We start from the raw sequence: 57671 nt of genomic DNA on the forward strand, positions 1-57671 counted from the left end.
TCGTAAGCCAATTATCAAAAATCCGTACTGGCCGAGCTCACCCAAGTTTACTTGATGGTTTAAAAGTTTCTTATTACGGTGCTGACACACCACTGAATCAAGTTGCCAACGTAAGTGTTGAAGATTCACGCACCCTTGCTATTTCTGTATTTGATAAGTCATTGGCTCAAGCGGTTGAGAAAGCGATTCATGCTTCTGATTTGGGGTTAAACCCGATGTCGGCTGGCACTATTATTCGCGTTCCACTTCCTCCGTTAACGGAAGAACGCCGTAAGGACTTAATCAAAGTGGTTCGTGCTGAAGCTGAAACGGGTCGTGTCGCGGTGCGTAATATTCGTCGTGATGCGAATGCTGATGTTAAAGCATTGCTCAAAGATAAAGAAATTTCAGAAGATGAACAACGTAAAAGTGAAGACGATATTCAAAAGCTGACCGATCAGTTCATTAAAGAAATTGATACTAAATTAACAGCCAAAGAAGCTGAGTTGATGGAAATCTAAGCGACTAAACTGTTAGTCAAAAAACGCCGCCTAGGATATACTAGACGGCGTTTTTTTATGAGGAAGTACAAAGCTCGATGATTTTAAGTTCAGAGACCGTGAATCAACAATCTTTACCAAAACACATTGCAATTATCATGGATGGTAATGGCCGGTGGGCGCAAAATCGAGGAAAACCTCGGGTGTTTGGTCATAAAAAAGGTGTTGAATCGGTCAGGCGTTCTGTTCAGTTTTGTACCAATTTAGGCATTAAATCACTGACCTTGTTTGCGTTCAGTAGTGAAAATTGGCGTCGTCCAGCTGATGAAGTAAGTACCTTAATGGAGCTTTTTTTATTGGTTTTAACAAAGGAAGTTAAAAAACTACATAAAAATAATGTCAAATTACAAATTATTGGTGATCTTTCGCGTTTTTCCGATAAGTTACAACAGCGTGTTTTAGAAGCGCAAACATTGACGAAAGATAACCAAGGATTATGTTTAAACATCGCAGCTAACTATGGCGGTCGATGGGATATTATTCAAGCAGCTCAAAAACTCGCTGCAGAAGTTGAACAAGGTAACTTGCAAAGTAGTGATATTACCGAACAAATGCTTTCGGAACATATTACTATGGCAGAGCAACCGCCACTGGATTTGTTAATTCGAACTGGTGGAGACTTACGTATTAGTAACTTTTTATTATGGCAAGCCGCCTACGCAGAACTCTATTTTTGTGACACGTTATGGCCGGATTTTGATGATGAAGCGTTTGCCAACGCAATTGCGTGTTACGTAAGCCGAGAACGAAGGTTTGGCTGCACTGGCGAACAAATAAAACAATTATTAACGCAAGTTAAGTGATCCAGTTGAAGGTATAAAGTTTGTTAAAACAACGTATTCTCACCTCTTTGGTGTTAGCTCCAGCTGCTTTGGCATTGGTTTTTTACACCCCCTTAATGTTATTCAGTTATTTTGCTGCGGGGATAGTCTTACTTGGGGCATGGGAGTGGTCAGCATTCATGGGTCTAAACAACGTCAAATCACGTTTGGGGTATGTCGGTGTCATGGCTTTAATGTTAGCGGTGCTCAATGTTTTTTGGCCTATTAACCAACTTTGGCAGCAAGGACAACTCGCCAGTGATGTCAATTATGTATTTACATTATCCGTCGCTTGGTGGTTGGTTGCGACATGTTTGGTATGGTCTTACCCGAAGGCGGCCAAAGCATGGAATAAAGGCATTGCTATGCGTGCAATAGCGGGGTTTTTAACATTGGTCCCTTTATGGCTCGCTTTAAATACATTGCGCAGTGCGCAGTATGATGACTCGACGTTATTTGGCTCCATGTTGATCATGGCTGTGCTAGGTATCGTTTGGAGTGCTGATATAGGTGCGTTTTTCGCCGGAAAGAACTTAGGTAAACACAAGTTGATGCCTAATGTGAGTCCAAATAAAACCATTGAAGGTTTACTTGGTGGTTTGATAGCGAGTACCGTGTTTACTATTGCATTTTGCTATTATGCAAACGTCCCACATGACAAATGGTTTGTGTATGCTTTTCTCACTATTTTTATCGCCTTATTTTCGGCCATTGGCGATTTGTTAGAAAGTATGTTTAAACGAGAAGCGGGGCTAAAAGACAGCGGCTCTTGTTTGCCTGGGCACGGCGGTATCTTAGATCGAATCGATAGTTTAACTGCAGCGGCGCCAATTTTTGTAGCTTGTTATGCGTGGGCTCTGACCATATGATCAACTCTGGTCAACAACAGCGAATTTGTATATTAGGCTCAACGGGGTCGATTGGTGTGAGCACGCTAGATGTGATCAGTCGCAACCCAGATGTGACTGTTTATGCTTTAACTGCGCATTACAATCACCAACTGATGTTATCGCAGTGCTTAGCGTTCTCACCACGCTATGCAGTGATGGCTGATGAAGCAACGGCTAAGGAATTAGCGAGTAATTTACAGCGGCATGGTTGCAAAACTGAAGTTTTGTTTGGACCTCAGGCGCTGTGTGATGTAGCCCGTTGCGATGAAGTCACCGTTGTAATGGCGGCCATTGTCGGGGCTGCCGGTTTGGCTCCAACACTTGCAGCGGTAGAGGCCAGCAAAAAAATATTATTAGCCAATAAAGAAGCGTTGGTGATGTCTGGCCAACTCTTTATTGAGAAAGTCAAAAAACATCAAGCGACTTTATTGCCTATAGACTCTGAGCATAATGCGATTTTTCAAGCTTTGCCGTTTAATGCTCAGACACCCTGTTATGAACAAACGTTATCAGAACTTGGGGTAAGTAAAATATTATTAACAGGTTCTGGCGGGCCATTTTTAGAGCGCGATGTTACAACACTGTCTCAGGTGACAGTTGAAGAAGCGGTGGCTCATCCAAATTGGTCTATGGGGCAGAAAATTTCAGTTGACTCTGCCACTATGATGAACAAAGGATTAGAATTTATCGAAGCGAAATGGATGTTTAATTGCCAAGCTTCAGATATTGATGTGATCATCCATCCTCAGAGTATTATTCATTCAATGGTGCAGTACCGTGACGGTTCTGTCATCGCGCAAATGGGTAACCCAGATATGCGTACACCTATTGCGCATGCGTTGGCGTTTCCAAAACGGATAGAGGCGGGAGTTGAGCCGTTAGATTTTAGTAATTTGGCGCAGTTTAGTTTCTGTAAACCCGATTTTGCACGATATCCAAATTTAAAATTAGCAATCGATGCGTGTGATATTGGCCAAGCTGCCACCACTGTTGTTAACGCAGCAAACGAAATTGCCGTGGCCGCATTTTTAGCCGGTAAGATTAGGTTCACCGATATCTATCGTACTAACTACGAAACATTAAACCAGATAGCGCTTGAAGAGCCAGTATCACTTGAGCAAATTATGGCAATTGACACTCAAGCAAGATATGTTGCAAATCAATTGATTCAGCAAGGGGGGAAGTGATGTTTGAATTTATTTGGAACCTCGCCTCGTTTATCTTGGCTTTAGGGATTTTAGTGACTGTGCACGAATACGGGCACTTTTGGGTCGCAAGAAAAAACGGCGTATTTGTTGAGCGTTTCTCAATTGGCTTTGGCAAAGTCTTATTTCGTCGTTATGACAAATTAGGTACTGAGTATGTGATTGCGGCGATCCCTCTTGGTGGATACGTCAAAATGCTTGATGAGCGTGTCGAGACTGTCCCCGAAGATAAAAAGCATTTATCGTTCAATGGCAAATCTATTTATGCCAAAATTGCGATAGTTGCAGCGGGCCCAATGGCTAACTTTCTGTTTGCTATTGCAGCTCTTGCGATTATGTATATGGTTGGTGTTAAAAGTATTGTGCCTGTGATCGGAGAGGTTCAAACTAACAGTCGCGCAGCGGCGGCGGGTTTGTTGCCAGAGCAAACAATTACAAAAATTGGTGATGAAGCTATCCATGATTGGCGCGAAGCGACATTTGCTTTAATGCAAAATATGGGTGAGGCGCAAGTATCGGTTGAAGTCAGTTCGGTTGATGGTACACAAACAAAATCGTTAAATTTAACGGGGTGGACCCTTGATGCTGATGCAATTTCCCCACTGCACTCAGTGGGAATTGTGCCATATCGTCCTCAAATTAAGTTAACTTTAGCGCAAGTTACAGAACACTCTGCCGCAGAACAAGCAGGCTTAGTGGTGGGGGATTCCATCCATCTGGTTGATGGTGTGAAAGTAGAAACTTGGCAACAATTAGTAGCGATTATTCAGAACTCTGCAGATAAAAGTTTGTTATTTACGATTATGCGTAATGAGCAAGCTATGAATGTCACAGTGATTCCTCACAATAAACCAACAAAAGATGGTTTCTCACAAGGATATTTAGGTGTTTTACCTGTGGTAGAAGCGTGGCCAGAAGGGTATATTAGCAGCAGACAATTTGGGCCTATCGATGCAATTGGTCAAGGTTTTGCCAAAACATGGCAAATGATTGCTTTAAGCTTCGAAATGATAGGTAACTTGCTGACAGGTCAAGTATCTGTTCAAAATTTAAGTGGGCCAATTGGTATTGCAGTTGGAGCTGGCAGCAGTGTTAGTTATGGTTTAGTTGCTTTTTTGAGCTTTCTAGCCTTGATAAGTGTCAATTTGGGTGTTTTTAACCTTTTACCCTTGCCTATTTTAGATGGCGGGCATTTAATGTATTACCTAATTGAACTTATCACAAAAAAACCAGTCTCTGAAAAGACACAAGAATTAGGTTTTAGGATCGGTGCATTGATCCTATTATTGTTGACCGGCCTTGCGCTGTTCAATGATTTTATGCGGTTGTAAAGGACATAAGATAATAACATGGCTATAAAAAAACATTTGGCTGTAACGGGTTTATTAGGGGCGAGCTTTTTTGCCTGTGGCCAAGAATCCTTTATCGTAGAAGATTTAAAAGTTGAAGGCCTTCAGCGTGTAGCACTCGGTGCTGCGTTAACTCATATCCCAATTAATATTGGCGATAATATCGATAACTATACCATTTCAAAAACCATTAAAGCGCTTTATAAGTCAGGTCACTTTGACAATATTGCTGCGTATCGAGATGGTGAGAAAATCATCTTTAAAGTAAAAGAAAGACCAACAATCAGCTCAATTGAGTTTGAAGGCAATAAAGATATTAAAGATGAGCAGCTCAATGAATCGCTGCAACGCCAAAATATCATGGTTGGAGAGCCACTTGATAGAACTGTTGTTGATGGTGTTGAAAAAGGTTTAATTGAATTTTTCCATGGTATCGGTAAATACAATGCGGACATTGATGTCACTATTACTAAGTTGCCACGTAATCGTGTGAAGTTAAAACTAAACTTCAAAGAAGGTGATGCTGCCTCAATTCGTCAAATTAACTTAGTCGGAAATGAATTATTCTCTGATGAAGAACTCATGTTACAAGTGGAGTCACAACAAGATTTACCTTGGTGGGATTTCATGGCCAACGATCGATATCAAAAACAAACGATTCAAGGTGACTTAGAAAAAATTAGAAGTTATTACCTTGACCGTGGTTATTTGAAATTTAGCATCGATTCGACGCAAGTATCTGTTAGCCCTGAAAAAGAATCAGTATACGTTACTGTCAATATGACAGAGGGTGAACAATATACGGTTAAAGAGTTTGACTTCATTGGTGATTTACTCGACCGAGAAGAGCTAATCCGTGCAGTTATACCGTTGCGTGCAGGCGAGCTGTATAACGGTTCAGTGGTGACTTCATCAGAAGAGTTTATTAAAAGTTACTTAGCTCGCTTTGGTTATGCTAATGCTGAAGTGCGCACTATTCCTGAAGTTGATGAAGAAAACAAAGAGGTCAAACTGACCTTATCAGTTAATCCAGGTAAGCGAATTTATGTGCGCCGGATTAATTTATCAGGAAATGAGAACACAGCCGATCATGTTGTACGTCGTGAAATGACACAGCTTGAAGGTGCATGGTTATCAAACCAGTCATTAGAGCGTTCTAAAATTCAAATTCAGCGTCTGATGTACATGGAAACGGTCGATTTTAATGTCACGCCAGTTCCTGGCATTGAAGATCAGGTTGATGTTGATTTTACTGTTAAAGAACAATCAGCGGGTAGTTTCAATGCAGGTTTAGCCTATGGTTCTTACTACGGTATTCAGTTTAACTTTGGTATCAGTGAGTCAAACTTCTTAGGCAGTGGTAATCAGGTTGCGTTTAACGTCAATACATCTGCAGGATCTGAGCAAATAAACTTATCGTATACCGATCCGTATTTCACCCCAGATGGTATCAGTCATGGTAGCAGTATTTTTTACCGCAATTATGATGCAAGTAAACTCTCATTGATTGACTATAAAAGCAAAACATATGGCGTTGGCACAAACATTGGATTTCCAATCAACGCTAATAACCGTCTGAATTTTGGTATCACTTGGAGTGAAGAGTCGCTGTCTGAGCTATCAGAATACGAACAAACCCGTATCATGCGTGAGACGTTTCTCGACCCAGAAGATCCTGATGCAGGCTTCGAGTTTACTAAGTTTGAACTCAGTGCAGCATGGCAGCGAGATACCCGTAACCGAGGGTTGTTTCCGACCGACGGTTCGCGTCAAGTCTTAAGCTTGAAAACGACTACGCCTAACTCAGATTTAACTTATTTTAAAGTGAACTTTGATACTAAATTCTATTGGCCAATTAGTAATGACCATAAATGGGCATTCTTATCGCGTGCTGCAATAGGATATGGTAATGGTTATGGCGAGACCAATGGTTATGACCAAGTATTGCCTGTTCAAGAGTTCTTCCGTATTCAAGAGCAAGAATTGCGTGGCTTTGATCGCAATACCATCTTACCACGTGCGGTTGTACGTAGCCCGCAGCTACTTCCAGGTACGCCGGGTGGTGATGGCTCTTCAGGTGGTATCGGCGGCGATCCACAGTTTGACCAGATTCAATTAGCTGGACGAATTGGTGGTAACGCTAAAGCGATGGCGGGTATGGAAATGATTGTTCCGACACCGTTTTTAGATGATGATAACAGTGGCTCAGTGAGAACGAGTTTATTTGTTGATGCCGCCAACGTATGGGATACAGAATTTGATGTAGATAAATTCTCGAATTTGTCTCCTGATCAACGTGCTAAATTAGCTGATTACTCGGACGCGGGCCGTTTTAGGGTTTCAACCGGTTTATCAATTCAATGGATTTCACCTATGGGGCCAATGTTAATTAGTTTTGCATATCCGTTGCAAAAAGAAGAAGACGATAAAACTAAGACCATTAGCTTCAACATAGCAAACACTTTCTAAAGGAGTATTTTTGTGACTAAAACAATTAAAACTACAGCGATGTCAATTTTAGCGACCCTATTAATGGGGGCATCATCTGCTGCTTTCGCACATAAAGTAGCCACAGTTGATATGCAGCAAATTTTTACCCAGTTACCGCAAATGGCCGCTGTTGAGCAGTCTTTAAAAACTGAATTCGCTGATCGTCGTCAAGCGATTGAAAAGCTTCAAGGTGATATCCGTTTTGAGGCCGAAAAATTTCAACGTGAAAGTGCAACGATGAGCAAAGCGCAGCAAGACGCTTTAAAAGAAAAGATTCAAAAAATGCAGCAAGATTTCGCAGATCAAGCACGTCCACTTGAACAAGAAATCAAAATGCGTCAAAACCAAGAGCTAGCCAAAGTACAAGCGCTTGTTATGCAAGCGATTGAACAAGAAGCTAAAGCTTCTAAAATTGATGAAGTAAAGCGTAAAGATACCATTATCTATATCGATTCGGCGAAAGTGCCAGACTTATCAGACAAAGTTATCGAAAGAGTTAGTAAATTAAAATAATGCAAAGTTATACATTAGCACAAATAGCTGAGCACTTAGGTGGCCAATTAATAGGTGATGGCAATATCGTGATAACGCGTATTGCTAGCTTAGATAAAGCCACACGAAGTGAGATCAGCTTTTTAGCTCAGAAAAAGTACCGCAAGCAACTCGAGGTGACTCAGGCTGATGCGGTCATTTTAACAGAAGCTGATTGTGAATATTTCGCAGGCAATAAAGTGGTCGTAGCAAACCCATACGTCGCTTATGCGCGTTTGGCGCAATTTATGGATACTACGCCAGCTTGTGCCCAAGGAGTGCATTCTTCAGCGGTTATTTCTGAATCAGCTATCGTCAGTCCCTCAGCGTCCATTGCAGCCAATGTTGTTATTGAAGATGGAGCTGAGATTGCAGACAATGTTGAAATTGGTCCTGGCTGTTTTATTGGTCGCGGGGCTAAGGTTGGAGCTGGAACAAAGCTTTGGGCTAATGTATCGATTTACCATGATGTGGTGATAGGTTACTCCTGTATTTTCCATTCAGGAGCGGTCATCGGGTCTGATGGGTTTGGTTTCGCTAACGAGCAAGGCCAATGGGTCAAAATTCCTCAGGTTGGCTCGGTGATCATTGGTGACAAAGTTGAAATAGGCGCAAATACGGCAATCGACCGTGGAGCGATTGAAAATACTGAAATTCACTCAAATGTCATTATCGATAATATGGTTCACCTCGCTCATAATGTAATTATCGGTGAAGGCACTGCCATTGCAGCATGCAGTGTCATTGCGGGTAGTACGACGATTGGTAAATATTGCCAAATCGCAGGGTTGTGTGGCATTAACGGTCACATTGAAGTGTGTGATGGGGTTATTTTTACTGGCATGACGATGGTTACAAAGTCAATCTCTGAACCAGGGGTTTATTCCTCTGGCTTACCGCATGCGAATAATAAAGAGTGGCGCAAACAAATAGCTCAATTTCGTCATATTGGCGATATGAATCAAAAAATTAAACAGTTAGAGTCGCAGTTAGCGTCTCTCATTGACAATAAATAATAGAAAGGATCAGCGTTTTGGCTAATGAATTAAACAGCTTTGATATTCAAGAGATCACCAAGTTATTACCCCATCGCTATCCAATGCTGTTAGTCGATCGAGTATTAGACTATGAAGTCGGTAAGTCATTGCATGCAATAAAAAATGTATCAATCAATGAGCCGATTTTTACTGGCCACTTTCCAAATCAACCAATTTTTCCTGGTGTGTTAATTTTAGAAGCGCTGGCCCAAGCCACTGGCTTACTTGGTTTTAAGACTGCAGAAAATACCAGTGAGAATGAACTATACTTGTTCGCAGCCATTGATAATGCACGTTTTAAACAACCTGTTTATCCTGGTGATACAATGCACCTTCATGTTGAATTTGTGAAAGAGCGTCGTAATATCTGGAAGTTTTATGGCGAAGCAAAGGTTGACGGAAAAGTGGTGTGTTCTGCTGAATTAATGTGTGCAAGAAGAGAGTTTTAATAGTGATCCATCCGTCTGCGATAATCGAGCCTGGTGCTCAAATTGGTGAAAATGTTTCAATAGGTCCTTGGACTTATATTGGCAATGATGTGGTGATCGGTGATAACAATATCATTGAATCGCATGTAGTAATTAAAGGCCCATCCGTGATTGGTTCGGGCAATCATATCTTCCAATTTGCCTCTGTAGGTGAAGGATGCCAAGACAAAAAATACAATAATGAGCCAACCCGCTTAGTTATTGGTGACAATAATGTCATCCGTGAATGTGCCACAATCCACCGTGGTACGATTCAAGATCAAGGGTTAACGCAAATAGGCAGTAATAATTTATTTATGGCGTATACCCATGTGGCGCATGATGCCATGATTGGTAGCAACGTCATTTTTGCAAATAATGCCAGTGTTGCTGGACATGTTCATATCGGTGATTGGGTCATTTTAGCGGGTAACTCTGGTGTACATCAGTTTTGTAAAGTCGGCGATCACGCTTTTGTAGGCATGTACTCAGGTGTTAATAAAGATGTTCCGCCTTTTGTGACCACAATCGGCACTCCGGCAGGTCCCGTCGCTATAAATACAGAAGGGATGAAACGCCGAGGTTTTTCTCCTGACGAAGTCATGGCTACACGCAGAGCTTATAAAACGTTGTATCGCAAATCGTTATCTTTAGAACAAGCATTAGCAGAAATGGCTGATGATGCACAAAAATTTGCTTCTGTACAAACCATGATCGATTTCGTTAGTAAGTCTGAGCGTGGGATCTTACGATAAGTATGGGTAAACCACTTAGAGTAGGAATTATCGCCGGGGAACACTCCGGCGATATTTTAGGTGCAGGCTTCATAGCGGCTATCCAAGAAAAACACCCAAATGTTACTTTTGAAGGGATTGCTGGCCCCAAAATGAAAGCATTAGGTTGCCAGAGTATCTTCGATATGGAAGAGCTCGCTGTAATGGGCTTGTTTGAGGTGTTAGGCCGTTTACCTCGATTGTTGAGTATCAAAAAGCAAATTATCCAGCATTTTATCGATAATCCGCCTGATGTTTTCATTGGTATCGATGCTCCAGATTTTAATTTACGTGTCGAGCTGGCACTTAAAAATGCAGGGATCACCACCGTTCAATACGTCAGCCCTTCAGTGTGGGCATGGCGACCAAAGCGTATTTTTAAAATAGCTGCCGCTACTAATTTGGTGCTCTCTTTATTGCCTTTTGAAAAAGCTTTTTATGATGAACATGATGTGCCTTGTCGATTTGTCGGTCATACACTGGCCGACGACATAGCCATTGAACACGATCAGCAGGCAGCTCGTGCTCAATTATCACTTAGTGATCAAGATACTGTTTTAGCATTGTTACCAGGTAGCCGCAGTTCAGAAGTTGGATTGCTTAGCGAATGTTATTTACAAGCGGCTAATTTGTTGGCTGAGAAAATCCCAAACTTGAAGGTGGTGGTTCCGTTAGTCAATCAAGCTCGAAAACAGCAATTCCAACAAATTGCCACTAAAACAGCCCCAAATTTAGCGCTTTTTCTACTTGATGGTCAGGCTGATGTCGCAATTAAAAGTGCCAATGCGGTGTTATTAGCCTCTGGGACTGCGACACTTGAAACCATGTTGTATAAAAAACCTATGGTTGTTGGTTATAAGTTAAAACCGATGTCTTACTGGGTTTATAATACCTTTTTTAAATTTACGATTAAGTATTTTTCATTACCAAATTTGCTTGCTGATGCGCCTTTAGTAACTGAGTTATTGCAAAATGATTGCCACCCGCAAGCACTGGAACAGGCTTTATATCCTTTGCTGACGAGTGATAATAAGTTATTGATCCAGCAATTTACCGACATTCACCAAGCAATACGTCGAAATGCCAGCGAAAAGGCCGCGCTAGCTGTATTGGAGTTAATTCATGCAAATTGATTACCCAGATTTTAAATTGATAGCAGGCGTTGATGAAGTTGGCCGAGGTCCGCTAGTGGGTGATGTAGTGACAGCTGCGGTGATTTTAGACCCAGCTAAGCCGATAATCGGTTTAGCTGACTCTAAAAAATTAACAGAAAAAAAACGCCAAGCACTAGCAATTGAAATAAAAGAAAAAGCACTGTGCTTTTGTATTGCCCGTGCCAGTGTTGCCGAAATTGATGAACTTAACATTCTTCATGCAACAATGTTAGCCATGAAACGGGCTGTTGAAGGTTTAAGTATTCCTGCAGAGTTTGTCTTTGTCGATGGCAACCGCTTACCTAATTTATCAGTACCAGCCCAAGCTGTGGTAAAGGGAGATAGTTTAGTTGAGCAAATCAGTGCGGCGTCTATTTTGGCGAAAGTCGCCAGAGATGCAGAGATGATAGCCTTAGATACTCAATACCCCCAATATGGTTTTGCTGGGCATAAAGGCTATCCAACTAAAGCTCATTTAACGGCACTTGCTGAACATGGCGTGACCCCTTACCATCGTAAAAGCTTTAAACCTGTCAGTGCAATATTAGCAAAATAAGAAATCGAATCGAGAGACGATTTTTGCCGAGTTATTAGGAATGAGGACACCATGCCACAGCCGAGTTTTGTTCATTTAAGGGTTCACAGTGACTTTTCCATGGTCGATGGATTAGCAAAAACAAAAAAAATAGTGGCTAAAGCTGCAGAGCTTGCAATGCCAGCCCTTGCTATTTCAGATCAAATGAACTTATGTGGGTTAGTGCGTTTTTATGGTGCAACCCATGGTGAAGGGATAAAGCCCATCGTCGCTGCTGATATCTGGCTACGTAGTCCTGAGTTTGATGATGAAGTCTGTCGTATGACAGTGTTGGCAAAAAATAATCAAGGTTATAAAAATCTCACCTTATTAATTTCTAAAGCGTACCAACGTGGTCACCTAATGCATCGTCCAATGGTCGATAGGCAGTGGTTAGCTGAATTAAAAGAAGGCCTCATTTTGCTTTCTGGCGCAAAAGATGGTGATCTGGGCAAAGCACTGCTTAAAGGCAACCAAGGACTGATTGATAGTGTCAGTGCTTTTTACCAGCAACATTTTGCAGATCATTATTTTTTAGAGCTCGTAAGGACAGAACGAGCGCTCGAAGAAGAATATCTTCACAAAGCAGTAGCGCATTCTTATGCTACTGGCATTCCTGTGGTCGCAACTAATGAAGTCGTTTTTCTTTCACCTGATGACTTTGAACCTCATGAAATTAGGGTGGCCATCCATGACGGTTATACCTTAGACGACAGTCGTCGACCTAAGCGTTTCTCTCGGCAACAATATTTCAAGACCGAAGCGCAAATGCAGGAAATTTTCAGTGATATTCCTGAAGCGTTAGCTAACAGTGTTGAAATAGCAAAGCGGTGTAATGTCACGATTCAGTTGGGGACGTATTTCTTACCTGATTACCCAACTGGCAATTTAAGCATCGAAGACTTTTTGGTCAAAGTATCTGAAGATGGCTTAGAAGAGCGGCTGCAAATTTTATTCCCCGATCCGCTTAAGCGGGTTGACCAGCGTATAGAGTATGACGAGCGTCTTAAAATAGAACTCGACGTAATTAACCAAATGGGGTTTCCTGGGTACTTCTTGATCGTAATGGAGTTTATCCAATGGAGTAAAGATAACAATATTCCTGTTGGACCTGGGCGTGGGTCGGGTGCGGGTTCATTGGTTGCTTATGCACTTAAAATTACCGATCTTGATCCGTTGCAGTTTGATTTACTTTTCGAACGTTTCTTGAACCCTGAGCGGGTTTCAATGCCCGATTTCGATATCGACTTTTGCATGGATCGCCGGGACGAAGTGATTGATCATGTATCGGCACTTTATGGTCGAGATGCGGTCTCTCAGATTATTACCTTTGGCACCATGGCCGCTAAAGCCGTAATTCGTGATGTTGGACGAGTGCTCGGTCACCCTTATGGTTTTGTTGACCGGATTTCGAAATTAGTGCCGGGCGATCCTGGTATGACGCTCGAAAAAGCATTCGAAGTCGAACCTCGTCTGCCTGAAGTGTATGAAAGCGATGATGAAGTAAAAGAACTGATTGATAAATGTCGGATCTTAGAAGGCTGTACACGAAATGCGGGTAAGCATGCGGGAGGGGTGGTTATCTCTCCAACCACGATCACGGATTTTGCTGCGCTATATTGTGATGATGAAGGTAAATTTCCAGTTACCCAATTTGATAAAAATGATGTTGAGACAGCGGGTTTAGTTAAGTTTGACTTTTTGGGGTTACGTACCCTGACGATTTTGCAGTGGGCAGTCGATATGGCGAACGCTCGCCTTGATCGAGAACAGAAAGAACACATCGATATTGCCTTAATTCCCCTTGATGATCCAAAAAGCTTTGAATTATTACTTCGGGCCGAGACCACGGCAGTATTCCAGCTCGAATCTCGCGGTATGAAGGACTTAGTTCGACGTTTAAAACCCGACTGCTTTGAAGATATGATTGCACTGGTTGCCCTGTTTCGGCCAGGTCCATTGCAATCAGGCATGGTAGATAACTTTATCGATCGTAAGCACGGTCGCGAGGAAGTCTCATACCCAGATGCACAATATCAGCATGAAAGCTTAGCGCCTATTTTAGAGCCGACCTATGGGATCATCCTTTACCAAGAACAAGTTATGCAAATAGCTCAGGTTTTGGCTGGCTATAGCTTAGGTGGGGCAGACTTACTTCGTCGTGCGATGGGTAAGAAAAAGCCAGAAGAAATGGCAAAACAGCGTTCAACCTTTGAAACCGGATCGATTGAAAATGGTGTAGACGGGCCATTATCAATGAAAATTTTTGACTTGGTAGAAAAATTTGCTGGTTATGGATTTAATAAATCTCACTCAGCAGCCTATGCATTAGTGTCGTATCAAACACTTTGGATGAAGACTCATTATCCAGCAGAGTTTATGGCTGCGGTTATGTCCGCTGATATGGATAATACTGATAAAATCGTTACCCTGGTTGATGAATGTGAAAACATGAAGTTGACCCTCTTACCACCGGATGTAAATTTTGGTGAATACAAATTTGCCGTGAATCTTGACGGTGCGATTGTCTATGGTATTGGGGCGATTAAAGGGGTCGGTGAGGCGCCTGTTGAAGCTATTTTAGAAGCAAAACAGCGAGGTGGTCAATTTAAAGACTTATTCGATTTTTGTGCTCGGGTTGATCTAAAGCGGGTTAACCGTCGTGTGGCTGAAAAGTTGATAATGGCTGGCGCACTTGATAGTTTAGGGCCTGATAATAAGCAGGGTGCACGCTCGATATTAATTGCTAGTCTAAAAGATGCAATGAAATCTGCTGAGCAACACCATAAAGCAGAAGCTATTGGCCAGTCTGACTTATTTGGTTTGTTGGCCGCAGAGTCCGATGATGTGCAGCAAGAATTTATTCGCGCGCCTTATTATACTGACAAGGAATGGTTAGAAGGAGAGCGAGAAACATTAGGCTTATATCTCACGGGTCATCCGATCAATCAGTATCGTAAAGAGTTAAAACATTATACTGCTGGTCGTTTGATTGATGTGCAGCCAACAGAGCGAGATGTTATGGCGACTGTTGCAGGACTGGTGATCAGCACCCGAGTATTAATTAATAAAAAAGGAAAACGATGGGGATTGATTACTTTAGATGATAAAAGTGCGCGAATGGATGTGCGTTTTTTCCCCGAACAGTTTGAAACCTACCAAGAATTGCTGCAAAACAACAATATATTGGTAATATCAGGACAGGTCAGCTTTGATAACTTCTCTGGTGGTATTACAATGACCGCTCGGGATGTGTCGACCATCGAATCTGTGCGAGAAAAGCGCATTCGTAGCATAATAATGAAAGTAAAGATGCAAGATGTTGATGCTAACTTCTTTGAAAAGTTGCAAAACGTTCTTGAACCGTATAAATATGGTACATGCCCAGTAAAAGTATTATACGAACGACCTGATATAGCTGCAGAGTTATCGTTAGGAACAGAGTGGTGTGTGACACCAAGTGATGATTTGCTTGCGAATCTTTCTCGCTTGGTAGCGCAGCGTATCGATTTAGAATTTAACTAATTAATTAGGTAGTTTAGAGCATGAGTCTCAATTATCTGGACTTTGAGCTTCCAGTTGCAGAACTAGAAGCGAAAATTGAAGAACTGAAAAATGTGGGTCGTACGGGATCATTAGATCTAGGCCTTGAAGAAGAAGTTAATCGCTTGAAAGAAAAAAGCGTTGAACTGACTGAAAAAATCTTCTCAGGTTTAGGCGCTTGGCAAGTATCACAACTTGCACGTCATCCGTTACGCCCTTATACCCGCGATTATATCAACCGTATTTTTACTGAGTTTGATGAACTGGCGGGTGATCGCACTTATGCCAATGATCCCGCTATTTTAGGTGGTATTGCGCGCTTAGATGGGCAACCAGTCATGGTGATTGGTCAGCAAAAAGGCCGAGATACAGCTGAAAAAATAAAGCGTAATTTTGGTATGCCAAAGCCTGAAGGCTATCGCAAGGCCTTGCGTTTGATGGAAATGGCTGAACGTTTTAACATGCCAATTATCACGTTTATCGATACCCCAGGTGCTTATCCTGGAGTCGGTGCGGAAGAACGTGGTCAAAGTGAAGCGATTGCACGTAATTTAAAAGTGATGGCATCGTTAAAAGTGCCCACAATTTGCACTGTGATTGGTGAAGGTGGTTCGGGTGGTGCGCTAGCGATTGGTGTGGGTGATCGTGTGAATATGTTGCAATACAGCACGTACTCGGTTATTTCACCTGAAGGCTGTGCATCGATTTTGTGGAAAAGTGCTGATAAAGCCCCACTAGCTGCTGAAGCAATGGGTGTGACAGCGCAACGTGTTAAAGAACTTGATTTAATTAACTCGATTGTTGAAGAACCATTAGGTGGCGCTCATCGCAACTATGATGCGATTGCGAAATCTCTCAAAGCACAAATTAAGCGTGATTTAGCTGAGCTGCAAGAGCTCAGTACAGAAGAAATGCTTGATCAGCGTTATCAAAGACTGATGTCCTTTGGTTACTGTTAAGTTAAAAGGGCCGCGTTAAGCGGCTTTTTTGTATGCACTCTCATTTATTGTATCAAACTGTATTCAACCAGCTGCGTCATGTATCGGGCCAAGTCACGGTTGGGTTATCAGGCGGGGTTGATTCTGTTGTTCTGCTTCATATTGCCGCAGCATGTCGTGAGCAACTTCCTCAACTGTCACTCAAAGCCTTACATGTAAACCATGGTTTAAGTGAACATGCTATGGACTGGCAACAGTTTTGTGAGACGCTTTGTTCACGGTTGAATGTCCCTTTTTCGTGTCGACAGGTTCATATAAACCCTAAAAACCGTCAGTCTCTTGAAGCTGTAGCTCGTGAGCATCGTTATCGTGCATTTGAAGCACAAACGAAAGCTGGTAGCATCATTTTACTGGGGCAACATCAAGATGATCAGGTCGAAACGTTTCTTTTGAATTTGAAAAGAGGCTCTGGCTTAGCTGGGTTATCGGCGATGGCGATGGATACACCTTTTGTCGATGGGCGGCGGTTAATTCGACCATTATTGCATACCAGCCGTAAAGATATTGAAGCGTTTTGCGCGCAGTTTGCGTTGCAACATATCGAAGATGAATCAAATGCCGATGTGACCTTTGATCGTAATTTTTTACGTCATCAGGTTTTGCCTTTGTTAAATCAACGTTTTATTGGCTTTGATAACTGCGTTGCCCGCAGTGCACAATTATTATCAGAGCAGCAGCAATTGATCGATGAAATTGCGGCTTTGGATTTTGCAAGTGTGGTTGAGGGCCAAGAAGTAAATATAAACGAGTTATTCAATCTAAGTGAGACTCGTCAACGTAATGTGTTTCGTTTTTGGCTCAATCAGCATGGCTTTCTGATGCCCTCTAAAGCGATCACCGAGCAAGTTTTTTCTCAGTTGTCGAGTACTAAAGCAGATGCGAGTTTGACCATTCAGTTAAGCCACGGTTCGCTCCGTCGCTATAATCAGAAATTGTATTTAGTTCGACCAGACGTTGAGCTTGAAAATCAGTGCCTTTTGGGAGAACAACTCGACTTAGCCGATGGGCGGTTGTTAAAATGGGTGAATGGCATAGGTGTTAGAGCTGCACTACAACATGAAGTGGTCAGCGTTCAGTTTGCCAACATGAAAGCCTTGATTAAACCAACAAATAAACCTGGGCGCAATACAGTCAAACATTGGTTAAAAGATGTCAAAGTACCTAGTTGGCAGCGCACAAGAGTGCCGCTTATTTTTTACAATCAAGAGTTAGTTCAAATCGTCGGTTATTTTATCAGTGAAGCTCATCAATCATTCGAGGGTGGCAAGTGGATTATTGATGATATTAAGAGTAATTAGAAAATGAAAAGTTCTGCTCAAGTGGGTCAGTCAATTATTGCACAGGCTCATATCGGTTGTTTATTGACCTTAGTCATGCTGGGCGTCATTCAATTTACGCAAGGCTTAACGGCAACTCTGTTGTTGTTAAGTGGTGCTGCAGGCGCATTGTGTGCAGCGATGTTAATTTTATATTGGCGAGGTAAAGGCGGGATTTTTTTTATCTTCGCTTTACTTTGCCCTTTGGTGTTGATTATTTTAGCTCAATTACCTAGCTTTTTGGCTTTAGCTGAGCTGGTTACTGGCTATTTTTGTGCACTTTCAATGATTCTGGTGCTTGTCGGGCAATATCAAAAAAGAGCCGCTTAGGCTCTTTTTATTGGAAATAATGGTGATGTTGACCTAAATTGCGAAGCTGCAATCTCGGCCATTATTTTTGGCTTTGTATAAAGCGGTATCAGCACGATCAAAAATCTGCGTGTTATCATCTTTAGTTTGTGCAAGGGTAAACCCGATGCTGGTTGTCACTTTGTGCTGACTGAGTAATAAATCTTTGTGTACAGCACCTTGAATGCGTTTTGCTAAAATGGTTGAGACTGACTTATTATCATCATCAACTAAAATTGCAAACTCATCTCCTCCAAATCGGAAAATTGTATCTGTGCCTCGCACACTAAAGCCTAAAAGATCTGAGAAACGTCGTAATACTTGGTCGCCCACTTGATGGCCATGTTTATCGTTTACGGCTTTAAAGTTGTCTAAATCAAGCAGCATTAATCCAAAGCTGCGGTGATGGCGACGTGTCCGTTCTAGTTTACGATTTAAGCTATCATCGAAGTGACTTCGATTGCCTAGTCCTGTCAGTGCGTCTTTAGTCGCTAGTTTTTTTACACGATGGAATAATAAAGCATTACGCAATGGGTAAACGAGTACAGTGTGCAGCTTCTGGAGTTGCTCTTTAATTAATGCGGTTATTGGCTGCTTGGTAAAATAAATTAATTGACCTAAGCGCTCTTCATCGACCTCAAGTTCAAATGCCACGGTTTGTCCTTTACGTTTTGAACCTGACATCTCGACGACACCTTCGGTGCAGTGGAATTGTAGGCTTAAAACAGGCAGCACTTTTGCAGCTTCTATCGAAAAAATATTAATAATTTTGTTTAGCTCTAATGTTTTTTGCAATTGCGACACTAAATTGTGTGCTTGCTCTATTGTATTAGGGCGGTAAAGATCGGCCGAAAGAGGCAAAAAATCACCTCGGCTTGAAGCTCGTTGTGTTAATACATGTACATTTTCCACAATTAAGTCCTTACAACATTATTTCTGACCTAAATTAAGCAAAATTGATACCAAATTTTGAAACTAGAATTAAAACAATTGCTTGCTATATTTAATGCGTACCGTTGTGTTGAGTGTCAAATTCTTAGCGCAACCACGAACAGGTGGACACATGTTTTGGGGTTTGGCATCTAAAGCCAGTAATCACACCTTACATAAGCAGCAGTGAATGAAAACTGAATCACGAGGTGGAACAATTGCAAGGGATTTTCAGCGAGATATTTAGCCTATTAGCTATTGCAGTCGTGTTAGTGTGGCTGTTCAAACGGCTCAATCTTCCACCTATTTTAGCCTATTTAAGTGCGGGAGTATTAGCTGGTCCTCACGCGCTAGGTTGGATCACCGATTATCAAGAGATTCATTTAGTCGCTGAATTTGGGATTGTATTTTTATTATTTAGCTTAGGGCTAGAGTTTTCAATTCCTAAATTAATGGCGATGCGCCATATCGTATTTGGCATTGGTACCGCACAAATGCTGATCACTTCAGGTGTGATCATAGTAATTGTATTGCTTTATAGCGCGCACTTTCCGACAGCGTTTAGTATCGGGACGTTATTAGCACTTTCATCGACTGCGATTGTGGTGAAACAATTGAGTGAATCAGGGGAGCTCCATACTCGGCGAGGACAGCTCGCTATTGGAATTCTATTGTTTCAAGATATCGCAGTGGTTCCTTTATTAATTGCGATTCCGTTACTCGGAGGCGGTGCTGAGAATAACTTGCTGCTGGCTCTAGCGCTTGCATTAACAAAAGGCGCATTTGTATGTGCTCTATTATGGGCTGTAGGTAAGTGGTTACTACCAAGACTGTTTAATGAGGTTGCACAGCTGCGTACAGATGAGTTATTTGTACTCACGACTTTACTTGTCACGTTATTTGCAGCGGGCTTGACACATGTATTTGGTTTATCAATGGCATTAGGCGCTTTTTTAGCGGGTATTATGCTCGGAGAAAGCCAGTATCGGCATCAGTTAGAGGCTGATATACGGCCTTTTCGCGATATTTTGATGGGGCTATTTTTTGTCACTGTGGGTATGCAACTTGATATGACATACGTTGTTTATAATGCCTATTGGATAGTCTTGGCTGTAGTTGGTTTAATTTTAGTTAAAGCCTTGTTGATTAAACAAGTGGCTCACGCAATGGGAGAGACTGCTAAGGATGCATGGTCAGCTGGTATCATGCTTTGTCAAATGGGTGAGTTTGGTTTTGTGTTAATTGCATTGGCGTTGCAGCATCAATTAATTGAATCTTCATATGCGTCGCTGTTAATTTCAATCGGGGTACTCTCGATGGCATTGACACCCTATTTAATCGACCATAATCAAACGCTAGCTAAAAAGTTATCTCGAGGAACGACCTCAACTGATAAGCGTAACGCAGCCCCAACTTTTTCATCGAGTTTAACCAATCATGTTGTGATTTGTGGCTTTGGCCGAGTTGGTCAAACAGTAGCACGTTTTTTAAAAACAGAAGCCATCCCTTATATTGCTTTAGATATTGATCCGATCAGAGTGCGAGAGGCACAAGCTGCGGGTGAAAACGTGCAATTTGGTCACGTACGGCAAAAAGAGATCTTAAAAGCTGCAAAAGTGTCAAAAAGTCGCCTAGTCATTATTACCTTTGCTGACTTTAACAAAGCAATGAGTATTGTCAGTGTCGTTAGGCAATTATCCGATGATGTCAAAATATTGGTTAGGATGCGAGATGATCAGCACTTGACTGAACTTAAAGAGGCGGGAGTGACTGAGGTGGTGCCTGAATCATTAGAGGCAAGCTTAATGTTAGTTTCCCATGTACTCTTTATGTCTGGTGTGCCAGTGATGCGGATCCTAAGGCGAGTGCAACAAGAAAGAAAAAACAGATACGGAATTTTGCATGGTTATTTTCCCGGTGAAAATACCGACTTAAGTGCACAAGCTATAGGCCGGTTAGAGTATATGCATGCAATCGCTATTACTGATGATGCATTTGCCGTAAATAAATCTTTAGGTGAGCTCAATATTGAAAAACGTCGTGTTGAAGTAATGGGGCTACGCCGTGATGATACTGAAATAGAAAACCCGACTGCAGATACCGTATTAATAGCCCAAGATATTCTAATTATCCGAGGAAAACCACGTCAAGTTGAACGTATTGAGCGGTATCTGCTTGAAGGTGGTTAAGAACTTCCTTTGCTGGTCACTCCTTTAAGGTAATGATAAAAAATGCTTTATTTCTTCTTGTTTGGCTAATCCATCTTTAAAGCCGATATCAATTAAATGCCGTGTATAAGCTTTTTCAAAGAGCAAATAACTCACCAAGCTAGATTCTGAATGTTTTTTAACCCCTATCATACGTAACAAGGTTTTGATCGCAAATGGCATATCTTGATAATGTTGATTTGCGATTGCGTTGAAGTTTTCAGATGGATTAATTACATAAGTTTCGACGCGTTTAAGCTCTTGATGTTTTTCTCTAGCAGGTAGAAGAGATACAGTTCGGTTGACACGTTCTAAGCGCTCAATATCGGCACGTAAAGTATCAGAAAAGATAGTATCAAGTAGGTGTCCCGCAATGGTTGATATGCCAGGGTATTGAGGCTGAAAACCAAAGTATTTATTATCACTGGGTTGATCCACACCTATGATGAAAATTTTATCTGCGCCCAAGTGAATGGGTGGGCTTAATGGCGCATGTTGGTGGATTGAACCATCTCCAAAATACCCTTTGCGTATTTTTATACTTGGGAACACCATCGGAATTGCACTCGATGCCATTAAATGTTCAATATTAATGGTGGTATTTTCTCCCCGGCGTTTAGCACGTTGCCAAGGGATGATGTCATTGGCCTGAAAAAAGGCCACGGAATCACCGCTAGAATAACTCGATGCAGTAATCGATAGAGCTTTTAAATGTCCTAAACTGATGTTTCGATCAATTCGTTGTAAATCGAGCACATGCTTTAACAAGCCTCGAAGGGGTTCGTTATCAAATAAGCTGGCAGGCGGATGATTAATATAATCAGATTGAAAGCTTGATAACATATTACCAATAATATGGCCAAAAACGGTTATAAAGTCAGTATGGTAAACTTGATTAGTGCTAAAATTACGCCATACCCACTCTAATTTTTTTACGCCAAGATGAAAACATGAGGCGTAGCACGATAGGGCTGTCGCATTAATTGCTCCCGCAGACGTACCATTAATAATCTTAAACGGTAATGGGGAGTTGCGCGGTAGCGTACTCGCTATAGCTTTTAAAACACCAACTTGATAAGCTGCGCGAGCACCACCCCCGGTTAACAGCAATGCTGTATGTTGGCTAGCTGTGTGTGTTTGATTTTTATACATAGTTATAGTTGAATATCACTCTTATAGTTTTTAATTTAGAAGATATTGAATTAAAAAGAAATTACTTTTCTTGTGAGTACATGATGTCAGAAAATAACCCAGCAGCAAAAACAAAACGTACCCTGTATAGTTTAGCCTTAGTTGCAGTTTTAGCTGTGCTGATTTTTGCAAGTTTTAATCTTTATTTTAGTATGCAGGAGCAATCTGCTCAATCAGCACAAGTTATCGCTAAACCTGTCGAGGCGCAAGCTCCACCAATTAACGTAATAAACCAGAAAACAGAAACTGAAGCAGAAGCTATTTCTTTACCTAAAATCACTTCAGTTGATGCACAGCCAGCTGCTGAGCCTGAACCTGTAAACGTTCCTATGCCAGCGATAGTCATTCCTCCACTCGATGAAAGTGATGTGGTTGTTAAACAAACGCTCACTAAATATTATACGCCACAACTACTGGACCTGATTGTAAATGATGACATTATTCGTCGTGTCGTTGTGTTTGTCGATAATCTTGCACAAGGGAAATTAGCGCAAAAACATACGCCATTTATAAAACCCATAGAGCCATTTACGGCCGTTGAAGAAGATATTCTGACGATTTCCCCGCAAAGTTATCAGCGTTATGATGCTTATGTTGATTTATTTACCCAAATCCCACCCAAACAAGCGATAGCCCTTTATCAGCAATATAGTGTATTGTTTGATGAAGCCTACCAAGAAATCGGTTATCCCGATAAGCCATTCACAGGCACGATGCGTGAAGCTATAGATGTTATCCTAACAACACCCGTTGTAACTGGTAATGTGCCTTTAATTGCTCAATCAGTAACCTATAAATTTGCCTATTCAGAGTGGGAGCAATTACCAGCAGCACAAAAACAGCTGTTGCGTATGGGACCTAAAAACCTGAAAAAACTCAAAGCGGCACTTAAACGTATTAAGCAAGAGTTACCAGAGCAACCGCAAGGTGAACAATAACTGTGCAGTTAAACGCGAATTGTTAATTACCCCTTGTGCTGGGCAGATAAAATAGCGATAATCTGCCCCGCGTCTAACAAGACCCACTATGGTGGTCTTATTGGTCCTCTCGCAACAATAGCAGGTGAACTTGGTCAGGCCCGGAAGGGAGCAGCCACAGCGTGTGATTTGTGTGCCGGGATGTGGCTGGTAAGGCTGCCACCCATTTTTTAAATTACTAGCTTTCTTAAAACCTTCTTTCTTTTATTATTAATCTCTTAAATTTTCCAGCTGAGCTAAATCTATAAAATCTGAATCGCCATTATTCTGGTTGCTTAGGCTTTTCACTAACCTTAGACTGCTTTCTTCACCGCGCTAAAAAGTCATAAAAATACGCGTTTATTTTGTGTAGACATTTCGTAGACGCGGCTCACTGTAACCTTGCTGCAATTAATTTAGAGAGGTTACAAATGCAGCTCATTGCGGACAACTCACCCCATAAAAAAGACGTGTTATTAAGTGTCATTGTTCCTGTTTACAACGAAGAAGAAGTGCTAGACACTTTTCATCATCGTCTGACGCAAGTGCTCAGTACAATCTCTCACGAACGATTTGAAATTATTTATGTCAATGATGGCAGTACTGACGATAGTTGGAACGTGATGTTGTCGCTTTCGTCACATTGCGCAGCGGTCGAATGCCTTAACCTGAGCCGTAATTTTGGGAAAGAAGCCGCTATGACTGCCGGCATTGAACACTGTAAGGGCCAAACGGTGACATTGCTGGACGCTGATTTGCAAGATCCCCCGGAGCTCATTCCACAAATGATTGCACAGTGGCGCAAGGGGTTTGATGTAGTCAATATGAAGCGAATCGATCGCCAAGGTGAAACTTGGTTTAAGAAATGGTCTGCTAAGACCTATTACACATTACTTGATCAGTTAGCAGATATTCCAATTCAAAGAAATGTGGGCGATTTTCGGTTACTGAGTCGTCGTGTGGTTGACAGGATCAAACAGCTCCCAGAAAAAAACAGATACATGAAAGGAATTTTGTCATGGCCAGGTTATAAGCAAACAACGATTGAATTTTCTAGGCCGCAAAGAGAAGCGGGCACAACAAAGTGGTCGTTTACTCAATTATTAGGATTAGCCCTATCAGGTATTACGGCATTTAGTGTTAAGCCTTTAAGGCTCTCTGTGTGGGCCGGAGTGGTGGTGTCGATCTCTGCGTTTGTTTACGCATTATGGGTGGTTATAAAAACAGTCTGGTTGGGTGAAATCGTGCCGGGCTATCCATCTTTGATGTTGGTCCATCTGTTTTTGGGGGGAGCACAATTAATTGCCATAGGTGTGTGCGGAGAATACATTGGCCGTATTTTTACTGAGGTCAAAGGTCGTCCCTGCTATTTAGTGATGGATATTGAAAGCAAACAACAAGCGCTTAAGGAGCAGCAAAAGCATGGGTAAACAGCCTCAGCAAAACCTAGCGAATGCCGCGACACTTGTTAAAGTAGCATTAGTGCTACTGCTTTCATTATTTGTACTGCGATTAGCTGCGCTAGGAATGTATCCACTTTTTGATACGACAGAAGCAAGGTATGGCGAAATAGCTAGAATCATGTTTGAAACTCAGAATTGGGTGACCCCTCAATTTGATTATGGCGTGCCATTTTGGGGCAAGCCACCTTTTCATACTTGGTTAAGTGCCGCGAGTTTTTCTCTTTTCGGTGTCAGTGAGTTTTTTGCCCGATTACCGCACTTCTTGGTGGGATTGATGACCGCCTTCGTCGTCTATCGCTTTGTGACTCAAGTGGCCGATAAGCAGCGAGCGTTGCTCTGTGTATTTGTTTTAGCTTCGACATTGGGTTTTATTCTGGCCATCGCCATGGTGATGACAGATAGTTCATTATTGTTGGCTTATACCTTGGCCATGACAAGTTTTTGGCTAAGTTTTAACGATTACAATACCAAGCTTAATGGTCATGTGTTTTTTGCAGCGCTCGCTTTGGGCATGCTGGTCAAGGGGCCCGTTGCTGTTGTTCTGGTGGTGATAGCGCTTTTGATTTGGAGCCTGTGGAAAAAGCAATTTGTTAAAGCTGTCACCTCATTGCCTTGGAAAACTGGTTTTCCGCTATTTTGGTTGCTCGTCATTCCTTGGTATGCATGGGCAGAGATGAGGACGCCAGGTTTTCTTGAATATTTTTTAGTGGGTGAACATATTCAGCGCTTTTTGGTCTCGGGCTGGGAAGGGGATTTATATGGCAGTGCCCATGATAGGCCGCGAGGAATTATTTGGATTTATTGGCTTATGTGTGCATTTCCTTGGTCTTTTTTCGTGATTAAAACTGTTTTAGATCGTTTTACTCAGCCCACAATAAAGGAACAAAGCGAGATAGCGATTGAGCCCTATCTAGTGGCTTGGATGTGTGCTCCGATGGTTTTATTCTCTTTTGCAGGAAATATTTTGCCCATTTATGTGATGCCGGGGTTTAGTGCCATGGCTGTGCTAATTGTTGTCAGTCATAAATTGTCTAAGCGTTTGATTAGTGCAGGTGCTGTCACCTGTTTAATTTTATGTGTCTTAACCGCCTTGTTGACGTCAGGAAAAATAACCCTCTCAACAGAAAAAACCTTATTAGACTATCACAATACTCAGTTTGAAAAACTTCCACTCTATTACTGGCATCATCGCCCTTTTAGCGCTCAATTTTATTCACAAGGGCAAGCAAAACGGCTAACTGATATCACGCAACTTGAAGCAATGTTGGCTGATCGCAACTCTTTTTATCTCGTGATTAATACAACAAAATTTGACGAGGTGGTCATGCTGGTAAAAGATCACTGTATGCAGAGCAAAGTGGTTAGAAAAAATTCACTTTATATGTGCAATTAGGAGCAAAGCATTGCAAGTACTTTTGGTTGAAGACTCTAACAATATCGCAGAAGTTATTTTCGACTATTTTGAAGACTCTGAATTCGATATTGATTACGCCACAACAGGCACGGCGGGCCTAGAGAGAGCTAGGAAAAATTACTACGACTGCATTGTTTTAGATTTAATGTTACCTGGAATTAATGGGCTTGAAGTGTGCAAATTACTTCGAGAGGAAGGAGTCAATACGCCAATCATTATGCTGACTGCAAGAGATACTGACGAGGATATGTTGCTTGGTTTTAACAGCGGCACTGATGACTATCTCGTCAAACCGTTTAAGTTAGAGTTACTTGAAGCGAGGATCCACAGTTTAACACGAAGATACGCCGGGACCGGGTTTAAAACAGTGCTTGTACATGGTGACTTAAAGCTGAATGTTGCTTCGCATCAAGTTTGGCGCAATGCAGATGAAATTAAACTGTCACCCACCAGTTTTAAAATTCTTAAATTGTTAATTGAGCGCTGTCCTGATGTAGTGACTCGGCAAGAGATTGAGATGCAGTTGTGGCAGGATGACTTACCTGATCAAGACATATTGCGAAAGCACATTTATCAACTACGCAAAAAAGTAGATGGCCCCTATACAAAGGAGCTGATCGAAACGGTGCCAAAAATAGGCTACAAACTCATAAATGAAACATGATAATTCGATTGCTGGAATATTAATTCGGACTTATTTGTTGGGTGCGGTGTTGCTCATCATCTTTTATGCTGTGATTTTTTATTTTGGTACCTTGCAAACAGAAGACAATAACAGCATGAAGCGACTGACTATTGTCGGCAACTATTATCTCGAAAAATACCAAGGTGGAGAGCCAAAATCAGTCAAGATTGATTCATTACTCACCGTTTATACTGACTACACTGTGCTACCTGCCTTACTGCAAACGCAAATCTCCAAAGAATGGGTGGGAAGTTCGACCTTTCACTTTGATGATTTGGGTATCGAATACAATGTGTTGGCAAAAACATTTGATAATGGCGCTGATCAAAACGTGTTATATGCAGTTGAAAATATAGAGGCTATAGAATTAAACGACGAAGAAGTCATTATTTTAATGACCACAGTGTTAGGTGGGGGCATGGTGCTTTTACTGTTTGCGGGTGCCTATATCGTGCAAAGTGCTCGGCGGATCAGCAAACCGATTTCGGAACTAGCCAATCAACTTAGCAAAGATGAAGAGTTCGAACCCGTTAAAGTCGAGGGAAACCTGTCGGATGAAATGATTAAAATGGAAGCTGCGGTTAATCTGTATCGAGCTAAAATAGCCGCTGCTTTCGACAGAGAAAAATCTTTTACGCGTTACATTAGCCATGAACTGCGCACTCCCATGACAGTGATTAAAGGCAGTGTGAGTGTACTGCGTAAATCTACAGATAAAAAAGTGCTGAAACAAGTTGGACTATTGCAACAATCTATCGATGAAATGGAATCCTTGACGCAAACTTTTTTATTTTTAGCTCGCGAGCAAACTGAACTAGATAAGGTGTGGGTCGATCATACACTTTTAGATTCTGTTGTGAGTAAATTCGACGCTTTGATTGAAGCCAATAACGTCGAAGTAACGATCTCACTCTTGCATCCTTTTGAACTTGAATGTTGTCATCAATTATTATCGGCTGCAGTGAGTAATTTAGTTCATAACGCCCTCAATAGCACCGTAGGAGGAACCATCAATGTTTTTGCTTCTGATGGTGAAATTAATGTCATTGATAGTGGAGTCGGACTTGATACTCAAGCAAGGCATTACGATGGGTTTAACGTTGGCCTTAAAATAGTAAATGACATCTGCAACAAGTATCAATGGCACTTCTCTTTGACCAGCAATATGAATGCGGGTTGCACAGCATCAATCAAATTTAATTAAGTGGTGTTTCAATTTACGTTAGGGACAGTTTCTAGACATAGCGGATGATATTTTAACACTCAGTACATTAATATTAATTATGGATTGAATGTGAAGTTTGTTCGTTTTTGTTTAGTTGGCGGAACCGTTTTTATCATCGATTTTGCCTTGTTTAATACATTGGTTAAGTTTATTGAACACCCCTATTTAGCGCGTTGGGTGAGCTTCTGTTTGGCTATTTATTGCAATTGGATTGGCCAGACTTACTTTACTTTTGCATCGCGTCATCACAGTCCATCAAATCAGCCTTACCAGTTTTCTAAATTCTTTGTCATGAGCCACGGGACTGGTTTGTTGAACTTAGCTGCATACTCACTTGCTGTGTCTTTAGGGTTGGCATTGAATGTCAGTTTTGTGATTGGAGTGGCTCTTTCTTTATTTTTGAATTTCATTTTTGCCAAAAAAATCATCACTGGCAATCCAAGTCTCAAGGGAAAACAATAATGATAGCCGCTAAAAAATACCTTCCTGCGCTGATCATGGGGCTATCGATCAGTGTGTGTGCGCTAGTGTTAATTCAGCGTCCTCAAGCAACCTTGTCTCACGATAATCAAAAACGTATCTCAGTGAGTTTATTACCGGTTCAATCGAGTGATTACGAGCCTAAGGCTCAGTATTATGGTTATGTGGAAAGCGCGAAAGTTCAAACTCTGACCGCCAAGGTTGATGGTGAAATAACTAAACTCCATGACGCTTTTATTCCCGGGGCGTTAATCAATAAAGATGAAATTGTGTATGAACTCGACAAACAAGACTACATTGATTCGTTAGCCCAGTTGAAATCAAATTTAACCATAGAAAGCGCAAACTTAGAGCTTGAACTAGGCCTACAACAACTGGCAAAAAATAATTTGGCGCAATTTAAGCAGGCTAGCAGCATCAATGTTCAAGGGCAATCCACTCCTTTAATGCTTCGACAGCCACAACTGACTATCGCTCATGCAAAAAAAGAGCACGCACAATTAGCACTAGCAAAAGTATCACGTGATATCGAAAAAGCGACCTTGATCGCAAGTGAAGATTTGATTGTAACTAAACAATGGGTGCTCGAAGGAGATTATGTGTCGGTGGGACAAGCGATCGGAGAAGTAGCATATTTAGATACTATTTGGCTTAAGGTCGCTGTTTCATCTGAAGTCGCAAAACATTTAACTATAGGCGGAAAAGCCAATATCCATTTACCCAGCTCTAAGCGAGGGGTTACCTCGGTGATTACTCACATCGATAACGCCATTGATCAGGCTAATCAACGGGTCAATGTATATGTGGCAATGTCGCGTTATAAAAATCAGGTCAAGCTCAATGAGTTTGTTCACGTTGAATTAGTTTTGCCCTTATTAGAACAAGTATATGCGGTGCCCGCTCAACTTATTCAAGATGGAAAAATGTGGGCGCTCGGCGATGATTTTTTGCTAGCGCAAATCCCGGTTGATGTAATGTGGCAACATCAAAACATGACGTGGATAAGCGCAAATGTTGATCCATCACTTAGGTTGCTTGCTCATCGTCTACCCATTCAATTAGAAGGGCAACAAGCAACGGTGACGAGTATTCAATTATGAAGAAGCAGCCTATAACTTTTGATTTGTTTTTTGTTCGTGCATTTGCAACGTCGCCTGTTGCATCATCGGTGTTATTGCTTGTTATGTTGCTAGCTGGAACGGCCTCTTATTCACTCATTAAGCAAGAAACCTCATCCCAATTTACGGTCGAAAATGTGGATATTTCGATTCAGTATCCAAGCGCAACCCCTGTAGAAATAGAAGAGTCAATCCTCTTACCCATTGAAAATCAACTCATTGGGTTAGAAGCAATCTCAGAGGTGTCGAGTGTGGCTGGCGAAGGAGTGGGTGAACTCTCTGTTGAGATTAGGAGTGGTTTTTCAAGTGAGTTAGCGCTTTCACAGATTAAAAGCGCAATTGATCAAATAAAAAATTTGCCCCAAGCCATGGAAACACCAGAAATTTCATTGGCTTTAGAGCGCGAGTCAATTATGGAAATTGCCTTGTATGGCGACGCTTCTCATCAGCAATTACATGAGGCTGCTCACCATTTACGTAATCAAATGTTAACAGACTTAGCGGTTTCATCGATTGATATTATCTCCTCTCATCAACCAGAAATTGTGATCGATGTTGATATTAATCAATTGCATGCCAGAGGTTATTCGATGGCTGAATTAACAAGCCTAATTACCGATAAAACGAATACCTCAGCCACGACTCTCTTTGATGATAAAGGCAGTAAAGCCTCCTTTCGCTCGCACGATTTTAATCTTAATGCCCAAGCATTGGCTCAAATACCGTTAGCGACAAAAGGAGGCTCAGGGAGTTTGTTGCTTGGCGAAATTGCAACAATAGATTTTCGCAGTGAAGAAACTTCAAATGTTGTCGAAGTGAATGGTCATCCTGCCGCCATATTAGCTCTTTACAAGGCTGCGGATGCCAAGCCGATTGATTTAGCCAGTCAAATCACCGCGTTTATTGAAGATCATTCACTTAGGTTAGAGCAAGGCATTAAACTTGAAGTACTCGAAAGTGCGAGTGATGCATACAAACAGCGAATAGGGTTATTGCTTGAAAATGGCCTTGCGGGTTTTGTATTAGTGCTGCTAATTTTAACTTTCTTTTTAGATCGTGCAGTGGCTTTTTGGGTTGCGATGAGCATTCCAATTACTTTGCTTTCAAGTTTAGTCTTTATGCCCATTCTTGATATTCCGTTAAACATGGTGACGCTGTTTGCGTTTATTTTAACGCTTGGGATTTTGGTTGATGATGCCGTGGTCATTGCTGAAAAGATTTATGATAACTACCAGCAAGGGCAAAGCTACCATGAGGCTGTCAGTACTGCACTTAAGCAATTGGCGCTTCCGCTGTGCGTGGCTGTGATGACTAATATTTTAGCGTTCCTGCCTTTGTTGTTCATACCAGGTGAAATAGGTCAAGTATATAAACCGTTAGCATTGCTTATCATTGCGGTGTTCGCCGTATCTTTAATCGAAGCACTATTTATATTGCCCAGACACTTAAAGAATATGACTAAGAAACAGCGCAAAACGTCAGGTTTAATGAGCCGATTACAGGTGCGTTACGCCAGGCTACTTGACCAAGCAATTGATTCACCGTTTGTGACCTTATCGTTATTTTTGGGTGCAAGTTTAATTGTCTTCAGTTGGTTTTTAAGTGGCAGGGTTGATACGAGTTTTGTGCCTAAATATGAATCAACGCGTGTCGATGTTGAGCTTGTTTTTCACCCGATGACATCCATAGAGCAGCAGCGTACTCTGCTATCCATCATTAAACGTGCTGGCGACACAGCGTTGCACGATTTAAGTGGCGGGCGTGGATTAGGTCATCATTTAATGGAAATTGAAGGCTTAGGGGCGTCTTCAACATTTCAGTTATTAGATGAAGGCGAGCGAACATTTTCTATTGCACAATTTGTTGATAAATGGAGAGAAAACATTCCAGATTTGCCTTCTGTTCATTCGCTATTTTTTGATTACATGGTCGGACCGGGCGGTGGCAGGGAGCTCGTTTTAGAGTTGCAACACCCAAATAATAACCGCTTGCAAGGCGCGATTACGATGCTTACAAAGCAGCTGAGCCAACTTGAAGGGTTGGCGGATGTGACATCAACCACATTATTTGGAAAACCTGAGTATCGATTTGAGCTCACGCCACTTGGCATTCAACTGGGCTTTAGCGAAGCGGCACTTAATACGCAAATTAGGCAATATTACTGGGGAACAGAGCTTTATCGAAAAGTTATACAAGGTCAAGAACTGAAAGTATTCCTAAAAGCCTATGAGCCAAACCTTTCTAACTCTTTAAATCTAGATAAGTTAATCTTGGTTGCACCCAATGGTACACATGTGCACTTAAAACAAGTAGCTAAGCTCGATTTCGCGATGTCACCGCTGGAAATCAAACGAGTCAATGGACAGCGGGTGACAGAAGTGACGGCAAGTGTGTTAAGGAGCAAAGAAGCCGCTATTGTGACTTTTGAGAAAATAAAACAAGAGGTAATTCCCTCGTTGACGCAAGCATATCCTGAGTTAGACGTGTCATTTGAAGGGGAAGCTCAAGTAGAACGAGAAGTGAGTGAAGAGCTGATCCAAGGTGTGTTGTTTGCCTTTGTTTTAATTGCAGCATTGCTTACTCTCACGTTTCAAAGCTATTTACAGATGAGCATCACGCTGACAATTTTACCACTGGGAATAGCGGCGGCGATTGCTGGCCATATTTTAATGGGTCATTCCTTGAATGTATTAAGCCTGTTCGGCATTATTGCCGTGTCGGGGGTCATCATCAATGGCGCGATGTTATTGCAGCTTTCTTATTTGTCCAACATCCGCAGCAACATGGCCACTAAAGAGGCGGTGATAAAAGCGGCGCAAGCACGCTTTCAACCAATAATCCTTTCTGCTATTACGACGGCGGCTGGGTTGATCCCGTTGCTTTTTGAAACATCGACGCAATCTTTACATTTAGTGCCGATGGCAATTAGCCTGAGCTTTGGAATGGTCTTTTCAATCGCAAGCGTATTGTTGTTTATACCTGCATTGATCTGTGCGTTAGATACGCTTCAATCTAAAAAACAACAATGGCTGGCTAGCTGTAAGTTGATCACTTGGCAAAAGAGGTTTTAATAAAACAGTTCATCTAATGTGAAATACTCTTGGGCAAGGCCTGAGCGAGTGGCAATGTTTAGCATCTTTTTTGCCACTTGCTCAGCCGATATTGGGCGGTACTTTTTAAGCCCTGGGAGGGTGCAGAATACTGGCAGAAAATAACTTGCCAGCGTTTCACCGAGCCTTACTCCACTTGCTCGTTCGCCTAAAAGCAGTGAGGGCTGTAAAATACTGACTCGGACAAATGGTAAATCAAGGACTCGTTGTTCAAGCTCACCTTTCATTTGCAAATAAGTATTATGGCTGTTGATATTAGCGCCACTGGACGAAACTAAAACATAATGCTCAACCCTATTATTTACGGCATGTTGGGCAGCTTTAAATTGATACTCAACATCGACGATACGTTGCTTTTCAATGGTACCGGCGATTTTTTTTGTTGTGCCAAGACAAGAAAAAAGCACATCGCCGTGTAAAAGATTTTGGTAGCTATCTAATTGTTCAAAATCGATAACATGATTGACCACTTTTGCAGAGCTATGAACCAAGGGGCGGCGTGTCAATGTGATGATAGTGTGGTAGTCAGCTGCAACTAATTGCTCGACTAAGGCACTGCCGACAAGACCCGTTGCACCGAGCACAATGGCTTTTTTGTTACTCATTTCGTCTTCCTTTGGGTTATTTAGGCCAAGTCGTTAAAGAGTGTGAATGATTAAAGTCTTATAAAGCTAAATCTTACCTTTTCTTGTGTCTGTTTTCTATTTCCTGCAAGCTACTCATAAATGCAAGATTAATTGAATTTATATAGGCGATTTTTTCATGAAACATCGATGCTCATTTTTACTCGTATTCTTCTTTGGTTTCTTAGTGCAAGGCTGTGCGATTAAATGGGTGGCTGAGTACGATGCAGCACTCGTTACCCAAACATTAAGCGTGGCCAAACAAGTTGATCGTTTTTATGGGCATTTAATCGAAGATGATCAGTTGAGTCGTCCGTATGAAATGTATAAAGATCAGTATATTGAAATAGAAGTGAATTTGCGTAGTTTAGTATTACAAAATAAAACCCGTCCATTAAATGAAGAGTCTGTGCAAATAGCGCAGATCACACTTGATAAGTGGCTCAAATATAAACAGGCCCATCAAGAAAAAAATTCTTATAAAACCGTGTTAGCTAACAATCACCGAGCACGCATGACTCGCCTCTTTACTGCGATGATTGTTTCAGAAGAAGCTAAAAAAATGCCAGATGAATCACATGGGAGATTAAACTAAAAACAGCAATCGCCTCAATGAATTAACACGTTTAGTTAAGCATGTGAGTGAGAATCTTTTAAATTGAATATGCACACCACCTCTAATGCTAAGAGGTTGTGTAAAAAAGGCCTAAAAATGAATTTTGATGGAAATAAAGTGTTTAACGATATGCTTGCAGCGATGCAAGTTTCTTTAAATGATGATTGGCAAGTTGCATCTGGTTATGTCCAGCAAATACTGAGTCAACACAAACAAATGCTGGTGGATTTGGCTCAGCTACGTGTCGAAGGAGAAATCAGCGAGCAAGAGTTACAAGCTGAACTGTTAGATGAGCAGCATACCCTTAGTGCTGAATTATTAGCTTTACAAGTGGTGGGGAAGGCTTCGGCGCAACGAGCGGCTCATGCTGCGATGGATGTACTAAGCCAAGCGGTCAAGGCTGCAATTTTATAAAATGGCACTCTCGGAGCAATTTAAATTGGTATAAATACCTCAGCTGAGAGATAATAGGGGATTATTCGCAATAGACGTATGCTCATGACAATTTTTCCTAAACTCGGCCTCAACGATACCCTTCAAGCTAATGTAGCAGCATTAGGTTATAAAACACCCACTTATATTCAAGAACAGTCGATAGGGGCTGTATTGTCAGGTGCAGATACTTATGCCATCGCGCCAACGGGTACAGGAAAAACAGCAGCTTATTTATTGCCAACATTACAAGAACTCAGCCGCACAGATAATCGCGCAGAGCAAGTTCGTCCCATCCGCGCTTTGTTTTTAGTACCTACCCGTGAGTTGGCTCAACAAGTTGAAGAGTCGATAAATCAATATGGTAAAGGTTTAGGGTTACGGACTATCAGTGTGTTTGGTGGTGTGCGCATTCCTTCGCAAGTTAATCGTTTTAAACGCGGAGCCGATATTGTTGTGGCGACACCAAAACGTTTAGTCGACTTATTAAAACTCAAAGCAATCAGCTTGGAGGAAATCCAACACTTTGTGATGGATGAGGCAGACAGGTTGGTGAGTATGGGTATCGTGAATGAGTTGCGTGCAATTATGGCTGCACTGCCAGCAAAGCGCCAAGTTATTTTATTTTCTGCGACGGATTCTAAAGCATTACAAAAATTCAGTGATGCCAACCAAAACCATGTCAAAGTGATCAAAACAGATGATGTGCAGCCAGCGCTCGATAAAATTATTCATACCATGTACCGCTGTTTTCGCGATCACAAACCGGAGAATTTGCTAACGCTTATCAAAATGGTGAATTTTGATCGCGCTTTGATTTTTGCTCGCACCAAAAAAGATGTAGAGTTTTTAACGGCTTTGCTAAATGAAAAAGGGCATAAAAGCATCGGTATTCACAATGAAGTACCACAGAAACAGCGTCAAGAGATTTTAAAACGATTTAAAGACCGCGAGGTAACGTTTTTAGTGGCGACAGACATCGTGTCTCGCGGCGTTGATATTGCTCAATTGTATTACGTGATCAACTATGATTTACCGGTTAATGCAAATGACTACATTCACCGTGCAGGGCGCACAGCACGTACAGCCACAAGTTTGTCTACGAATCAGACCTCTGAGGCTGACAAAAAAGTCAAACAATCGATTTCACAGCAAATTACCGCAGAGCGTTTTGGTTTTCAAAAACCAGAGCCGGTTAAAACCAAAGACATTCACGGTCATATATTCTCGTTAGTGAGTGCAGAGCAAGAGTCAATCATTGATCGTATTAGTCAAGCTATCGGTAAAGAAATGAAAGTTGAGTGGCACTCTTGGTAACAAGTTTGAACTTGTGCTGACTTAGCGACTCACGGAAAAAGCCTTTAGTAATCGTCTAAAGGCTTTTTTGTAAGCTAAGTAAAGGGTAGGCTTTGGTAGTGATAGCCTGTGCTGACTCATTGGTTGCACTATTAAATCTAGAATTAGCAACCGCTATTCTGGATGGGTTAAAATAAAACTCAATGGAGCTAATGGATTGATCGGTCATGCAAACAGCATGAATTTCAGCGCAGATGGCAATGTGAATATCTACCAATAATGAAGCAAGTCTTGTTATTAGTGTGATTCGCTGTTGCTTGGATTCATTTACCCGACAATAGAAGATGATGTATTTTTAGGAGAGCATGTGTCAGATCACAATAATTTACCCGATCCAGAAGCGGCTGCGCTTATTGCGCAATTACAACAAAACCTGGCAAATCATCAGGAACAAAAAGCGGCACTTGAAGAAGAGATTTCAGCATTTAATTTAGTGAGCGAAATGCCGTTGCCACAAGACTCATCAGTGAGTGAAAGTGACAAGCAAGCTATTTTAGATATGTTAAACGCTGTAGAACAAGGCGAATTTGGTGGTGTAAAACGATTGAAATAAAAAGCAGCACATCATTGAGCTTGCTCGTCGGTTGTAACGTGAGTACCTGTTGAGGTGAAGCGTAGTTGATACTGTTTTAAGTCTCGCTTGATTTGTGGAGCTAGAAAATACAAACCAATAATATTGGCTATCGCCATTGAGAAAAACATGGAGTCAGAGATGGCAATCACGGATTCTAAACTGACAGAGGCTCCGACAGCTGTAAACAGGCAGAATAAAAGTTTATAACTGAGATCTTTTATTGGACTATGGCCCACGATAAATCCCCAAGCAATCGAACCGTAATAAGCCCATGAAATCATAGTTGAAATCGCAAATAACAGTACGGCAACACTGAGCAAATAGGGAAACCAACTAATCACACTGGCAAACGCGCGAGAAGTCAATGCGACCCCATCGATGCCTTCAACGGAGGTATAGCTTCCGGTGATAATAATCACAAGCGCTGTGATAGTGCAGATAACAACGGTATCTATAAATGGTTCAAGTAAAGCAACATAGCCCTCACGGATAGGCTCTTTTGTTGCGGCGGTGGCATGAGCAATCGATGCCGCGCCAACCCCTGCCTCACTTGAAAAAGTAGCGCGTTTGAAGCCTTGAATAATCACCCCTATAATCCCGCCCGCCACGCCTTCTGCTACGAATGCACCTTCAATAATGAGCGAAAAAGCCAAGGGTATTTTTTCAAAGTGAGAAATTAGAATAAAGAGCGCAGCGGCCAAATACACGCCAGCCATTAGGGGCACGACTTTTTCGGTTACTTTAGCGATGCTTTTAATTCCGCCGATAATAACGACACCAATAATGCAAGCCAAAGCCACGCCAAATAACCAGCCTTTATCAGTAAAAAAGTGTGGTTCAGAGCCTAATGTAATCGAAAATTGCATAAATGCTTGATTTGATTGCAGCATATTGCTGCCACATAAAGAAGCGATGACACAACACACAGCAAAAAAATAGGCGAGAGCTTGGCCTGTTTTGCGAAAGCCGAGTTGAACTAATCCATCGCGCAGATAAAACATGGGACCGCCATGAACTTGGCCACTTGCAGAGATTGTACGGTATTTGACTCCTAAACTGCATTCGAGAAATTTAGTAGACATTCCCAAAATACCCGCAATGATCATCCAAAAAGTCGCACCAGGTCCACCAATGGAGACCGCAATTGCTACGCCCGCTATATTTCCTAGTCCTACAGTGCCTGAAAGCGCCGTAGTGAGGGCCTGAAAGTGACTTACTTCACCGGGATCGCTAGAATTCGAATAGTCGCCTTTTATCACTTTAATGGCATGACGTATTCCTTTGAAGTTCAAAAAACCAAAATAAGGGGTAAAAATCAGGGACGCTGCGATTAGCCAGAGCACGATTAATGGCACTTGCGTGTCGCTTATCGTTATCGAATAAAAAATAATACGAGTAAATAGATCCGCTACAGGGGCAAGAAATTGGTTGATTGTATTGTCAATTGAGGAGTTGGCAAGGTTTAACTGAGTCATCTCAAAAAGAAAGGAAAGCAATTTTGACATACGATCACCGTTAATTATTTTTATTGTTTTAGATTATTGACGCCATATGGTTTTGTAGAATCAACATGCTTAAATTGTAAATAATTATGCATAAAAAAGATCGGGATATCTAGAGCCGTTATGGGGCAATTAGCGTTGTTTTTTTCAATGAATTAACAAGCATGCACTAGAATTTGGTGAACTCAACTTAGAGAAAGAGCAGATCGGTCCTTTCAATCTTTGTTTAGGCTTCCGAGGGGGAAGTCTTCTAATTAAGATAAATGTCGGTACGAAGACCCAATTATTAACTGTGAATAAGCCTCAATAAGTCTCACTTAATGAGGCTTATTTTTTTGGCGTGCTCTCTCAAATGTGGGTAAAAATTAACGATATATGCGTTCTAATTCAATCCTGAGGGTAGAGTCAAAAATTTTTTTACTGCATTGCCATTAAAAAAGTATTTTTGTTCTAAGAGTAAATGATTGAAATAGCAAAAATTTAGATCAGCAAATTGATTAAATTCAATATCTGACTAATTGCGCAACGAGTCCTTCAAAAGGCTACATCTGTTGTGGTGGTCGAAATTTAGCCATTATTAGGATACAATTTATACTTAGTGCGATTCTATTAAATCTGCATCTCGCACATCGACTAATTACGATACTTTGGAGTTTGGTATGAAATTAAAAAGGTTAACTTGTGGTGTTTTATTGGCGCTTGGCAGCCAAGTTGAAGCGAGTGAAGTCTGTAACAGTGAAGTTTACGGCGTCAACCTTAATGCAGGATCAAGTATTGTTAAGGTAAATCCATCAACGGGTCAATTTGATTTACATTCTAACGTATTGCAGCATTCAGATGCGCTAGCTTACCAAGCTTCAACCGATCGCCTATATTACGTAACAAAACCTATAAATGGTAAGCCACGTCTTGTGTATGTTGATATGGCGACCAAACAGCATATTGAAGTTGGGCCTACAACAGGCACTTATCGATTAGCATTTTCTCCAGATGATCAAGTACTTTGGGCATCGTCGGGTGACAAAGTATTTAATATTAATGTGAATGATGGTTCGATAAGTTATAAAAAGACGCTAACAGGCTTTGCCACGCAATCAGATAAGCTATGGGGTGACATTGTTTTTATCAATGACACCTTACATATAGTGACGAATAAAAAATTATTTGCGGTTGATTTAAATTCAGGCACTGTTCGCGAAGTTGGGATGCATAACTTAAAAGTGACGGGTTCAACGGTTGATAGTAAAGGGCAGCTGCTCGTTTCAAGCAATGCAGGAAATAATAAGACCGACTTGTATGCACTTGATTTATTAAATGCTAACCCTTCACTTCTGAGTACCGTCAATTATCGAATTAATGACTTAGCCACTCGGACAATCAGCCAACCAGATTGTACTGATTTGCAAAATAATGTCGCATCGATTGAAGCAATTAAAAACAATTCAGCAGAAGGCGATGTGTTACATGCTCGAGTTCACTTTGAGCAGAAATTGACGAGTGACACAGTTACTTATTTAAATATTGAAAGTGCTTCAGCTCATAAAAACATTGATTTTGACCGCTTTGTCGAATTGTCATTTGATAACGGCAATACATGGACCAGTGTTAAAAATATTTCGTCTATTTCAAGTACGGATTTAAGCGAAGGTTCGACGCATTTTGATATTCGTATTCACTCTTTCAAAGATACTGATGCAGAAGGTAATGAGAATTTTATTCTAGAAGCGTGGAGTGAAGGGCAAGCAGACAAAAAATCAAGAGTGTTAACCATTGTTGATTCCAACAGCCAACGTCCAGAAATTTCACATGTTGAGCTCAATTCTGAGAGCATCCCTGAAGGGGTTTACATGGTCGCAGATGTCACGTTATCAGAAGTAACTCAATCTGAATTTGCTCATTTTATTAGCCTAAATACAAACAGCGAAAACCCAGTGTTAAGCGCGCTTTCTCAAGACTTTGATTCTGAAATTGAAATTAGTTTTAATCGCGGTATTTCTTGGCAAGGAGTAGGTTCTGTTGGTGAGCAAATTAGGGCTCGAATTTACGAAGGCATATCTGAATATAAGCTCAGAGTTAAAGTCAAAGATGATTCAGTAGATGAAAGTGCTGAAACAGCGTCTATTTCAATTTCAGAATCCAGTGATGGTTTATTTGCAATTGAACAAACATTTACAATTAATGATGCAATTGCAAGCTGTTTGCCGCGAGTCATGTACACAATTGCACTCCCCAATCCGTTTAGTGAAGATGGCTATATGGACTTTGAGGTTGGATATCGTTCTGAAGCGAAATGTGATGGGCAATATAAGTTTGAACTAGTTGAAACAAGTATTTCTTATGTTGATAAAGCAAAGAAAGGCATCGATTTTAGTACCTTAGTGGATATTAAAGATATCAATTCTCATGAGTTTGAATTATTTTCTGTCGATGCAAGTGGTGTCGTAACGATCGATGTGCCTAAAGGTTCAGCTGGTTTTGTGGTTCGTGTATTTGGTAAGCCAGATGATTTAAATGAAGGCCCAGAGGAGTTTTCGTTATACACATGGGCATCTCCAGATAAATCTGATTTATTTATTAAAGATATTACGATCTTAGATGGTGACAACACGACGCCTTCAACGTTACCGAATGTTTCTCGTTTATCGATTAACCCGAACCCAGCGGCGGAAGGCCAAATAGCGCGAATTACTATATCACTTGAAAATGCAACGACGATTGCAGACAGCATTGTGAATGTGAATTTTGATGATATAGAAGCCACGAATGGTATCGATTTTGATAACATCTCAGCTGTTAGTTTTGATAATGGTAGTACTTGGCAAAGTGTTGATTTGAAATCGCAAACAGCTTTATTGTTACCGATCGGTACGCAGAGCGTATTAATAGATGTCACAACAAAAGTTGACACAGATTCAGAACAAACAGAACGCACATTATTTTCTGCTTGGGGTCAGGATGATCGAAGTGATTATGCAACCCGAGAATTAACAATTACAGATACCACAACAGCGACATTATCATTGAACAGTGTCAGTGGTAACGTGGTTGAAGGTGAGCAAGTCGAATTACGCGTCAGCTTAAATCAAGCGCTGAATAAAGATGCGGATGTCCGTATTGAAATTATCGATGGCACAGCTAAAAATGTTGAAGACTTCCTAGCGATTGATCATACGTTTACATTAGATGCTGGACAAGTAGATTACAGTTTATTTATTCCTACCTTTGATGACTTAGACCTAGAAGAAATTGAATTCTTTGATGTAAAAGTGACAGGTATTACTAATGTTTCTGGAACACAAACTTTACGTGTGTTTATTAATGATAATGAGCAAGCACCAACGATGCAGCAAGTTCGAGCTGTTGAAGACTCAGTAAAAGAAGGTGATGCGGCAAGTTTTGCTGTTACTTTAACACACGCGATTAACGCGCCTACTATGGTGAGCTTAGCTCTGACAGATGATACAGCTCAAGTAAAAAATGATTATTCAGCACAAGTAGAAATCAGCGTTGATGGTGGGGCCACTTGGTCATTAACTACGCTACCTAATGTCGTTGAAGTACCAGCGCAAACTTCTAGCTTCCTTGTAAAAGTAGCAACGATCCGTGATACAGAACGAGAGTCAGCTGAAGAATTTATGTTGCAGGCTTGGACAACACCAACGGCCTCAGATGCAGCGCAAGCTACAGGAACCATTACAGATAATGGTGCCCCAGTTGCTTCGGCTGATGTAGATGAAGTAAATGAAGACGGCTTAGCCAAAAATATTGATGTATTAAGTAATGATACGGATCCTGAAAACGATCCATTAACGGTTGCAAGCGCGACTTCTGCGCAAGGACCTGTTCAAATTAATGCTAACGGGACCTTAAACTTCCAACCAAACCCTAATTTTAATGGCGTCGCGACTATTACTTATGTGGTTGTTGATGAGTTTGGTGGAGAAGACACAAGTTATGTATCAGTCAATGTTTTACCGGTTAATGATGCCCCTATTGCTAAACCTGATGTAGCAAAAGTATCTGAAGATAGTCAAAATAATGTGATTGTTGTTTTGACAAATGACGAAGATATAGACGGTGATGTTTTATCTGTGACTGAAGTGTCGGCTAAAAATGGTCAGGTCGTCATTAATCCAGATGGCACACTTACTTACTCGCCAAAAGCGGATTTTAGTGGTCAAGATTTAATTAGCTATACGATTTCAGATGGTCAAGGCGGCAGCGCTTCGAGCACTGTTACTGTTACTGTTGACGATCAAAATGACGCACCAACGGCTACGCCGTTTACTGCAATTGTCAATGAAGACAGTGCTAATAATGTTGTTAATGTCTCAGCGTATTTAGATGATTCTGATAATGATACTCTGACCTTATCAGATCCTGCATCAGAAAATGGTGTAGTGACAATTATCGATAACGAAAGGTTAAGTTATACACCCAAACCAGGGTTTGTAGGTCAAGATACGATCACTTATACAGTGAGTGATGGTAACGGTGGGACAGCCCAAGGTGTCATTACAATGACAGTCAAAAATGTCAATGATGGACCTACGGCTCAACCTAAAGCTGTTGAAGTATTAGAGAATAGCCAAAGTAACACTATTTCACTTACAGATGTATTAGCAGATGCGGATAACGATACTTTAACGATATCTAACGTCAATGCACAACATGGTACAGTGACTTGGCAAAACGGTCAGTTAGTTTATACACCACAGGCTAGCTATTCAGGTGCGGATAAAATTACTTATACAGTAAGTGATGGTAATGGTGGCGGCGCTTCGGGATATGTTGATGTAACGATTAAGCCGATTAATGCGACTGTTTCATTGATTGCTGTCAGTGGCGGAAGTGTTGAAGAAGGTGCAACTGCAACGTATAAAATCGTACTCAACCAAGCTATTTCAAACGATGCGTCAATCGAAGTTAAAGTAAATAATGGTACAGCCATTAGAGGCAGTGATTATACCTTCACTAATACGACCATGACTGTACCAGCAGGGCAGACTTATATCCAGTTTGCAGTCCCTACAATTCAAGATACAACTCATGAAGATTCGGAAACTTACACAGTTAGTATTGCTGCGAAAAGTAATGCAGTGGGTAATGCACAGTTACAAACCGTGATTATCGACAATGATTGTATACCTGCAGAATACACACGAATTAATTATCGTTATATCCGAGAAGATGCGGGGTGGAATAATGATTGGGGTATTAAAGTAGATAATAAATACACCAAATTATTAGATGAAAATGGACCAGCAGGCTCATTCGATGTGCCACTAGATAAAACCATCACTTATGTATTGGCGCGAAATGGAAATGCAAATAACCTGACCACAGATTTTGTTTGGAAAGGAACTCAGCAACATTGGGAAGACACAGCAGGTGGCGATGCCGACTACAATGACTTTGTAGTCAATGTTACGACAACCAAAGTGTCATATGGTTGTAAGTAACATTCCGATACTAAATTTATAATAAAAAAGCCAGTGACTCTCACTGGCTTTTTTATTTTGTAAAGTATGAGGCATAAAACTCACCTGACTAGCACTCAATCACTGTTAAACCTATATAACCTGAGCTGCACATAAGAAATGGAACTAAATGCCCTTGCGGTGATCAGATCTTTCGACCAAGAAACATTAGATTACCGAGGCAAGGGCATGAATAACTTAGATGCAATTTACGTAGATGTCGATGATTTTTGTTTATTGTTTGAACCTCAATGGCTTAAACACCTAATAGAATCAGGTGAAAAGCAACGCATTAAGCCATCTCGACTATCCTCTAGCGAAGTGATGACTATATTAATTGCTTTTCATCAATCAGGTTATCGCGATTTTAAAACTTACTACACCAAATTTGTTTATCAGTATTGGCGACATTATTTTCCTGATTTAGTCAGTTATACACGTATGTTGAAGTTACTTCAGGCCACGTTACCTGCTCTGTGCAGCTATCTGAAGCAGCGCTTTGATAAACCAACAGGCATTGCATTTATCGATTCCACTTCTCTCAAGGTGTGTCACAACATGCGTATTCCTCGTCACCAAGTTTTCGCGGGAGAAGCCAAACGAGGCAAAGGAACAATGGGCTGGTTTTATGGCTTTAAACTTCACCTCATCATGAATGATGAAGGGGGTTTATTAGCTGTAAAAGTGACAGCTGGGAATGTTGATGATAGACAGCCGGTATTAGATATGGTTGATAATGTTACAGGTAGTTTATACGCTGATAAAGGTTATGTATCTGCAAACTTAAAAGCGGAACTTGCTGAGCAAGGCATTGATTTTATTACAGGTCAACGAAGTAATATGAAACGTCAGCCAATATCATCTTGGGATAGAGCGATGTTATCAAAGCGTTTCATCATTGAAACAGTTTTCGACCAGCTGAAAAATATGGCTCAAATAGACCACACAAGGCACCGCAGCTGCATCTCATTTATGGTTAATTTAATGGCTGGATTAATTGCCTATACTTTTCAGACTAAAAAGCCGAGTATAAAAGTGACTCGGCTTTAATTCTTATGCAGATCTGAGGTTATATAGACAGGCCTTGCCCCATCTTTCGTGGCGCTTTTGCTCGCAAATCCACATTCAGAGTTTCAAACTTGTCACCTAAAGTTCACCATTGCGTTTAAACCGGCTTTTAAAAGTGTCCGCAGCGGACGCTATTATGTGTCCGCGGTCAGTAATAAATCTGAACTAATATAGAAATACCTTTAATTTTCAATAGGTTAATTTTTGTTGGTTGTTGGCACGCATTTCGAATTATTAAGCTCAGTACAGTTTAAAAGGAACAGACATGCTACTGACAATGCTATTTTTTTCAGCGCCAATGATGGTCATTTTGATCGCAGTTTTTATTGCGCAGTGTGAGTCACTTTTACATTCAGTCAGCGCAGGAGAGCCGTTATGATTAAAGATACCAGTGCTCAAGATACTCGGATCACACAAACTAAACCAAAAATGGCCCGTATTCTCGTATTCTCGTTGTTTGCTTGTGGGCTTAGCGTGTTAGCTTGGCAAGGTTTGAACGTTTCAACATCTGAGCTTTCAGTTGATAGCCGCCGAGTGCAGTTTGCTCAAGTTGAGCGGGGAGACCTAATTCGAGATGTTTCGGCAACAGGCCGAATCGTTGCTGCGAATGCGCCACAAGTGTACAGTCCTGAGCAAGGGTATGTTGATTTACTCGTACAGCCAGGCGATAAGGTCGCCAAGAAGCAGGTGATTGCTAAAGTAGCCAGTCCAGAACTTAATAATAGCTTAAAGCAACAAGAATCTGTGTTACAGCGCCTGCGCGGAGAGTTAGATCGCCAAAAACTCAATGCGCGCCGCCAAGCATTAAGTTTAACAAAAACGCTAGATTTAGCCCAAGTTGAGCTGACTGCTGCAGAGCGTGAAAACCGCCGTGCTGAATTATCAATTAAAAAAAGTTTAATTAGCCAAATAGATTTAGAAGCGGCGGCGGATAATTTATCACGAGCTAAATTAAGCTTTGCTCATGCCAAACAAGAAGTCGATCTTGCAAAAGATACCTTAGCATTTGAATTTAGGTCAGCAAAAAGTGATGTTGAACGCCAGCAGCTAGTTGTCGATGATCTTGCTCGACAAGTTCGAAATCTTGAAATAAAAGCGCCCGTTGCAGGGATTGTGGGTAATCATCTTGTGCAACAAAAGGCTGCAGTCAGTGCCAGCCAAGCGCTGATGACACTAGTTGATTTGAGTGCGTTTGAAGCTGAATTACAGGTTCCAGAAAGTTATGCAAATGAACTGGGTCTTGGAATGAGCGTGGAGCTCAGCGTTGGTGCGAAAAATATTATCGGTACATTGTCAGCTATTTCACCAGAAGTGAGCGGTCGAGAAGTGACCACTCGCGTTCGTTTTTCAGGACAAGAAAGTCAAAGTTTACGACAAAATCAACGTGTAACCGCTCGGATCTTATTAGAGAATCGTGAAAATGTCTTGATGGTCAAGCGTGGTGCATTTATGCAACAAGGCGGATTTGTTGCCTATAAAGTTGAAGGTGAAATTGCATCACGCATTGAAATTGCCATTGGAGCGACCAGTATTTCAGCAGTAGAAATCAATAGAGGTGTGGCAGAAGGCGACACACTCATCGTGTCAAGTTATGAGCAGTTCGCTAATGCTGAGCACATTCTGTTACGTTAACCCAATTAAATATACTTGTTGTTTCAACCAAACAACTTACCAACCAAAAAGTTCAGCAGGGATAAGAATATGTTAGAAATGAATAATATAAGCAAAATTTATCAATCAGAATTAGTACAAACACATGCCTTACGTGAATTCAATTTAAGAGTCAATGAAGGGGAGTTTATCGCTGTAACAGGTCCTTCAGGATCCGGTAAAACCACTTTTTTAAACATAGCCGGCATGTTAGAGCCCTATACATCTGGCCAGTATTTATTAGATGGAACCGATGTTGGCATCTTAAATGATAATGCGTTAGCTGAGCTCCGGAATGAAAAAATAGGATTTATTTTCCAGGGATTTAATCTAATTCCTGATTTAAATTTGTACGAAAATATCGAGGTTCCTCTGCGCTACCGGGGGATTAAGGCCGCCGAACGAAAGCGCCGCATTGAAGAGTGCTTAGAGCAGGTGGGGTTAGCGGCACGTGCAAAACATTTACCCCAACAGTTATCAGGCGGACAGCAACAGCGCGTAGCCATTGCTCGAGCGTTAGCGGGTAAACCCCGATTTTTATTGGCCGATGAGCCAACGGGTAATCTCGATAGCTTAATGGCACGCCAAGTAATGGAATTGCTAGAACAGATCAATAGAGAAGGCGCGACCATTGTTATGGTGACACACGATCCTGATTTAGCGCGTCGTGCACCAAGAAATATTCAGGTGGTTGATGGCCAACTTGCAGATTTTACTTTGTACCAAGGCTCACCAGAGACGATGAATCACCCCAGCTTGAAGGTAGGAGCCTAATATGTTTTTTTATTACTTGGATTTGAGTTGGCGAAGTTTGAAACGCACACCTTTGGTGAGCTTTTTAATGATTTTGGCTATTGCTATAGGGATTGGTGTGACTATGACCAGTTTATCGGTCTATCACATGATGTCGATGGATCCGATCCCCTCGAAAAGTAATCGTTTATTTATGGTGCAATTGGAAACATTAGATGATGGTGATGGCTGGTGGACGAGCGACAATATGCCTAAACAGCTCACATTTCAAGACAGCGAAAATCTTCAGTATGCAGCGCAAGCATTCAAACAAGCCGCAATGGTCAAAACGGGCTTTGCAGTGCATTTAAATAATCCTGCATTTAAGCCTTTGTTGCATTCTACACGGGCAACCGGCCGAGATTTTTTTAGTATGTTTAATGTGCCATTTTTATATGGTTCAACATGGTCTAAAGAAGCGGGCCAAACAGGCGATTCAGTTGTGGTTATTGGTGAATCTCTTAATCAAAAGTTGTTTGGTGGAGGAAACAATGTTGGCAAAACGCTCTATTTGGATGATGAAATATACACTGTAGTGGGGATTATCCAAACGTGGTCATTGTCGAGTAAATTCTATGACTTAAATAATGGGGCATTTCACGAAACTGAGCAAGTTTACATCCCATTTTCTCAAGTGAGACTGAAAGAATTGGAAAGCTGGGGAAACAATAATGGTTGGAAACATGAAGACATTAAAACAGCGGCAGATAAGCTTAATTCAGAAATTTTTTGGTTACAGTTTTGGGTCGAGTTACCGAGTTCTCAAGATGTCGAACACTATCGAACTTTCTTAAGTCATTATATTCAAGAGCAAAAAAAATTAGGCCGATTTAAAAGAGCCAATCCACGCGTGCAGCTTCGCAACGTTAATCAATGGCTGCAATATAATGAAGTGATTAGTGAAGACAATAAAGTTTTAGTCGGCTTGAGCTTTATGTTTTTAGCTGTGTGCTTGGCGAATATTTTAGGATTACTCCTTGCAAAATTTTTGCGCAGAGCGCCAGAAGTGGGCGTGAGAAGGGCTCTAGGGGCGAGTAAAACCCAAATATTTTCTCAGCACTTAGTCGAAGTGTTAGTCCTTGGGTTTATCGGTGGGATAGCTGGAATTATCATCGCACAATTTGGTTTAATGGGGATCCGCCTCTCAGGGAGTGGTTATGAGGGGCTTGCCGTTATGGATTTCCAAATGTACCTGAGTGCTCCTTTGATCTCAATGACTGCTTGTGTACTTGCGGGCCTTTACCCCGCTTGGTTAGTGTGTCGAACAAACCCCGCCATTTATTTAAAAAGCCAATAGGATGCAGATAATGTCAGAGATTAAACCTATTATAAGTTCTTTGCTGCGCGCGCGAGTCGGTGCGGTTTTATTAATCGTGCAAATCGCCTTAACACTAGCCATTGTGAGTAATGCGGCTTTTATGATCAACGATCGGATTGCTTATTTAAATCAACCTACAGGATATGATGAACAAACCCTGTTTAAATTTAACGTTACAACTTTTGGTAAAGAGATTGACCTCATCCAACAGTTTGAATTGGATGAAGCGGCGATCCGAACAATTCCAGGCGTGATTAATGCGGTAATGTCCAATCAAGTGCCGATCAGTGGTAGTGGTGATTCGACAGGCTTTGCATTAAAACCACGCTCTGAACCTGCGCCTTCAGTTCGTTCATCGTTTTTTATGGGGGACGAACATTTTTCTGATGCTCTGGGGATTAAAGTAATCGCTGGGCGTAACTTTAGTAGTGATGATGTCATTATGAGCAATGATTACTCTAAATTTCCCACTGTGGCGTTAGTGAGTAAACAATTTGCTGACGATATGTTTATGGATTCATCAGGGCTCGGTGAAATAATTTATTATGGCGATAACCCGCTAACTGTGGTTGGTATCTTGGATCATATGACTGGACCTTGGCTGAGTGACTCAAAGGCAAATAATGTGGTGATCATTCCCTTTGCAATTGGTCAGTCAATTCGTAAGTTTATTGTACGAACCGAACCTGGGATGCGCGAGGAAGTCATGAATCAAGTGGAAGATGTGCTGCTTGGTCTCGAGTCTCAACGTGTTATTACTGACTTAACCGGTTTGGATGAAAAAAAAGCGCAATATGTTGCTCAAGATCGGTTAATGATGAACATGTTAATTATCTTAATTGTCATTTTAATGATTGTAACTGCTATGGGGATTTTTGGCCTCACCTTGTTCAATATCAGTAAACGAACCAAACAAATAGGTACCCGTCGCGCCCTGGGTGCAAAAAAGTCCGATATAATCAGTTACTTTTTGGTTGAAAATGGATTAATTAGTGCCGTTGGCTTGGTATTGGGGGCATTGTTAGCTATCGTACTAGGCAAACAATTGATGAGTCTTTATTCGTTACCACAGCTGAATACGTGGTTTATTGTAGCCACGTCTGTATTTATTTTTTCCATGAGTATGTTGGCAGTGTATGGCCCAGCAAAGCGCGCGGCGAATATTTCGCCAAGCATTGCTACGCGTACTGTCTAAACAAACTCTGAGCAGCGAAATAAGCCATTAGTTATTACACGCCATTAAGGAAGATAACAAAAAGAATGTGTAAAATTTTAATTGTTGATGATAATCCAGCGATTTTAGAGTCGCTGGCTTTATTACTCGAAATTCATGATTACCAAGTAGTGTGTGCTAAAACGCCATTTGAAGCGCTGCAAATTGTCCGCTATCAGCGAGTTAGTTTGGTACTGCAAGATATGAATTTTAGTGCTGACACCACTTCTGGCGAAGAAGGTGTGACGTTGTTTCATGATTTAAGGGTTATTAATCCGACATTACCCATTATTTTAATGACAGCTTGGACAGAATTGGAAACTGCGATTGAGCTAGTTAAAGCTGGCGCAGCTGATTATCTTGCTAAGCCTTGGGATGATCATAAGTTATTGGTCAGTATTGCAAATCTTATTGCTCTGGGTGATGCGACTAATCAAAATGAAACCCTCACTAGGCAACAAAATGAGCGCACTTTTGTTCATCAACAACATGACTTAGTGGGTCTTGTTTATGCAAGCACTGCGATGCAGCGCATCGTTGATATGGCTTTACAATTAGCTAAATCAGATGTCTCAGTGCTTATTACCGGTCCTAATGGTAGCGGCAAAGATCGTATCGCACATATTATTCAGGCCAACTCAGCTTTGGCGCACCAGCCTTTTATTAAAGTCAATGCTGGGGCGTTACCACAAGACCTGATTGAAGCTGAGCTTTTTGGTGCTGAAGCCGGGGCTTATACTGGCAGCAATAGCCGACGAGTCGGACGTTTTGAAGCCGCTGATGGCGGCACGCTCTTTTTAGATGAAATCGGTAATTTACCTTTGTCTGGACAGATGAAACTCTTGCGAGTATTGCAAAGTGGTGAGTTTGAGCGTTTAGGCTCAGTTGCTACGCAAACGGTCTCTGTAAGAGTGATTTCTGCCACAAACGCAGATCTGCGTTTGGATATTGCGGCCGGTCGTTTTAGAGAAGATTTATTTTACCGTTTGAATGTTATTGAGCTGCAGCTACCGGCCTTGAATGAACGCGTTGATGATATTCTCCCATTAGTTCATCATTTTTTACCTAACCGAGAGTTAAGCGTGATGGCTGAACAAGCACTCTTGGCGCATCCGTGGCCAGGAAATGTCCGTGAACTTGAAAATGCCTGTAAACGAGCCGCGGTTCTCAATCCGCATGGTCAGTTAGAAGCGCAAGACTTTGCGTTGGCAAGGCATAATGTTGCTGAGAAAATAGCAACAACTCGTGTACAAGAGCCTGATAAGTCAGAGCTTGAACAGGCAATGCATCAATATCACGGAGTGATCGCAAAAGTGGCTCGCCATTTTGGTTTAAGCCGTCAAGCATTGTATCGGCGTTTACAAAAATTTGAGATTGAGTATTAATGCTAGGATTTCACTCCCTTCAAACAAAATTATTAGCGTTAGTGGCATTTACTACTGCAGCGCCTGTCGGCTTACTGGTATGGCAACAGTCCTGGCCTTTTGGCTTGAGTGCATTTCTGATGCTATTTGCGATTATGGGGAGTGTATTCTTCGCTTATCGTCTAATACGTCCGACTATGCAAGGGTTAGATGCGTTAGAGTTGGGGTTATTGAATTTCAAAGATGGTGATTTTTCGACATTACTTAATTATCAAGGGCAAGATGAGTTAGGGATGTTGTGTGGATTGTACAATGATACCGCCCAAAAACTTCGTCAAGATAAGCAATGGATTTATCAGCGGGAGCTGATGCTTGATAAGGTGCTGCAAAGCTCGCCTCAAGCATTATTATTAATAGATGATAGTCAGCACTTAGTATATTCGAACCAAACTGCACGTGAGTTATTTTTACACGGTAAAAAGCTTGAAGGCTCATTACTTACTGATATTTTAGCAACGGCTCCTGAGGCTTTAGGGATTGCGCTTACTCATGGCAAAGATGGTTTATTTAGTTTTGAAGTGGCAGAGAATGATATCCAAACTTGGCATTTATCGACAGGGCGTTTTTTACTCAATAATCAATACCATCACTTATATTTATTTAAGCATTTAACCCGAGAGCTTAGCCGTCAAGAGGTTGCTGTATGGAAGAAAGTCATCCGTGTTATCAGTCATGAATTGAATAATTCTCTGGCCCCTATTTCGTCGATGCTACACAGTGGTCAAGTATTGGCGGGGAAACTCGACGAGCCTCGTCTAGCACGTGTATTTAACACGATTGATGGTCGGATCCGCCATTTAAGTGAGTTTATACAAGGTTATGGTCGATTTGCAAAACTGCCGACTCCACAGCCTGCCAGTATTGAGTGGCAAGAACTTATTAATACATTAAAACTACAATGGCCATTTCAATTTTGTGGTGATGTCCCAACAGCTTCAGGGTATGCCGATCGCGCTCAGTTAGAGCAGCTTTTAATCAATTTATTAAAAAATGCTCATGAATCAGGTTCTAAGCCTGAAGACATTGAAATAAGTATTGCTTTAACAAACGAAGGTGTTCAACCAGGTCATCTCATTAGTATCAATGATCAGGGCAAAGGAATGACAGAGACTGTGATGAACAATGCTTTGTTACCTTTTTATTCAACTAAGCCGAGTGGCTCAGGACTTGGTTTAGCACTGTGTCGTGAAATAGCCGAGGCGCATCAAGGAAAAATAAGTATTTATAATCGCTCACATGGGGGAGTCAGTGTAAAAGTATGGCTTCCACTCTCGTGTTTTAGTTAAAAGGGGTTTTATCAGCTAAATCGCTCATTTTTTGGGTGTTATTAGCTGATATTATTGAATTTATGTATTTTTAACTGCACATATTGCCTATAAGAGCCACAACGCCATAGCCACTCACAGGGTCCGTATTTAAAGTAACGTAACCAAATGGCACTAAAATAAGCTTGTAGCGTAAATATGATAAAAGCAATGATAAAACACGCTGCAGGACTCAGTGTTTGATAAAGGCTTAATCCGATTGCTGAAAATAAAAATAACCCGATGAGGCTTTGCAGTAGATAATTGGTGAGTGCCATTTTTCCAACGTAAGCAAAAGGCATAAGAACTCGCTTCGCAATACCTTTTTGCCATAGCCATGCCAACCCCCATAAGTAACACAAGCCTAAACTGACATCACTGAGAAACATGGCTTTGAACCAAATAGGTCGCAAGACTTCATGAGTGTACAAACTGGTGTGAGGTAAGATAAATAAAAATGAAACTTTGTAAATCACGCCAAGTAAGGTAACTAAAATCGCGGTTTTTTGATGATAGGTGACCCAATCTTGACTACCTAGGATGTGCGAGGATTTACCAGCGGCAATGCCCAGTAAAAACATTGATAAAGCCATCGGGCTTAAGTAAAAAAGCAGCATGGGGAAATTTGCAAGATATTCATGCCAATGGAGATTAATGATTGCACCATAACTCTCTTTTTGTAAAACGTGAATAATGCCTTGTTCAGAGTACTGTAATAGCGCGGCATCGAATGAAAATGGTATCACTTCGGTAAAATACTGAGACAGATTGTCATAGAAAGGAAAGAACAACAGTATTGTCGCAATTAAGATGAGATTTTCTTTCTTTACATGGATAAATAACAAACAAAGCAAACCTAAAATTGCATATAAATGCAGCACATCTCCTGACCATAAGAAGTGGATATGTGCGATACCAAAGCAAAAAAGTATCAACATCCTGCGCGAAAAGAACCCAAAATACGCTTCGTTATTTAGTCGCTTTTTTTGCATTTGCATAGCTAAACCAAAACCAAATAAAAAAGAAAAAATCGGAAAAAATTTATTATAAAAGAACAGTTGAAGAATTCGATTAATAACCAGACTCACTGGATCGTTGAAGTTGGCGAAATATGCATCTTGATTGATAAACAAGCAATTCATGATGGTGATATTAATAAAAAATATGCCAAAAATGGCAAACCCTCGAAATACGTCGAGGAGGGGAAGTCGCGTGTGATAAGGGGATGTCATGAATTTTATTGTTTTTAAGTTATTTTAATTGTTCTTGTCTTGCGTTTGGAGCTTGCGAGTAAAATCATCTTTGACGATATCGAGTGCGGCGAGTACATCAGCAGGATCCAGATCATGCTGCTCGAGCAGCATAATCAAATCTATGGCGAGTTGCACATGTTGCGGTGCGCTCGCTAATTGCTCGCTAATATCACTCATGGGTATTGCGTTTGGCAATTAAGTTGAGAGCGACTTTGATTGCTTCTTTTACTTTGGCTTCCATTTCTATCCGCTCTTTTTGCGGCGAATAAAACGCCATGTCGACTTCAAAGCGTATGTAGCGAGTCGGAAGGTGATTGAGAACCGTACAGCAAAAGTCGGCCAAAGTGTCATCGTCGAATTTCTTATCAATTTTTTGTTTGACGATTTCATCTAACATGAGTTTTTCATAATAATTGTGAATGTCATCATGTAGTTTCATAGCGCTCTCCAATATATAAAATACACGGTCAGTGTGTTTATGCTGATTATAAATGTAACACTTAACTGCTCATTATGAGAATTAATTCGTTGATATTTTACTCTTTATTTAGCTTTAAGTAGGTGATGTACTCGTCAAGCTGGCTTTGATTAATTGCCAATGTACCTCAGCTAGTTGCTCGACATTGCGTTGATATCCTCCTCCTAACGCACACGCTAGCGGTAAGCCTAGTTGTTGGCATGTATTTATTACGTACAGATCACGTTGATAAACGCCTTCTAAACTGATATTGAGGTAGCCAAGTTCATCGCCTTGATAGATATCAGCCCCAGCATTGTAGAGCACTAAATCGGGTTGGTAGAGTCGGATGCTCAATTCTAAGGCTTGCTGCACTGTTTCAAGGTATTCCTCATCAGTGCAACCGCGATTAAGCGGGAAATCCAGATCCGAGATTTGTTTTTGTGCGGGGAAGTTCTGTTGACAATGAACAGAGCAAGTGATGATTTCGGGGTGCTGTTGAGCAATTTGTGCGGTTCCATCTCCTTGGTGTACATCAAGATCAAAAATAAGGACTCGTTCAGCTTTTTGTGCTTGAATGCAATGCGCAGCAGCAATGGCTAGATCGTTGAAAATGCAAAAACCACTGCCAAACTCACGATGCGCATGGTGATAACCGCCGCTAAGATGGATGGTTAAGCCATGGCTTAATGCCGTTTCTGCACTGGCGATGCTCGCACCTATGGACTGAAATGTCCGTTTTACTAACTGTGGTGTCCAAGGAAATCCCAACTTACGAATGGCTTTCTCTGAAAGTGTGCCAGTAATAAATGCATCAATGTATTGCGGATCATGGCAAAGCCGCAGCTGCTCTATCGTGGCGGGCAGTGAATATTGACTAATCGAGACATCTAATGAAGCATGAGATAATTTTTCGAACAAGTACTGATATTTTTTGATTGGAAAGCGGTGTTTAGGGCCAAGAGGTAGGTCAGAATAAACGGGGTGATAAAAGAAATACGGTGTCATTTTGATTTTTCGGCTCGTTGAATTTTCTCTTCGATGGCGCTGATCGCTTTTCGGCAGCGGCCTAAACGACCGTGTAAAGCAAGAATTTCGAGGTTTATCTTACTGGCTTGTTCAGTAGAAGCTTTATCGAGTTGCAAACGGCGCAGTGAGACCATTTCGTTTAATCGTCGTTCGAATTCATGGTGTTCAGATAGCTCTTTGTATAACTCATGGGACGATTGCATTACATGTTGCACTGCTTTTTTGTAATATTTTTTACGAGTGGCTTGGTTTTCTTTTGCCCAAACTGGAGTGGCTTTTAATACGCGAACGATTGCTTCAAGTTGTAAAGAGATTTTTTCGACCGCAAAAGTGTAGCTGTTGCGCTGTGTCATCGCAGGCATACAGGCGAGGGCGTCGGAAATTTCATCTACATAGTCAGCCAAAAGTAAACTTTTACTACTAAACAAGTGGGGATCGAACAATTGTTGTTTGTGGCGAAAATGGCGGTTTTTATCGAGCAGCTTCGCGTTATCGAATTGTTTTGCGTCGTGTCTGAGTTTATTTATTTGTGCTTCGAGTCGCTCTAGAACCGTTAAACTCATACAAAATACGCCTCATAAATCAGTTTTGAAGCCAGTAAAATAACCATAGTATTAAATAAAGGTTTAATTAATTTACTACCAAATTTAATTGCAGAATGGGCCCCTAACCATGCCCCAAACATCAAAAAAGCGCCCATGGTAATGCCTAATAAAAAATTGACATGACCCAGTACGATAAATGCTGCTAACGAGACGACATTGCTGACAAAGTTCATGGAACGCGCTAAACCACAATTGAGTAGCAAATTCATTTTATACAAATACGCATTACTAGCCGTCCAAAAAGCGCCAGTACCTGGGCCCGCAAGACCATCGAAAAAGCCTAAACTGAGTCCTTGTCCGACTTGTTTTGCGTCTAAATGCGGAATGTTATCAGGCATTTTGATACTTTCACCGTGATTTAGACGGCCAAAAATGCTGTAAATAGCGACTAAAATAATAATAAGGGGTAATAACTTATTTAGCATATCTGTTGAAAGATAATCGACTATTAAAGTGCCCAATAGCGCGCCAACTGCAGTGGCGGCGATGGATTTTTTCCAAAAGCTGGGGGTAAATAATTGCTTTTTATAATAAGTGACGCTGGCCGTTAATGAGCCAAAACTGGCCGCTAATTTGTTGGTGCCGAGAACCAAATGTGGTGGCAGACCAGCAGTGAGTAAAGCAGGCACAGTCAGCAGACCGCCACCGCCAGCAATAGCATCAATAAATCCGGCAGCAAAAGCAACTGCACATAAAATGGCCCAAGTCGATGGGTCCAGAGCGAGTTCTAACATTAATAGTCTATTTGTCTTTTAAACGGGGGTAAAGAGTCAAGCATTGCTTTACCGTAACGTTTACTAATGAGGCGCCGATCGAGTATGACAATTCGGCCTGAGTCACGTTCTTTTCGCAGCAGTCTACCACAGCTTTGCACTAACTTCTTAGACGCATCTGGCACAGTTATCGACAAAAAGGCATTACCACCGCGCTTTTGAACATACTCAGCTTGAGCCTCTTCTACAGGAGAAGTGGGCACAGCAAAAGGTAATTTAGTAATGATCAGATTTGTTAAGTAAGCACCAGGCAAATCTAGCCCTTCAGAAAGCCCCTGTGTGCCCATTAAAATTGAGCCATTGCCGCCATCGATTTTACTTTTATGCAAACTCAACAACGATTCTCTCGAAGCTTCCCCTTGAATTAGTAAACTCAAGCCTTTTGAGCGTAAGCCTTTGGCGACCTCACCCATTTGCCAATAAGATGAAAACAAAATTAAATTACCTTCATCTTGTTTTATAAAATCAGGTAAACAGCGAATTAAGTTTTGGGTAAAGTTTTTATCGGTCGGCTCACAATCCATTTTGGGTATATGAATAAGTCCTTGGTTCGGGTAATCAAAGGGGGAAGGCACTTTTAAGTACTTCACCCCTTCTTCGCCGGCAAGGCCTGATTCATACGAAAAATGATCAAAATTCCCTAACGCAGTAAGTGTGGCGGAGCATAAAACAGCGCCAGCACACTCGTTCCACAATTTATCTTTGAGATAAAAACCGACTTCTATTGGGCAGTCAGCTAAGAGATGATCATGATTGTTTTTATATTCAAGTTGTTTTAACCAGCGCGCATGAGGGGTAGTTTGGCTCGAATGGGTGAGGTTAAACCATAGCTTATTGAAGTTTTCAACGCGCTGAAGATATACGCCTGTTTCGGATAAAATGGGTTCGGCTACTTGAGCTTTGACATCGCCATCGCTTAAATCTTGCGTGAGTGCGTCATGCATTTTTCTGAGGTGTTTTAAAATAAGTAATGAGGCATCATTGAGGTCTTTACTGAGAGTCGATAACGTTTTGGGAAGCTCACCATCTTTGAAGCGATAGACATTATCTTCATTAAATTCAAATGGTGTTTCACTTAAAAAATCACGCACTTTTTTGAGTAACGAGTTGGCATCATTAATGGCATCGGCTAGTTTAAAGTTTAGGCCTATCGCACGTTGTGACGAAATAGCGTTAGCTAACTTTTGATTGAACTTAAGCAACTTTTCGAGCCACTCTAGCGTGCCTTTGATGGTGCCCGAGGCAGATGAAAAGTCGCGAGTGATTTGCGGCAAATGGTGCGCTTCGTCGATAACATAAACGCAATTATCAGGTTCAGGTAAAATGGTGCCCCCACCTAAATCAAGATCAGCCAATAATAAACTGTGATTGACAACCAGCACGTCCAT

The 57671-nt window shown here is 41.3% G+C and carries 48 protein-coding genes and 1 other RNA gene (2 of these 49 running past the window's edge); 38 read left to right on the plus strand and 11 right to left on the minus strand.

Features of this window, described 5'->3' with window-relative positions; all coding sequences use genetic code 11:
• The 16 genes from frr to AC3KVK_RS05720 form a co-directional block, all read left to right on the plus strand.
• Positions 1-500, plus strand: the 3' portion of a protein-coding gene (gene frr, locus AC3KVK_RS05645) for a ribosome recycling factor (RefSeq protein ID WP_490313079.1). 58 nt of this gene lie to the left of the window's left edge; 500 of the gene's 558 nt are visible here — the last part of the coding sequence; the start codon falls outside the window, past its left edge; its stop codon occupies positions 498-500.
• A 77-nt stretch (positions 501-577) separates the two neighbouring features.
• Complete coding sequence (uppS, locus tag AC3KVK_RS05650; protein WP_490313080.1) at positions 578-1342, plus strand: polyprenyl diphosphate synthase; 765 nt, start codon at positions 578-580, stop codon at positions 1340-1342.
• 20 nt (positions 1343-1362) lie between these two features.
• Positions 1363-2229 (plus strand): phosphatidate cytidylyltransferase, encoded by an 867-nt coding sequence (locus tag AC3KVK_RS05655; protein ID WP_490313081.1) that lies wholly within the window; start codon positions 1363-1365, stop codon positions 2227-2229.
• Positions 2226-3437, plus strand: coding sequence for a 1-deoxy-D-xylulose-5-phosphate reductoisomerase (ispC, locus tag AC3KVK_RS05660; protein ID WP_490313082.1), 1212 nt, complete (start codon positions 2226-2228; stop codon positions 3435-3437). Before AC3KVK_RS05655 ends, ispC begins: the two co-directional genes overlap by 4 nt.
• Positions 3437-4786 (plus strand): sigma E protease regulator RseP, encoded by a 1350-nt coding sequence (gene rseP, locus AC3KVK_RS05665; RefSeq protein ID WP_490313083.1) that lies wholly within the window; start codon positions 3437-3439, stop codon positions 4784-4786. Before ispC ends, rseP begins: the two co-directional genes overlap by 1 nt.
• 18 nt (positions 4787-4804) lie before the next feature.
• On the plus strand, positions 4805-7273 hold the full coding sequence (gene bamA, locus AC3KVK_RS05670; RefSeq protein WP_490313084.1) for an outer membrane protein assembly factor BamA: 2469 nt from the start codon (positions 4805-4807) through the stop codon (positions 7271-7273).
• Between the two features lie 12 nt (positions 7274-7285).
• On the plus strand, positions 7286-7807 hold the full coding sequence (locus AC3KVK_RS05675; protein WP_490313085.1) for an OmpH/Skp family outer membrane protein: 522 nt from the start codon (positions 7286-7288) through the stop codon (positions 7805-7807).
• A complete protein-coding gene (gene lpxD / locus AC3KVK_RS05680; protein ID WP_490313087.1) occupies positions 7807-8841 on the plus strand; it encodes a UDP-3-O-(3-hydroxymyristoyl)glucosamine N-acyltransferase in 1035 nt (344 codons plus the stop codon). Before AC3KVK_RS05675 ends, lpxD begins: the two co-directional genes overlap by 1 nt.
• A 17-nt stretch (positions 8842-8858) precedes the next feature.
• Positions 8859-9311, plus strand: coding sequence for a 3-hydroxyacyl-ACP dehydratase FabZ (gene fabZ, locus AC3KVK_RS05685; RefSeq protein WP_490313088.1), 453 nt, complete (start codon positions 8859-8861; stop codon positions 9309-9311).
• 2 nt (positions 9312-9313) lie between these two features.
• Positions 9314-10084: an acyl-ACP--UDP-N-acetylglucosamine O-acyltransferase gene (gene lpxA / locus AC3KVK_RS05690; RefSeq protein WP_490313089.1), complete on the plus strand. Its 771-nt coding sequence runs from the start codon at positions 9314-9316 to the stop codon at positions 10082-10084.
• 2 nt (positions 10085-10086) lie between these two features.
• The gene (gene lpxB, locus AC3KVK_RS05695; protein ID WP_490313091.1) at positions 10087-11235 is read left to right on the plus strand and encodes a lipid-A-disaccharide synthase; all 1149 of its coding nucleotides are present in this window, start codon (positions 10087-10089) and stop codon (positions 11233-11235) included.
• Positions 11225-11812, plus strand: coding sequence for a ribonuclease HII (rnhB, locus tag AC3KVK_RS05700; protein ID WP_490313092.1), 588 nt, complete (start codon positions 11225-11227; stop codon positions 11810-11812). Before lpxB ends, rnhB begins: the two co-directional genes overlap by 11 nt.
• A gap of 51 nt (positions 11813-11863) precedes the next feature.
• Positions 11864-15355: a DNA polymerase III subunit alpha gene (gene dnaE / locus AC3KVK_RS05705; RefSeq protein ID WP_490313093.1), complete on the plus strand. Its 3492-nt coding sequence runs from the start codon at positions 11864-11866 to the stop codon at positions 15353-15355.
• A 20-nt stretch (positions 15356-15375) separates the two neighbouring features.
• Positions 15376-16332: an acetyl-CoA carboxylase carboxyl transferase subunit alpha gene (accA, locus tag AC3KVK_RS05710; RefSeq protein ID WP_490313094.1), complete on the plus strand. Its 957-nt coding sequence runs from the start codon at positions 15376-15378 to the stop codon at positions 16330-16332.
• 32 nt (positions 16333-16364) lie between these two features.
• A complete protein-coding gene (gene tilS, locus AC3KVK_RS05715) occupies positions 16365-17669 on the plus strand; it encodes a tRNA lysidine(34) synthetase TilS (protein ID WP_490313095.1) in 1305 nt (434 codons plus the stop codon).
• Between the two features lie 3 nt (positions 17670-17672).
• On the plus strand, positions 17673-18017 hold the full coding sequence (locus AC3KVK_RS05720) for a hypothetical protein (RefSeq protein ID WP_490313096.1): 345 nt from the start codon (positions 17673-17675) through the stop codon (positions 18015-18017).
• A gap of 33 nt (positions 18018-18050) precedes the next feature.
• Here the strand turns inward: AC3KVK_RS05720 and AC3KVK_RS05725 are convergent, their stop codons facing one another.
• Complete coding sequence (locus AC3KVK_RS05725) at positions 18051-18947, minus strand: GGDEF domain-containing protein (protein ID WP_490313097.1); 897 nt, start codon at positions 18945-18947, stop codon at positions 18051-18053.
• A gap of 236 nt (positions 18948-19183) precedes the next feature.
• On the opposite strand from AC3KVK_RS05725, the gene AC3KVK_RS05730 reads away from it, so the two are divergent.
• On the plus strand, positions 19184-21154 hold the full coding sequence (locus tag AC3KVK_RS05730) for a monovalent cation:proton antiporter family protein (protein ID WP_490313115.1): 1971 nt from the start codon (positions 19184-19186) through the stop codon (positions 21152-21154).
• 24 nt (positions 21155-21178) lie between these two features.
• On the opposite strand, the gene AC3KVK_RS05735 is transcribed toward AC3KVK_RS05730, so the two are convergent.
• The gene (locus AC3KVK_RS05735; protein ID WP_490313098.1) at positions 21179-22324 is read right to left on the minus strand and encodes a patatin-like phospholipase family protein; all 1146 of its coding nucleotides are present in this window, start codon (positions 22322-22324) and stop codon (positions 21179-21181) included.
• Positions 22325-22404: 80 nt separating this feature from the next.
• Here AC3KVK_RS05735 and AC3KVK_RS05740 point away from each other — a divergent pair, with 80 nt between their 5' ends.
• The 9 genes from AC3KVK_RS05740 to AC3KVK_RS05780 all read left to right on the plus strand — a co-directional run bounded on the left by AC3KVK_RS05740 (position 22405) and on the right by AC3KVK_RS05780 (position 32775).
• The gene (locus AC3KVK_RS05740) at positions 22405-23301 is read left to right on the plus strand and encodes a DUF3014 domain-containing protein (protein ID WP_490313099.1); all 897 of its coding nucleotides are present in this window, start codon (positions 22405-22407) and stop codon (positions 23299-23301) included.
• A 98-nt stretch (positions 23302-23399) separates the two neighbouring features.
• An RNA gene (gene ffs / locus AC3KVK_RS05745) (signal recognition particle sRNA small type) lies at positions 23400-23496 on the plus strand.
• Between the two features lie 254 nt (positions 23497-23750).
• A complete protein-coding gene (locus AC3KVK_RS05750) occupies positions 23751-24749 on the plus strand; it encodes a glycosyltransferase family 2 protein (protein ID WP_490313100.1) in 999 nt (332 codons plus the stop codon).
• Positions 24742-26175: an ArnT family glycosyltransferase gene (locus tag AC3KVK_RS05755; protein ID WP_490313101.1), complete on the plus strand. Its 1434-nt coding sequence runs from the start codon at positions 24742-24744 to the stop codon at positions 26173-26175. Before AC3KVK_RS05750 ends, AC3KVK_RS05755 begins: the two co-directional genes overlap by 8 nt.
• A 10-nt stretch (positions 26176-26185) precedes the next feature.
• Positions 26186-26860 (plus strand): response regulator transcription factor, encoded by a 675-nt coding sequence (locus AC3KVK_RS05760; protein WP_490313102.1) that lies wholly within the window; start codon positions 26186-26188, stop codon positions 26858-26860.
• Positions 26850-28085 (plus strand): sensor histidine kinase, encoded by a 1236-nt coding sequence (locus AC3KVK_RS05765; RefSeq protein WP_490313103.1) that lies wholly within the window; start codon positions 26850-26852, stop codon positions 28083-28085. The genes AC3KVK_RS05760 and AC3KVK_RS05765 overlap by 11 nt, the downstream gene beginning before the upstream one ends.
• A 90-nt stretch (positions 28086-28175) precedes the next feature.
• On the plus strand, positions 28176-28568 hold the full coding sequence (locus tag AC3KVK_RS05770) for a GtrA family protein (protein ID WP_490313104.1): 393 nt from the start codon (positions 28176-28178) through the stop codon (positions 28566-28568).
• Positions 28568-29686: an efflux RND transporter periplasmic adaptor subunit gene (locus AC3KVK_RS05775; RefSeq protein WP_490313105.1), complete on the plus strand. Its 1119-nt coding sequence runs from the start codon at positions 28568-28570 to the stop codon at positions 29684-29686. The genes AC3KVK_RS05770 and AC3KVK_RS05775 overlap by 1 nt, the downstream gene beginning before the upstream one ends.
• Positions 29683-32775 carry an efflux RND transporter permease subunit gene (locus tag AC3KVK_RS05780; RefSeq protein WP_490313106.1) on the plus strand — a complete coding sequence of 1031 codons (3093 nt, stop codon included), beginning with the start codon at positions 29683-29685 and terminating at the stop codon, positions 32773-32775. Before AC3KVK_RS05775 ends, AC3KVK_RS05780 begins: the two co-directional genes overlap by 4 nt.
• Here the strand turns inward: AC3KVK_RS05780 and AC3KVK_RS05785 are convergent.
• Positions 32772-33419: an NAD(P)H-binding protein gene (locus tag AC3KVK_RS05785; protein WP_490313107.1), complete on the minus strand. Its 648-nt coding sequence runs from the start codon at positions 33417-33419 to the stop codon at positions 32772-32774. The two genes, AC3KVK_RS05780 and AC3KVK_RS05785, sit on opposite strands and share 4 nt — an antisense overlap.
• 157 nt (positions 33420-33576) lie before the next feature.
• Between AC3KVK_RS05785 and AC3KVK_RS05790 the strand changes: the two genes are divergently transcribed.
• The 4 genes from AC3KVK_RS05790 (at position 33577) to AC3KVK_RS05805 (ending at position 36394) form a co-directional block, all read left to right on the plus strand.
• Entirely contained in the window at positions 33577-34032 is a 456-nt protein-coding gene (locus AC3KVK_RS05790) for a hypothetical protein (RefSeq protein ID WP_490313108.1), read from the plus strand.
• Positions 34033-34149: 117 nt separating this feature from the next.
• On the plus strand, positions 34150-34467 hold the full coding sequence (locus AC3KVK_RS05795; protein WP_490313109.1) for a hypothetical protein: 318 nt from the start codon (positions 34150-34152) through the stop codon (positions 34465-34467).
• An 84-nt stretch (positions 34468-34551) separates the two neighbouring features.
• On the plus strand, positions 34552-35802 hold the full coding sequence (locus tag AC3KVK_RS05800) for a DEAD/DEAH box helicase (RefSeq protein ID WP_490313110.1): 1251 nt from the start codon (positions 34552-34554) through the stop codon (positions 35800-35802).
• A gap of 346 nt (positions 35803-36148) precedes the next feature.
• Positions 36149-36394, plus strand: a complete 246-nt coding sequence (locus AC3KVK_RS05805; RefSeq protein ID WP_490313111.1) for a hypothetical protein — start codon at positions 36149-36151, stop codon at positions 36392-36394.
• A gap of 11 nt (positions 36395-36405) precedes the next feature.
• On the opposite strand, the gene AC3KVK_RS05810 is transcribed toward AC3KVK_RS05805, so the two are convergent.
• Positions 36406-37920, minus strand: a complete 1515-nt coding sequence (locus AC3KVK_RS05810) for an alanine/glycine:cation symporter family protein (protein ID WP_490313112.1) — start codon at positions 37918-37920, stop codon at positions 36406-36408.
• 656 nt (positions 37921-38576) lie between these two features.
• Here AC3KVK_RS05810 and AC3KVK_RS05815 point away from each other — a divergent pair.
• The 8 genes from AC3KVK_RS05815 to AC3KVK_RS05850 all read left to right on the plus strand — a co-directional run bounded on the left by AC3KVK_RS05815 (position 38577) and on the right by AC3KVK_RS05850 (position 52148).
• Entirely contained in the window at positions 38577-43379 is a 4803-nt protein-coding gene (locus AC3KVK_RS05815; RefSeq protein ID WP_490313113.1) for an Ig-like domain-containing protein, read from the plus strand.
• A gap of 207 nt (positions 43380-43586) precedes the next feature.
• Positions 43587-44447, plus strand: coding sequence for an IS982 family transposase (locus tag AC3KVK_RS05820; protein WP_518526932.1), 861 nt, complete (start codon positions 43587-43589; stop codon positions 44445-44447).
• A gap of 393 nt (positions 44448-44840) precedes the next feature.
• Complete coding sequence (locus tag AC3KVK_RS05825) at positions 44841-46097, plus strand: efflux RND transporter periplasmic adaptor subunit (protein ID WP_490313462.1); 1257 nt, start codon at positions 44841-44843, stop codon at positions 46095-46097.
• A 69-nt stretch (positions 46098-46166) separates the two neighbouring features.
• The gene (locus AC3KVK_RS05830) at positions 46167-46889 is read left to right on the plus strand and encodes an ABC transporter ATP-binding protein (RefSeq protein ID WP_490313461.1); all 723 of its coding nucleotides are present in this window, start codon (positions 46167-46169) and stop codon (positions 46887-46889) included.
• 1 nt (position 46890) lies between these two features.
• Positions 46891-48204: an ABC transporter permease gene (locus AC3KVK_RS05835; RefSeq protein WP_490313460.1), complete on the plus strand. Its 1314-nt coding sequence runs from the start codon at positions 46891-46893 to the stop codon at positions 48202-48204.
• 10 nt (positions 48205-48214) lie between these two features.
• Positions 48215-49420, plus strand: coding sequence for an ABC transporter permease (locus AC3KVK_RS05840; RefSeq protein ID WP_490313459.1), 1206 nt, complete (start codon positions 48215-48217; stop codon positions 49418-49420).
• 65 nt (positions 49421-49485) lie between these two features.
• Entirely contained in the window at positions 49486-50823 is a 1338-nt protein-coding gene (locus tag AC3KVK_RS05845; RefSeq protein ID WP_490313458.1) for a sigma-54-dependent transcriptional regulator, read from the plus strand.
• On the plus strand, positions 50823-52148 hold the full coding sequence (locus AC3KVK_RS05850; RefSeq protein ID WP_490313457.1) for a sensor histidine kinase: 1326 nt from the start codon (positions 50823-50825) through the stop codon (positions 52146-52148). Before AC3KVK_RS05845 ends, AC3KVK_RS05850 begins: the two co-directional genes overlap by 1 nt.
• Positions 52149-52189: 41 nt before the next feature.
• Here AC3KVK_RS05850 and AC3KVK_RS05855 read toward each other — a convergent pair whose 3' ends face one another.
• The 7 genes from AC3KVK_RS05855 to dinG form a co-directional block, all read right to left on the minus strand.
• Positions 52190-53164: a DUF418 domain-containing protein gene (locus tag AC3KVK_RS05855; protein ID WP_490313456.1), complete on the minus strand. Its 975-nt coding sequence runs from the start codon at positions 53162-53164 to the stop codon at positions 52190-52192.
• Between the two features lie 258 nt (positions 53165-53422).
• Complete coding sequence (locus tag AC3KVK_RS05860; RefSeq protein WP_490313455.1) at positions 53423-53596, minus strand: DUF2496 domain-containing protein; 174 nt, start codon at positions 53594-53596, stop codon at positions 53423-53425.
• A complete protein-coding gene (locus AC3KVK_RS05865; RefSeq protein ID WP_490313454.1) occupies positions 53589-53858 on the minus strand; it encodes a late competence development ComFB family protein in 270 nt (89 codons plus the stop codon). Before AC3KVK_RS05865 ends, AC3KVK_RS05860 begins: the two co-directional genes overlap by 8 nt.
• 114 nt (positions 53859-53972) lie before the next feature.
• Positions 53973-54884, minus strand: coding sequence for a histone deacetylase family protein (locus AC3KVK_RS05870; RefSeq protein ID WP_490313453.1), 912 nt, complete (start codon positions 54882-54884; stop codon positions 53973-53975).
• Positions 54881-55468 carry a primosomal replication protein gene (locus AC3KVK_RS05875; RefSeq protein ID WP_490313452.1) on the minus strand — a complete coding sequence of 196 codons (588 nt, stop codon included), beginning with the start codon at positions 55466-55468 and terminating at the stop codon, positions 54881-54883. Before AC3KVK_RS05875 ends, AC3KVK_RS05870 begins: the two co-directional genes overlap by 4 nt.
• Positions 55465-56244 carry a TSUP family transporter gene (locus AC3KVK_RS05880; RefSeq protein WP_490313451.1) on the minus strand — a complete coding sequence of 260 codons (780 nt, stop codon included), beginning with the start codon at positions 56242-56244 and terminating at the stop codon, positions 55465-55467. Before AC3KVK_RS05880 ends, AC3KVK_RS05875 begins: the two co-directional genes overlap by 4 nt.
• Positions 56244-57671, minus strand: the 3' portion of a protein-coding gene (gene dinG / locus AC3KVK_RS05885) for an ATP-dependent DNA helicase DinG (RefSeq protein ID WP_490313450.1). Its footprint extends 645 nt past the window's final position; the window shows 1428 of its 2073 coding nt (coding positions 646-2073); its start codon lies beyond the right edge, outside the window — the gene reads right to left on this strand; its stop codon occupies positions 56244-56246. Before dinG ends, AC3KVK_RS05880 begins: the two co-directional genes overlap by 1 nt.

The sequence above is a fragment of the Pseudoalteromonas sp. J2K-J979 genome (assembly GCF_058169715.2).

Coding starts and splice junctions, on each gene's coding strand:
- uppS (WP_490313080.1), top strand. CDS start 578: ATGATTTTAAGTTCAGAGACCGTGAATCAACAATCTTTACCAAAACAC.
- ispC (WP_490313082.1), top strand. CDS start 2,226: ATGATCAACTCTGGTCAACAACAGCGAATTTGTATATTAGGCTCAACG.
- rseP (WP_490313083.1), top strand. CDS start 3,437: ATGTTTGAATTTATTTGGAACCTCGCCTCGTTTATCTTGGCTTTAGGG.
- bamA (WP_490313084.1), top strand. CDS start 4,805: ATGGCTATAAAAAAACATTTGGCTGTAACGGGTTTATTAGGGGCGAGC.
- lpxD (WP_490313087.1), top strand. CDS start 7,807: ATGCAAAGTTATACATTAGCACAAATAGCTGAGCACTTAGGTGGCCAA.
- lpxB (WP_490313091.1), top strand. CDS start 10,087: ATGGGTAAACCACTTAGAGTAGGAATTATCGCCGGGGAACACTCCGGC.
- rnhB (WP_490313092.1), top strand. CDS start 11,225: ATGCAAATTGATTACCCAGATTTTAAATTGATAGCAGGCGTTGATGAA.
- dnaE (WP_490313093.1), top strand. CDS start 11,864: ATGCCACAGCCGAGTTTTGTTCATTTAAGGGTTCACAGTGACTTTTCC.
- accA (WP_490313094.1), top strand. CDS start 15,376: ATGAGTCTCAATTATCTGGACTTTGAGCTTCCAGTTGCAGAACTAGAA.
- tilS (WP_490313095.1), top strand. CDS start 16,365: ATGCACTCTCATTTATTGTATCAAACTGTATTCAACCAGCTGCGTCAT.
- AC3KVK_RS05720 (WP_490313096.1), top strand. CDS start 17,673: ATGAAAAGTTCTGCTCAAGTGGGTCAGTCAATTATTGCACAGGCTCAT.
- AC3KVK_RS05735 (WP_490313098.1), bottom strand. CDS start 22,324: ATGTATAAAAATCAAACACACACAGCTAGCCAACATACAGCATTGCTG.
- AC3KVK_RS05740 (WP_490313099.1), top strand. CDS start 22,405: ATGATGTCAGAAAATAACCCAGCAGCAAAAACAAAACGTACCCTGTAT.
- AC3KVK_RS05750 (WP_490313100.1), top strand. CDS start 23,751: ATGCAGCTCATTGCGGACAACTCACCCCATAAAAAAGACGTGTTATTA.
- AC3KVK_RS05755 (WP_490313101.1), top strand. CDS start 24,742: ATGGGTAAACAGCCTCAGCAAAACCTAGCGAATGCCGCGACACTTGTT.
- AC3KVK_RS05765 (WP_490313103.1), top strand. CDS start 26,850: ATGAAACATGATAATTCGATTGCTGGAATATTAATTCGGACTTATTTG.
- AC3KVK_RS05775 (WP_490313105.1), top strand. CDS start 28,568: ATGATAGCCGCTAAAAAATACCTTCCTGCGCTGATCATGGGGCTATCG.
- AC3KVK_RS05780 (WP_490313106.1), top strand. CDS start 29,683: ATGAAGAAGCAGCCTATAACTTTTGATTTGTTTTTTGTTCGTGCATTT.
- AC3KVK_RS05785 (WP_490313107.1), bottom strand. CDS start 33,419: ATGAGTAACAAAAAAGCCATTGTGCTCGGTGCAACGGGTCTTGTCGGC.
- AC3KVK_RS05790 (WP_490313108.1), top strand. CDS start 33,577: ATGAAACATCGATGCTCATTTTTACTCGTATTCTTCTTTGGTTTCTTA.
- AC3KVK_RS05795 (WP_490313109.1), top strand. CDS start 34,150: ATGAATTTTGATGGAAATAAAGTGTTTAACGATATGCTTGCAGCGATG.
- AC3KVK_RS05800 (WP_490313110.1), top strand. CDS start 34,552: ATGACAATTTTTCCTAAACTCGGCCTCAACGATACCCTTCAAGCTAAT.
- AC3KVK_RS05810 (WP_490313112.1), bottom strand. CDS start 37,920: ATGTCAAAATTGCTTTCCTTTCTTTTTGAGATGACTCAGTTAAACCTT.
- AC3KVK_RS05815 (WP_490313113.1), top strand. CDS start 38,577: ATGAAATTAAAAAGGTTAACTTGTGGTGTTTTATTGGCGCTTGGCAGC.
- AC3KVK_RS05820 (WP_518526932.1), top strand. CDS start 43,587: ATGAATAACTTAGATGCAATTTACGTAGATGTCGATGATTTTTGTTTA.
- AC3KVK_RS05825 (WP_490313462.1), top strand. CDS start 44,841: ATGATTAAAGATACCAGTGCTCAAGATACTCGGATCACACAAACTAAA.
- AC3KVK_RS05830 (WP_490313461.1), top strand. CDS start 46,167: ATGTTAGAAATGAATAATATAAGCAAAATTTATCAATCAGAATTAGTA.
- AC3KVK_RS05835 (WP_490313460.1), top strand. CDS start 46,891: ATGTTTTTTTATTACTTGGATTTGAGTTGGCGAAGTTTGAAACGCACA.
- AC3KVK_RS05840 (WP_490313459.1), top strand. CDS start 48,215: ATGTCAGAGATTAAACCTATTATAAGTTCTTTGCTGCGCGCGCGAGTC.
- AC3KVK_RS05845 (WP_490313458.1), top strand. CDS start 49,486: ATGTGTAAAATTTTAATTGTTGATGATAATCCAGCGATTTTAGAGTCG.
- AC3KVK_RS05850 (WP_490313457.1), top strand. CDS start 50,823: ATGCTAGGATTTCACTCCCTTCAAACAAAATTATTAGCGTTAGTGGCA.
- AC3KVK_RS05855 (WP_490313456.1), bottom strand. CDS start 53,164: ATGCAAATGCAAAAAAAGCGACTAAATAACGAAGCGTATTTTGGGTTC.
- AC3KVK_RS05860 (WP_490313455.1), bottom strand. CDS start 53,596: ATGAGTGATATTAGCGAGCAATTAGCGAGCGCACCGCAACATGTGCAA.
- AC3KVK_RS05865 (WP_490313454.1), bottom strand. CDS start 53,858: ATGAAACTACATGATGACATTCACAATTATTATGAAAAACTCATGTTA.
- AC3KVK_RS05870 (WP_490313453.1), bottom strand. CDS start 54,884: ATGACACCGTATTTCTTTTATCACCCCGTTTATTCTGACCTACCTCTT.
- AC3KVK_RS05875 (WP_490313452.1), bottom strand. CDS start 55,468: ATGAGTTTAACGGTTCTAGAGCGACTCGAAGCACAAATAAATAAACTC.
- AC3KVK_RS05880 (WP_490313451.1), bottom strand. CDS start 56,244: ATGTTAGAACTCGCTCTGGACCCATCGACTTGGGCCATTTTATGTGCA.